This window comes from Mycobacterium sp. 852002-51961_SCH5331710 (assembly GCF_001665535.1).
GTDB lineage: Bacteria > Actinomycetota > Actinomycetes > Mycobacteriales > Mycobacteriaceae > Mycobacterium.
Genome location: NZ_LZSQ01000084.1, coordinates 1 through 57,671, shown reverse-complemented (window position 1 = coordinate 57,671; position 57,671 = coordinate 1). Strand labels below are relative to the sequence as shown.

Below are 57,671 nucleotides of genomic sequence, written 5' to 3'. Positions count from 1 at the left end.
CGCGCACTGCTACACGGTGGGCGGTTGGTGATCGTGCCTGAGGAGGTCGCGGCCTCCCCGCAAGACCTGCACGCCTTGCTCGTCGCCGAGAGCGTCGGTGTCCTAAGCCAGACGCCGTCGGCGCTGGGGACGCTCGCGCCGGAGGGTCTGGACTCGATAGCGCTACTGGTGGCCGGCGAAGCTTGCCCGGCCGAGTTGGTGGACCGGTGGGCGCCGGGCCGGGTGATGCTCAACGGCTATGGCCCCACCGAAACGACGATCTGCGCATCCAGGAGTGCTCCATTGGTGCCCGGTTCGGGTGCCCCGCCGATCGGTGCACCGGCTGGAGGGTCGGCGTTGTTCGTCCTCGACGGGTGGCTGCGTCCGGTCCCCGCCGGTGTGGTCGGCGAGCTGTACGTCGCGGGTCGCGGTGTGGGGGTGGGGTATTGGCGTCGAGCGGGATTGACCGCGTCGCGGTTCGTGGCGTGTCCGTTCGCCGGTGGGGGGCAGCGGATGTATCGCACCGGGGATCTGGTGTGTTGGCGTCCAGACGGGCAGTTGCAGTATTTCGGGCGCGCCGATGAGCAGGTCAAGATCCGCGGCTACCGCATCGAACTGGGCGAGGTGCAGGCGGCGCTGGCCGGACTGGCCGGGGTGCAGCAATCGGTGGTGATCGCGCGCGAGGACCGCCCCGGGGACAAGCGACTGGTCGGGTATGTGACCGGTGCGGTGGATGCGGGCGCGGCCCGTGCGGCGTTGGCCGACCGGTTACCGCCGTATATGGTGCCGGCCGCGGTGGTGGTGCTCGACGGGTTGCCGGTCACGGTCAACGGCAAGCTCGACACCCGCGCGTTGCCGGCCCCCGAGTACGTCGACGCCGATCGGTATCGCGCTCCGTCCAACCCACTCGAGGAAATGCTGGCCGGTATCTATGCCCGTGTGCTCGGGCTCGAACGCGTCGGTGTCGACGACTCCTTCTTCGACCTCGGCGGCGACTCCTTGTCGGCGATGCGCGCGATCGGCATGATCGCCAAGTCCGTCGATGCCCATTTGACCGTGCGCGCGTTGTTCGATGCGCCCTCGGTCGCGCTGTTGGCATCCCGTGTCAGAGCTGACGGAAGTCGGCGCCCGCAGTTGGTCGCCAGCGAGCGGCCTGCGGTGATTCCGTTGTCGTTCGCGCAGAGTCGACTGTGGTTCCTGGACCAGCTGCAGCCGGGCGCGTACAACATGCCGACGGTCCTGCGAATCAGTGGCCCACTTGACGTCGAGGCGCTCAGCACCGCCTTCGACGATGTCGTCGCGCGACACGAAGTGCTACGGACCGTGTATCGCCAAACCGACGGTGTGCCATATCAACAGGTGCTGTCGGCCGGCGCTGCGATGTGGCGATGCCACGGCATGCCGATGGAATCGATGTCCGAGCGTGAGGCGTTCGGCGAATTGACTGCTCTGGCAGCCTATCCGTTCGACCTATCGGTGGAGATTCCGCTTCGCGCTCAACTGTATTCGATCGGCCCCCAAGAGTATCTGTTGGGGATCGTGTTGCACCACATCGCATTTGACGGTTGGTCAATGGCACCGCTAACGCATGATCTGGCTCAGGCGTATGAAAGTCGCCGACGGGCTCGAGAGCCTGAGTGGTCTGTGTTGCCGGTGCAATACGTCGACTACGCGTTATGGCAGCGTGAGCAGTTTGGTGATCTGGCGGACAGTCGCAGCCTGATCGCCGCACAGCTGGACTATTGGCATGATGCCTTGGCGGGCATGCCCGAACGGCTCCAGCTTCCAACTGACCGTCCCTACCCGCCAGTGGCCGACCAGCGGGGCGCCACCGTGCCAGTGGACTGGCCGGTGTCACTACAGCAGCGGGTGCGTCAAATGGCCGCGAATTGCAGCGCGACCAGTTTCATGGTGGTGCAGGCGGCGCTCGCGGTGCTGCTGTCGCGGTTGAGTGGCAGTGCGGATGTAGCGATGGGGTTTCCCATCGCGGGCCGCACCGATCCCGTGCTGGACGATTTGGTGGGTTTCTTCGTCAACACGTTGGTTTTGCGGGTTGACCTCAAGGAGGACCCTACGGTCGATGAGGTACTCGCGCAGGTACGCCAACGCAGCATAGGCGCCTACGAGAACGAGGACGTACCCTTCGAGGCGCTCGTCGAACGCCTGAACCCGACCCGCAGTCTGACCCATCATCCGCTGGTCCAGGTGTTGTTGGCCTGGCAGAACCTTCCCGGCCATGCGGGCTCCCCAACCCCCTTGGCGTTGGACGGACTACAAGTCACCCAGATTCCGGTCGACACTCACACCGCGCGCATGGACCTGTCTTTCTCGTTGGCCGAGCAGTGGACGGAAAGTGGTGAACCGGCTGGTATTTCGGGTGAAGTAGAGTTTCGCAGCGACGTTTTCGACGCGCACACGATCACGACTATGTTGCAACGGTTCGAGCGGGTCCTGATGGCCATGACAGCTGATCCGGCAGCGCGCTTGTCGTCGATCGAATTGCTCGACGCAACCGACCTCGCTCGGCTGGATCAGATCGGCAACCGTGCTGTGCTCGCCGACCCGGCTCCTGCAGCCGCGTCGATACCGCAGCTGTTCACCGAGCACGTGACGCGCCACCCGGTAACGGTTGCTATCAGCTGCGGACGGGATTCGTGGACGTACCGCGAACTCGACCTGGCCTCAGATCGGTTGGCACATCTGCTGTCTGCTCACGGTGCGCGTCCCGGTGAGACAGTCGCGTTGCTGCTGGAACGCTCCGCCGAGGCGATCGTGGCGATGCTGGCGGTGCTCAAGACCGGGGCGGCCTACCTTGCGATCGACCCGTCCCATCCGGACGCCCGCGTCGAGTTCATGCTCACCGACGCCACACCGGTGGCCGCGCTCACCACCCCCGATCTGAGAGAGCGACTCGACGGCTATGCCCTCGCTGTGTTCGACGCCGCCGACCCAGGCGAGGACGCACAACGCGGTTCCACCCTCTCGGCACCGGCAGCCGAGGATATCGCTTACGTCGTCTACACCTCCGGGACCACCGGAACTCCCAAAGCGGTGGCCATCACCCATCGCAACCTGTCTCACCTCGTCGCCTCGACGCCACCGGATCTGCCTGCAACGCAGGTGTGGACGCAATGTCACTCCTACGGTTTCGATTTCTCGGTCTGGGAGATTTGGGCCGCCCTGCTCGGCGGCGGGCGACTGGTGATCGTCTCTGAAGCGATCGCCGCTTCGCCCGACGACTTCCACGAGCTGTTGGTGCGGGAACGGGTCAACGTCTTGACCCAAACCCCCTCAGCGGTGGCCGCATTGAGTCCGTCGGGGCTCGAAGGGGTGGCAGTGTTACTTGGCGGTGAGGTGTGTCCTGCCGAGGTGGTGGATCGGTGGGCGCCGGACCGGGTGGTGATAAACGCCTATGGGCCGACCGAGGCCACGGTGTACGCGTCGATGAGCGCGCCTCTGCAGCCAGACACCGGGGCGGCGCCGATCGGTGCGCCCGTGCCGACTGCTGCGCTGTTCGTTCTCGACGAGTGGCTGCACCCGGTACCGACCGGGGTGGTCGGCGAGTTGTACGTCGCCGGTCGAGGCGTGGGCCTCGGCTATCTGGGTCGGTCCGGGCTGACAGCAAGCCGGTTCCTGGCCTGCCCGTTCGGCAGGCCCGGCACACGCATGTACCGCACCGGCGATCTGGTGTGCTGGCGCGCGGACGGCCAACTGCAGTATCTGGGTCGCGCCGACGAGCAGGTGAAGATTCGCGGCTACCGCATCGAGCTCGGCGAAATACAGTCCGCCCTCGTCGCCCTCGACGGTGTCGAGCAAGCCGCCGTAATAGCCCGCGAGGACCAGTCCGGGATCAAACGGCTGATCGGCTACCTCACCGAAAAAGTCGCGGGGACAGTCGATCCGACCTCCGTCCGATCGGCGCTGGCCGACCGGTTGCCTGCGTACATGGTGCCGGCGGCGGTCGTGTTTCTTGACGCACTGCCGTTGACTGTGAACGGAAAGCTCGACACCCGCGCGCTGCCGATTCCCGACTACCAGAATTCGCAGCAGTACTCGGCGCCTGCCGATGCGGTCGAAGAGGTGTTGGCCGGCATCTATGCGCAGGTGCTGGGCCTGCAGCGGGTCAGCGTCGATGACTCATTCTTCGATCTAGGCGGCGACAGTATCTTGTCCATGCAGGTGGTGGCCCGAGCCCGCGCCGCAGGTCTGCAGTGTCGCCCTCGCGACATCTTCGTCGAGCAGACCGTCGCCCGGTTGGCCAGGGTAGCCGGGATAGCACGCGATGAAGCCACCCCTGCCGACGAGGGCGTCGGTATCGTCAAAGCAACGCCGATCATGTGCTGGCTGCAGCAGATACCCGGCGATACAAGCCAATTCAACCAGACCGTGGTGGTGCAGGCGCCGGCTGGCGTCACTCACTCTGATGTCGTCGCCATGCTGCAGGTGCTGTTGGACCGCCACGCCGCCTTGCGGCTGCGTGTTGAACACCGCCCGTCGGGCTGGTCGCTTTACGTGCCCAAGCCTGGATCCGTTGAGGCCGCCGCAAGTCTGCGCTCGGTAGATGCGCTGACGGTAGATGCATTGGTAGCGGCGCGTTCTCGGCTTGATCCATCCGCGGGCGTGATGCTCAGCGGTCTGTGGGCGCCGACAACCGGAGAGTTGTGCTTGATCGTCCACCACCTCGCCGTCGACGCGGTGTCGTGGCGGATTCTCCTCGAAGACCTCAACATCGCCTGGACGCAGTATCACAGCGGACAGCCGATCGAGTTTCCACCGCTGGGCACGTCGTTCCAGCGCTGGGCGACGCTACTTGACAAGCATGCTCACAGTCCGGCGGTCATCGCACTCGCCGACACCTGGCGGGAAGCGTCCACTACGTCGACGGCTTTGCCCCGGATACGACCTCAAAGAGACACCTATGCCAACGCGAGCCGACTTTCAGCATCGCTGGATCCGGAGACGACGCGCGTGCTGTTGGGGCAGGCACCGTCGGCGCTACACACCGGCGTGCAAGACGTCCTGCTGATCGGGTTCGCGTTGGCGTGGCGGACGTTCTTCGCAAAGCACGACTCCGTCGTCATCGATGTCGAGACCCATGGGCGCAACGAAGACCTGGCCCCCGGGCTCGACTTGTCCCGGACGGTGGGCTGGTTCACCACGAAGTATCCCGTGACATTGACCCTCGATCCGCCGCGATGGATTCAGGTGCTAGCCGGTGACGCTGCCTTGGGCGCTTTGCTCAAGAACGCCAAGGAACAATTGCGTGCTCTGCCGGACGGCATGACATACGGCCTGTTGCGCTACCTCAACACCGGTGTCGAGCTACCCGAGGCTGATCCGGCCATCGGCTTCAACTACCTCGGACGGCTGGACACAGGCGGCGTGCAGATGTCCGAGGACATGTGGCGGGTCCGCGATGACGCCTTGACGTTGGCAGATACGGTCGCGGCGGTGCCTATGCCGCTGTCACACACCGTCGAGCTCAACGTCGCCACCCTCGAGGGCGCCAACGGCCAGATGCTACAGGCGAATTGGATATGGACGGCATCGATATTGGACGAAAGCCAAGTCGACCGGCTCAACCGACTCTGGTTCGACGTGCTGAAGGGCATCTGCCGCCATGTCGAACGCGGCGGCGGCGGGTTGACACCCTCCGACATCGCACCCGTTGTCCTCGACCAGGACCAGATCGACCAACTCGAGCAGCAGGGCAGCGTCGCCGACATCCTTCCGCTGACCCCACTACAGGAAGGGTTGCTCTTCCACGCCAACACCACGGCCAGCGCAGACGACGCGGTGTATGCCATGCAACTCGACATCACGATCGACGGCCCACTCGATCCGCCGCGACTCCGACACGCCATCGCGACGGTGGCCAAGCGCCACCCCAACCTCGCGGCCCGATTCGACAACCACTACGGCCGCGCCGTCCAGGTCATTCCCGCCGACCCTGTCATTCCTTGGACGTTCCTCGACCTTGGGGCCACCGGCATCGACGCCGGCATCGATGCGGCCGCTGCCACGACGGCGGCGGGCCTGGCCCCCTGCGCGCCGCCGGCCGACACAGCGACGACAGGCGGGGTCTACCAACCCTTCGATACCGTTGTGGCTGAGGCGATCACGAAGCTGTGCGCGGGCGAACGTGCCGCGGTTTGCGACCTCACCCGCCCACCTGCCTTTCGAGCGGCCGTAGTGCGGATCGCGCCGAACCGACACCGACTGGTGCTGACCAACCACCACATCGTGCTCGACGGCTGGTCGCTGCCGATCGTCGCCCGGGAGATATTCGCTAGTTATTACGGGCATCGACTGCCCGCCGCCGGCTCCTACCGCCGTTACGTCATGTGGCTCGCCGAACGGGACAACTCCGCGGCGCAAGCAGCCTGGCGTGAGGTGCTCGCCGGCTTCGACACGCCCACGCTGGTCGGCCCTCCGAACCGGCTGACGCTCGGGCCGCGAGAGACCACCGCGTTCCGGGTAAGCGCGGACTTGACGCGGGCGCTCGGCGAGCTGGCGCGCTCTTGCCATTCGACCATCAACACCGTGCTGCAGGCCGCCTGGGCACAGCTGCTGGTTTCACTGACCGGCCAGCACGATGTCGCATTCGGCACTGCGGTGTCCGGGCGCTCCACCGATGTCGTCGGCGCTGAATCGATGGTCGGCCTGCTGATCAACACGGTGCCGGTGCGCGCCTATATCACCTCGGCGACGACCGTCGGCGAGTTGCTGAACCAACTGCAGCGCAGCTACAACCACACACTGGAACACCAGCACCTCTCACTGAGCGAGATCCACCACGCCACCGGCCAGGATCTGCTGTTCGACACGGTCTTCGTGTACGAGAACTATCCCGTCGACACCCGCACGTTGCTCAGCAACGGGCTGACCATCACCGAGGTCAGTGGCCGTGAGTCCACCCACTACCCGCTCGCTGTCGTCGCACAGCCGGGCACGGAATTGGGGGTGCGCATCGAGTTCGACACCGATGTGTTCGACGCGATTGAGGTCGACGAGCTCAGCCGGCGACTTCAACGGGTGCTGCGGGCGATGACCGCCGACCCGACGCGCCGGTTGTCGTCGATCGATCTACTCGACAGTGACGAGCACGCCGTTCTCGAGCGGTACGGCAACCGGGCGGTGTTGACCCAGACCGCGGCGCCGACAACGATCCCGGCGCTCTTCGCCACGCAGAAGGCGCGCAACCCACGAGCGGTGGCGCTGACCTTCGAGGGCGAATCGATGTCGTACGGCGAACTCGATGAGGCGTCGAACCGACTCGCCCGCTTGTTGGTTCGACACGGGGCCGGTCCGGGCCGGTGTGTGGCGCTCGTGTCCGAGCGATCGGCGCAGGCCGTAGTGGCGATTTTGGCCGTGCTCAAGAGCGGGGCCGCCTACCTGCCGATCGACCCGTCGACGCCCAGGGCTCGCATCGAGTTCATCGTCGCCGATGCCGCACCTGCCGCCGTACTCACCACCACCAACCTGGCGGACCGGATGCACGACATCGGCATCCCTGTCGTCGAACTCGACGACGTCGCGATATCCGCAGAGCCAAGTAGCGCGCTGCCCCAACCGGCCGCCGACGACATCGCGCACATAATCTACACGTCGGGGACCACTGGTATCCCGAAAGGCGTTGCGGTCACGCATCACAATGTCACCCGCCTCTTCGACGCCCTCGACGTCGGCCTCGAGCTTGGGCCGCATCAGGTATGGGCTCACTGTGCATCGCTGGCGTTCGACTTCTCGGTCTGGGAAATTTGGGGGGCCCTGTTGTCCGGCGCCCGGCTTGTGGTGGTACCCAAGTCGGTGACTCGCTCGCCGAAGGACCTCAACGCGCTGCTGTGCAGTGAGCACGTCACCGTGCTGAGTCAGACACCGACTGCGGTGCAGGCACTTTCATCCGAGAATCTAGCGGCCATCACGTTGATGGTGGCCGGTGAGGCCTGCCCGGCCGAGGTGGTGGATCGCTGGGCGCCGGGTCGAGTGATGATCAACGGCTACGGACCGACCGAGATCACCGTGTACGCAACGATCAGCGCGCCGTTGACGGCAGGATCCGACATCGTGCCGATCGGTGCACCCGTCCCGGGCGCCGCGTTGTACATACTCGACGGGTGGTTGCGTCCAGTACCCCACGGTGTGGTGGGTGAGTTGTACGTGGCGGGCCGTGGGGTCGGCGTCGGATACTGGCGTCGGCCCGGCCTGACCGGGTCGCGGTTCGTCGCATGTCCCGACGGCGAGCCCGGCGCACGGATGTACCGCACCGGTGACTTGGTGCGGTGGGGCGCAGATGGGCAACTGCAGTACCTGGGTCGGGCCGACGAGCAGGTCAAGGTGCGCGGCTATCGGATCGAACTCGGCGAGATACGCGCCGCACTCGCTGAACTGGATGGTGTCGAACAGGCGGCGGTGGTCGCGCGTGAGGACCGCCCCGGCGACAAGCGCCTGGTCGCATACCTCGTCGAAACCATCTCGGGGGCAATCGATCCGGTTGAGGTGCGGCTCGCGCTTGTCGAACGTTTGCCGTCCTACATGGTGCCCGCAGCTGTCGTGGTGCTCGACGTGCTGCCCCTGACGGCGAACGGCAAACTCGACGTTCGCGCGTTGCCCGCACCCGAGTACCAAGTTGTCGGTCACTACCGCGCCCCAGCCACTCCCGTAGAGGCGATCCTGGTAAGCCTCTACGCTCAGGCGCTCGGGCTCGAACACGTCGGTGTCGATGACTCCTTCTTCGACCTCGGCGGGGACAGCATCTTGGCGATGCGCGTGGTCGCCGACATAAACACCAGCCTCGACCGTGATCTCTCCGTGCGTGCCTTATTCGAGGCGCCCTCCGTCGCCGAGCTGGCAAGCCGTCTCGGCGGTGAGGCGGTCCGGCGAGCGCCGTTGGTCCCGGTCGCGCGTCCCCCGGTGATTCCGTTGTCGTTCGCCCAGAACCGGCTGTGGTTCCTCGACCAATTGCAAGGTCCTTCCGCAGTTTTCAACATGCCTATCGCACTGAAACTGCAAGGCCGGCTCGACGTCGATGCGCTGCACGCGGCTCTTCTCGACCTTGTCGCCCGCCATGAGAGTCTGCGTACGCTGTTCCCGGCTCCAGAAGGGGTCCCACAGCAGCTTGTCGTGCACGCCGACAGGGCCGACTTCGGCTGGCAGATCGTCGACGCCACTGCTTGGTCGGCGGAGCGGCTCAGTGACGCCGTCGAGGAAGCGGTACGCCTGGCCTTCGACCTGTCTTCGCAGATTCCGTTGCGGGTTCGGCTGTTCCGCACCAGTGAAAACGAATACGTGTTGGCGGGCGTGGTGCACCACATCGCCGCCGACGGCTGGTCGATCGCTCCGCTGGTACGTGATCTCAACGCGGCATACACGAGCCGGTGCGCAGGGCAGCCACCGAGCTGGCCGCAATTGCCTGTGCAGTACGTCGATTACACACTGTGGCAGCGTGAGCAATTCGGCGACCTCGACGACGGAAGCAGTCTTATCGGAACGCAACTGGCGTACTGGCAGGACGCGCTGGCGGGGATGCCCGAACGGCTGCAGCTACCGACCGACCGTCCCTACCCGCCGGTGGCCGAGCAGCGCGGCGCCACGGTGACTGTCCAGTGGCCGGCGGAATTGCAGCGCCGGGTGGGGGATGTGGCCGCGCGGCACAACGCGACAAGTTTCATGGTCGTCCAAGCCGGTCTGGCTGCGTTGCTGTCCCGGCTGAGTGCCAGTCGCGATGTCGCCGTTGGGTTCCCGATCGCCGGACGCCGCGATCCCGCACTCGACGACCTCGTCGGTTTCTTCGTCAACCTCTTGGTGCTGCGGGTGGATCTGGCGGGCGACGTGACGGTTGCTGAGTTGCTTGCGCAAGTGCGACGGAAAAGCCTGGACGCCTACGAGAACCAGGATGTGCCGTTCGAAGTGCTGGTCGATCGGCTCAACCCGGCCCGCAGCCTGACCCATCACCCGCTGGTACAGGTCGCGTTGGCCTGGCAGACGTCCGTCGGAGGCGCCGACGCAGCCACCGGGCTGACGCTCGGCGATGTACAGGTCACCCGGCTACCCGTGGACACCCACACCGCTCGTATGGATTTGGTGTTCTCCCTGTCCGAACGCTGGACCGACACCGGTGAATGCGACGGGATCGGCGGAACGGTCGAGTTCCGCACCGACGTGTTCGACGCGGTCACCGTCGAGGCCCTGGCCGTACGGCTGCAGCGGGTCTTGACGGCGATCACGATAGATCCGGCGCAGCGCTTGTCTGCGGTAGACGTGCTCGCCGACCAAGAGCACGCGCAACTCGAGCGGTTCGGTAACCTCGTCGGATTGACTGCCGCGATGCCGGCGATGGACTCGATTCCGGCGTTGTTCGCCGGTCACGTGCAGCACACACCGGATTCGGTCGCAGTCACCTGTCTGGACACTTCCTGGACGTACCGGCAGTTGGACCTGCTTTCGAACCGGCTGGCGCACTTGTTGATCAGCCACGGGGCACGACCGGGACGATGCGTCGCGTTGGCGATGAGCCGTTCGGCCGAGTCGGTCGCGGCGATACTTGCGGTGCTCAAGACCGGAGCAGCGTACCTTCCGATCGATCCGGCGCTGCCGCCGGCGCGTATCGAGTTCATGATCGCCGACGCCGCACCGATCGCCGCGGTCACCACGACCGCCCTGCGCGACACCCTCGACGGATTCGACATGCTCGTGGTCAACGTCGACGATGCTGGCATCGCGACTCAGCCGGACACCGCGTTGCCGCCGCCGCCCGCCGAACACGTCGCGTACGTCATCTACACATCGGGCACCACCGGCGTGCCCAAAGGCGTTGCGGTCACACACGACAACGTGACCCAGCTGTTGTCGTCGCTGGACGCCGGACTGCCGCGGCCGGCGGTATGGGCGCATTGCCATACGTTGGCGTTCGACGTCTCGGTCTGGGAGATCTTCGGCGCGCTGCTGCACGGTGGACGGGTCGTCGTAGTACCCGAGAACGTCGCCGCCTCGCCCGACGACTTTCACGCGGTGCTGACCGCCGAGAAGGTCAGCGTGCTGACCCAAACACCCTCTGCCGCAGCGATGCTGCCACGCGAGGGACTAAGTTCGACCGCGTTGGTGGTGGTCGGCGAAGCGTGCCCGCCCGAGGTCGTCGAGCAGTGGGCACCCGGGCGGGTGATGATCAACGCCTACGGCCCGACCGAGACCACGATGTGTGTGGCCATCAGCGACCCACTGGTGCCGGGATCGGGCGTGCCGATCGGCTCACCGGTGTCCGGGGCAGCGCTGTTGGTTCTCGACGACGTGCTGCGGCCGGTGCCGCCCGGATCGATCGGTGAGCTGTACGTGGCCGGGGCCGGAGTCGCAGTCGGCTACATCGGCCGGCCCGGACTGACCGCGTTGCGGTTCGTGGCCTGTCCGTTCAGGGGCGGCGCGGGGCTGCGGATGTATCGCACCGGCGATTTGGTGCGCTGGCGTGCTGACGGCCAACTGCAGTACCTGGGACGCGCCGACGAGCAGGTCAAGATCCGCGGCTACCGCATCGAACTCGGCGAAATCCAGGCCGCGCTCGCCGGACTGGCCGGCGTCGAGCAGGCAGTCGTGGTCGCTCGTGAAGACCACCCCGGCGCCAAACGACTGGTCGGCTACATCACCGGGGCGGCAGACCCCGCCGAAACGCGCGCTGTGCTGGCCGAGCGGCTCCCGGCTTACATGGTGCCGGTCGCGGTGATGCGGTTGGACAGCCTGCCGCTGACACCAAACAACAAGCTCGACGTCCGCGCGCTGCCCGCGCCCGAATACCAGGACAGTGACCGGTACCGCGCACCGGCCGACGCGGTCGAGGAGATTCTGACCGGCATCTACGCTCAAGTGCTGGGACTCGAGAGGGTCGGCGTCGACGACTCGTTCTTCGACCTCGGCGGTGACAGCATCTTGTCGATGCAGGTGGTGGCGCGGGCTCGGGCAGCGGGCGTGACGTGCCGGCCGCGGGACATCTTCGTCGAGCAGACGGCGGCCCGGCTTGCCCGTGCCGCGCGGGTGCTGACCGCGGACATCGGCCCCATCGACCAAGGCCTCGGGGAAGTGGTGGCCACCCCGATTATGCGCTGGCTACACGAAATCAACGGCCCCATCCGAGAATTCAACCAGACGATCATCGTTCAAGCACCCGGCGGGGTGACGCGCGCCGATGTCGGCACCGTGCTGCAGGCGCTGTTGGACCGGCACGCCATGTTGCGCCTGCACGCAGTAGAGCGCGAGGCCGGCGGCTGGGCACTGCAGGTGCCGGATCCGGGTTCAGTCGATGTCAATGCGTGCGTCGCGGCGGTCGACGAACTGTCTGAGGACGCGGTGAGAGCGGCGCGCTCGCGGCTGGACCCCGCCGAAGGCCGGATGCTCAGCGCGCTTTGGGTGCCCTGCACCGGCCGGCTGGCGGTGATCATCCACCATCTGGCCGTCGATGCGGTGTCGTGGCGGATCCTTCTCGAAGACCTGAATATCGCTTGGACGCAACATCGCAACGGGCAGCCGGTGAACCTGCCGGTGGCAGGAACGTCGTTCCAGCGGTGGGCGTCGCTATTGGCGGAGCGCGCCCACGACCCTGCGGTACTGCGCCAGGCGGACGCCTGGCGACACGTCACAACGATGTTGCCCGCGCTCCCCGCGCCGCAGCCCGACATCGACACCTACTCCAGCGCGGGCCATCTGTCCGCAGCGCTGAACACGGACACCACCCGCGTTCTGCTCGGCGAGGTACCCGCCGCGTTTCACGCCGGGATAGGGGACATCCTGCTGATCGCCTATGCGATCGCTTGGTCGCGGTTCCTCGACGCCCGCGGCGAACCCGTCGGCATTGACGTCGAAGGTCACGGTCGGTACGACGATCTCGCGCCGGATCTCGACTTGTCGCGCACGGTGGGTTGGTTTACCCTCAAACACCCTGTCGTCCTGGCTATTCCAGACTTGGACTGGACCAAGACCGTCGCTGGCGACGCCGTGCTGGGCACCGTGGTGAAAGACGCCAAGGAACAACTTCGCAGCCTGCCCGAGGGGTTGACATACGGACTGCTGCGTTACCTCAACGACGAGACCGAACTGCCGGCGATCGACCCGACGATCGGGTTCAACTATCTGGGGCGCCTCGGCGGCGCCGAGACCGGAGTTGTCGGCGAGCTATGGACGGTCAGCAGAGATGACGTGTCGCTCATCGACATTGCCGCTGCCGTCCCGATGCCGCTGGCGCACACCGTCGAACTCAACGCCGCGACCGTCGACACCGACACCGGACCACAGCTGCACGCGAAGTGGGCATGGGCTCCGTCAGCCGTCGACCAAGCCGACGTCATCCGTCTCAGTGAGCTGTTCTTCGGTGCGCTGAGCGGCATCTGCGCCTACGTCCGGCAGGGTGGCGGCGGGCTGACCCCTTCGGATATCACGCCCGCCCGGCTCAACCAGCATCAAATCGACGGGCTCGAGGCGCAATTCCGCCCCGCCGACATCCTCCCGCTGACCCCGATGCAGCAGGGCCTCCTGTTTCACGCCAACACCACACAGGGCAGCGGTGACGACCTGTACGCGATGCAACTCGACATCACGATCACCGGTCCGCTGGACCCCGATCGCTTGGAAGCGGCGGTCCACTTCGTTGCCGCACGCCACCCACACCTGGTCGCTCGATTCTGCGAAGAGTACGACCCACCGGTGCAGGTCATCCCCGCCGACGCGCGACCGGCCTGGCGATATCTCGATCTGGTTGGTGAGGACGCCGCCGAGCGGGTCGCGGAGGTATGCGACGACGAACGCGCCGCGGTCTGCCGTCTGGCGGACCCACCGGCGTTTCGTGCGGCGCTGATTCGCACCGCCGAGGACCGGTATCGTTGCCTACTGACGTTCCACCACATCGTGATCGACGGCTGGTCGCTGCCCATCCTGACGCAAGAGTTGTTCGCGAGCTACTTCGGCCAGCGGTTGTCGGCCGCCGGATCGTATCGCCGGTACGTCACCTGGATGTGCGGGCGTGACCTCGATTCGGCGCGGGCGGCCTGGGGCGAAATCCTCGCGGGATTCGACACGCCGACCATGGTCGCCCCGCCCGGCGCCCTCGGACGCCGAGGCGTCGAATCGCATCGGTTTTCCGAGCACCTCAGTCGGGCCGTCGAGGAGTTGGCGCGCTCAGAGCACACCACCGTCAACACCGTGCTGCAGGGCGCCTGGGCGTATCTGCTCACGTGGTTGACCGGTCAACGGGACGTCGCGTTCGGCACTGCGGTGTCCGGGCGTCCGGCCGACCTCGCCGACGCGGAGTCGATGGTCGGGTTGCTGATCAACACCGTGCCCGTCCGGGCGACCTTCATGCCGGATACCACGACGTCCGATGTGCTGGAACAACTTCGAGGCGCCCACGCCCACACCCTTGACCACCAACATCTCTCGCTCGCCGAGATCCACCGGATCACCGGCCTGGACCAGCTGTTCGACACACTGTTCGTCTACGAGAACTACCCGGTCGACGCCGCGGCACTGCTCGACTTCGAAGGTTTGGCCGTCACCGCGTTCAGCACCCGCGAACGCAACGATTATCCGTTGACGCTACAGGTCATGCCGGGCCGCGAACTCGCACTTCGGTTCGAGTACGACACCGAGGTGTTCGACGCGGCCCGCGTCCGCGCGCTGATCGCACATCTGCAACAAGTGCTGGCTTGTATGACCACCGCTCCGGGTCGGCGACTGTTGTCGATTGACCTGCTCGACCGTGACGATCATGCCCGCCTGGACGAGATGGGCAACCGCGCGGTGCTGACGCAACCGGCGGCCCCGGTGTCGATTCCGGCCCGGTTCGTTGCGCAGGCGACTCACACCCCCGATGCGATCGCGGTGAACTGCGGTGAGTCTGCGTGGTCGTACCGGGAACTCGACGAGGCGTCCAACCGGCTGGCCCACCTGCTTGCCGAACACGGAGCTCGCCCCGGTCAGTGTGTGGCGCTGCTGTTTACGCGCTGCCCCGAGGCAATCCTGTCGATCCTCGCGGTGCTGAAGTCCGGTGCGGCGTATCTGCCGATCGATCCCGCCCACCCGTCTGCACGGATCAAGTTCATGATCGCGGACGCCGCCCCGGTCGTCGCAGTCACCACCGCCGGTGTGGCCGACCGGTTCGATGAGTGCGACATCGAGGTCATCGATGTCGCCGACGCGCGCGTCGACACCCGGCCCAGCACCGCGCCGCCCGCACCCCGGCCGGACGACGTCGCACACATCATCTACACCTCCGGGACCACCGGAATACCGAAAGGCGTTGCAGTCACTCACTACAACGTGGTGCAGTTGTTCGATCGACTCGACATCGGGCTGGAGTTGACACCGGCACAGGTGTGGACGCAGTTCCACTCCTACGCGTTCGACTTCTCGGTGTGGGAGATGTGGGGCGCACTGCTGCATGGTGGGCGGCTCGTCATCGTGCCCGAGACCGTGGCTTGTGCGCCGGAAGACTTTCACGCACTGCTGCTGCACGAACACGTCAGCGTGTTAACCCAGACACCATCTGCCGTGAGGGGATTGACGCCCGATGGCCTGGATTCGACCGCGCTGGTCATCGGCGCCGAGGCGTGTCCACCCGAGTTGGTGGTCCGGTGGGCGCCGGGCCGGGTGATGCTCAACGTCTATGGCCCCACCGAAACGACGATGTGGCTGTCCAAGAGCGCGCCTCTGACGCCGGATTCGGGTGCGCCGCCGATCGGCTCACCCGTCACGGGAGCGGCGTTGTTCGTCCTCGACGGGTGGCTGCGTCCGGTCCCCGCCGGTGTGGTCGGCGAGCTGTACCTGGCCGGTCGCGGTGTGGGGGTGGGGTATTGGCGTCGAGCGGGATTGACCGCGTCGCGGTTCGTGGCGTGTCCGTTCGCCGGTGGGGGGCAGCGGATGTATCGCACCGGGGATCTGGTGTGTTGGCGTCCAGACGGGCAGTTGCAGTATTTCGGGCGCGCCGATGAGCAGGTCAAGATCCGCGGCTACCGCATCGAACTGGGCGAGGTGCAGGCGGCGCTGGCCGGACTGGCCGGGGTGCAGCAATCGGTGGTGATCGCGCGCGAGGACCGCCCCGGGGACAAGCGACTGGTCGGGTATGTGACCGGTGCGGTGGATACGTGCGCGGCCCGTGCGGCGTTGGCCGACCGGTTACCGCCGTATATGGTGCCGGCCGCGGTGGTGGTGCTCGACGGGTTGCCGGTCACGGTCAACGGCAAGCTCGACACCCGCGCGTTGCCGGCCCCCGAGTACGTCGACGCCGATCGGTATCGCGCTCCGTCCAACCCACTCGAGGAGATGCTGGCCGGTATCTATGCCCGTGTGCTCGGGCTCGAACGCGTCGGTGTCGACGACTCCTTCTTCGACCTCGGCGGCGACTCGGTGTCGGCGATGCGGGCCGTGGCGGCGATCAACGCCGGAGTGGGAGCGGACCTCCCGGTGCGCGCCTTATTCGATGCGCCGACGATCGGTCGGTTGGCGCCACGCCTCAGCCGCAGCACGGGTGGTCACGAGCCGTTGGTCGCCGGTGAGAGGCCTGCCGTCGTTCCGCTGTCGTTCGCCCAGAGTCGCCTGTGGGTGATCGACCAATTGCACGGTCCCTCGCCGGTTTACCACATAGTGGTGGCGCTGCGACTGCGAGGACACCTCGACGACGACGCACTACACGCGGCACTGGGTGACGTGGTGGACCGCCACGAAAGCCTGCGCACGCTTTTCGTGGCACCCGACGGCATCGCTCAGCAGCTGGTCCTTTCCGCCGGGAGCACCGATGTGGGCTGGCAGATCGTCGACGCCACCGCGTGGTCGGAAGACAAGCTGACGGAGGCCATCGGTGGCGCGGCGGCTCAGCCGTTCGACCTGGCTAGGCAGATCCCGCTGCGGGCCAGGGTCTTTCGCATCGGTGACGACGACCACGTGTTGGTCGGCGTGGTGCACCACATCGCCGCCGACGGCTGGTCGTTGGGCCCCCTGGTGCGCGACCTGGGTGTTGCCTACGAGGCACGCCGACACGGAGACGTTCCCCGTTGGGCGCCGCTGCCGGTCCAATACATCGACTACACGATGTGGCAGCGTGCGCGGTTCGGTGACCTCAACGACAGCGACAGCCTGATCGCGGCGCAAGTCGAGCACTGGGAGCAGGCGTTGGCAGACTTGCCCGAACGGCTGCAGTTGCCCACGGACCGACCCTATCCGGCGCTCGCCGATCAGCGCGGCGCCGTCATGACGGTGCACTGGCCCGCAGAGTTGCAGCAACGGGTGCGCCAAACGGCCGCGGAGCACGATGCGACCACCTTCATGGTGATGCAGGCCGGACTGGCGGTGCTGCTGTCGCGGCTCAGCGCGAGTCCCGATGTGACGGTGGGCTTCCCGATCGCGGGACGCAGCGATCCCGCCCTCGACGAGCTGGTCGGTTTCTTCGTCAACACACTGGTGTTGAGAGTCGATTTGACCGGCGACCCCAGTTTCGCCGAACTGCTCGACCAGGTGCGGCGCCGCAGTCTGGCGGCGTTCGACCACCAGGAGGTGCCGTTCGAGTTGCTGGTGGAGCGGCTCAACCCGGTCCGGTCACTGGCGCACCACCCGCTGGTTCAGGTGATGTTGGCGTGGCAGAACCTGCCCGGCCTCGGCGGTGATCACGCGGCCGGGTTGACGCTGGGCGATCTGGACGTCACGCCACTTCCGGTCGAAACCCACACGGCCAGGATGGATCTGACGTTCTCGCTGTCCGAGCACTTTACCAATTCCGGTCTGCCGGACGGCATTCGGGGAGCGGTCGAGTTCCGCACCGACATCTTCGATGTCACCAGCATTGAGGTGCTCGTCGGCCGGTTCGAGCGGGTGTTGGCGGCGATGACCGCCGATCCCCACCGCCGGGTCTCCGCGGTGGACCTCCTCGAGCCCTCCGAGCACCACCGACTAGCAGAGGCGGGCAATCGGCGGGTGCTGAACGCACCCGTACCCTCGTCGCGGTCGGTCCCGGAGTTGTTCGCCGAACATGTGACGCGACAGCCGAATGCGGTGGCGGTCAGTGGCGCGAACCGCACGCTGACCTACCGTGAGCTTGACGACGCTTCAAATCGGTTGGCCTGCTTGCTCAGCGAGCGCGGAGTCAAATCGGGCTCGCGTGTAGCGCTGCTGTTCGAGCGATGCTGCGAAGCGATCGTCGCAATGGTGGCGGTGCTCAAGGCTGGGGCGGCGTACCTTCCGATCGATCCGGCACTGCCGTCCGCGCGCCGGGAATTCTTGCTGGCCGACGCCGAACCGGTCGCTGCCCTGACCACTGGCACGCTGGCCGAACTGATGGCAGGAAGCGATGTCGCGGTGATCGAGATCGACGACCCCGCCGTCACCGGCTACCCGTTCACACCGCTGCCGCTGCCGGCGGCCGGTGACATCGCCTACCTGATCTACACGTCGGGCACAACCGGCACCCCCAAGGGTGTGGCGATCACCCACCAGAACCTGGCTCATCTCGCCGAATCGACGCCCACGGCCCTACCGACCCAGCAGGTCTGGACGCAGTGTCATTCGTACGGCTTCGACTTCTCGGTGTGGGAAGTCTGGGCCGCGCTGCTCGGCGGCGGGCGACTGGTGATCGTGCCCGAAGCGGTCACCGCTTCGCCCGACGACTTCCACGAGTTGTTGGTGCGCGAACGGGTCAACGTGCTGACCCAAACTCCCTCTGCAGTGGTCGCATTGAGCCCCCTGGGGCTCGATGAAGTGGCGGTGCTGTTCGGCGGCGAGATGTGTCCCGCCGAGGTGGTCGATCGGTGGGCACCGGCCCGGGTGGCGATCAATGCCTACGGGCCGACCGAGGCGACGGTGTATGTGTCGATGAGCCGCCCGCTGAGTGCCGGGTCGGGGGCCGCGCCGATCGGTGCGCCGGTGCCGACCGCGGCGTTGTTCGTGCTCGACGAGTGGCTGCGGCCGGTGCCGGCCGGCGTCGTCGGTGAGTTGTACGTAGCAGGCCGAGGCGTGGCAATGGGTTACCTCGGCCGGCCCGGGCTCACCGCGGGACGGTTCCTGGCCTGCCCGTTCGGCCAGCGCGGCACGCGCATGTACCGCACCGGGGACCTGGTGTGCTGGCGCGCCGACAGCCAACTGCAGTATTTGGGTCGCGCCGACGAGCAGGTGAAGATCCGCGGGTTCCGCGTCGAGCTCGGTGAAATTCAAAGCGCGCTAGCCGAAGTCGACGGTGTCGAACAGGCAGCGGTCGTCGTCCGCGAGGACCGCCCCGGCGACAAGCGTCTGGTCGGCTACACCACCGGCACCGCCGTCCCCGCCGCGGCGCGCTCCGCGCTGGCCGAGCGGTTGCCTGCCTACATGGTGCCTGTCGCAGTGGTTGCGGTCGACGCGATCCCGTTGACGGTCAACGGAAAGCTCGACACGCACGCCCTGCCCGCGCCCGACTACCAGAACGCGCCGCAGTACCGCGCCCCGGCCGATGCGGTCGAGGAGATGCTGGCCGGTATCTACGCGCAGGTGCTCGGCTTGGAGCGGGTAGGTGTCGATGACTCGTTCTTCGATCTAGGCGGCGACAGCATTCTGTCGATGCAGGTGGTGGCGCGCGCCCGGGCCGCGGGGCTTCGGTGCCGGCCGCGTGATGTCTTCGTCGAGCAGACGGTGGCGCGGCTAGCCCGAGTCGCCCATGCCGCGGGCGGTCCGGCCGCCCCGGCCGACGACGGCACCGGACACGTGCAGCCCACCCCGATCATGGCCTGGCTGCGCGAGGTCGACGGCCCGGTCGACCAGTTCAACCAGACGATGGTGTTGCAGGCGCCGGCGGGAGTCACCGCCGCTGAGGTTGTCATGCTGCTGCAGGCGTTGCTGGATCGGCACGCCATGCTGCGGTTGCGCGTCGCCGACGACGGCCAGATGACCGTTCCCCCGCCGGGGTCGGTGCAGGCCGTGGACACTCTGCAGATAGCCGGGGAATTGACCGAGACGGCGATGAACAGTCTTCGTGCTCAACTGAATCCGGCCGTCGGGAGGATGCTGACGGCGTTGTGGGTGCCGTCCACCGGACAACTGGCATTGAGCATTCACCACTTCGGAGTCGACGCGGTCTCGTGGCCGATTCTGATCGAAGACGTCAACGTCGCGTGGGCCCAACACCGCAACGGTCAGGCGATCGCGCTGCCACCGACCGGCACCTCCTTCCGGCAGTGGGCCGCCCGGCTGGCCGACCACGCCCTGGACGCCGCGACCCTGGCCCAAGCGGAGGCCTGGCGGCAGATCACCGCGACCGAGCCCGCGCTACCGGCTCCCAGACCCGAGGTCGACACCTATGCCGATGCCGGGCATCTGTCTCTGTCGCTTGATGTCGAGGGCACCCGTGCATTGCTCGGTAAGGCGCCTGCCGCGTTCCACGCGGGTATCTCCGACATCCTCTTGATCGCCTACGCGCTCGCCTGTGCCGAATTCGTCGGCACCGCAACGTCGATCGGCATCGACGTCGAGGGCCACGGGCGCCACGAACAGCTCGCCGCGGACGTCGACCTGTCACGCGCGGTGGGTTGGTTCACCACTAAACATCCCGTCACACTTAAGGTGCGGAAGCTGAACTGGGAGAACGTGATCGCCGGTGACACAACGCTGGGTCCGGTGGTCAAAGACCTCAAGGAGCAACTGCGCGCCCACCCCGATCCGTTGACCTACGGGTTACTGCGTTACCTCAACCCCGACGTGGACCTGGCCGGCCCCGACCCCTCGCTCGGGTTCAATTACCTTGGTCGCCTCGGTGCTGGCGCTGCGCAGCTGTCCGAGGAGATGTGGGGTGTCAGCCACGACGGCTTGACACTGGCCGAAGCCGCCTCAGCCGTACCCATACCGTTAGCGCACACCATCGAACTCAACGCCGCCGCCGTCGAAACCGCCGACGGCCCTGTATTGCGTGCCGACTGGACGTTCGCGCGCTCGGCGCTGGACCACACCGAAATCGGCAGGTTCGGCATGCTGTTCTTCCAAGCGCTGCAAGGCATCTGCGCCCATGCCGAGAGTGGCGGCGGCGGGCTCACCCCTTCCGACATCGCCCCCGCCCGGCTCACCCAACCCCAGCTCGACGAGCTCGAGGCGCACGAGCGGATCGCGGACATCCTGCCGCTGACCCCATTGCAACAGGGGCTGCTCTTCCACGCGAGCACCACGGCAAACGCGGCTGACGACATCTACGCGATGCAGCTCGAGATCACGATATCCGGCCCACTCGACCCCCACCGGCTTCGCGACGCGGTGCGTACCGTCGCCATCCGCCACCCCCACCTCGCCGCACGATTCTGCGGAAAGTTCGACGAACCCGTGCAGATCATCCCGGCCGACCCGACACCGGCCTGGCGGCACGTCGACCTCACCCACAGCGGACGAAACCCCGATGATCACGTCGAGGAGGTGCGCGTCGGGGAACGCGCCGCGGTCTGCGACCTCACGCACCCGCCGGCCTTCCGAGCGGCGCTGATCCGCACTGCGCCGGACCGGCACCGGTTCGTGCTCACCAATCACCACATCGTGCTCGACGGCTGGTCGTTGCCAATCCTGATGCGGGAAATCTTCGCCGGCTACTTCCGGCAGCAGTTGCCCGCGGCGACCCCGTACCGGAGCTTCGTCGAGTGGCTGGCCGAACAGGACATCGACGCGGCCCGAGCCGCCTGGCGCAAGGTGCTGGCCGGTTTCGACACACCCACCCTGGTCGGTTCACCGGGCCGGCTGACGCCGGGGCCGCGAGGCACCGCGTCGATCTCGCTGCCGGCACGAAACAGTCACGCACTCAACGATCTCGCGCGGGCGCAACGCACCACGGTCAACATCGTTTTGCAGGCTGCCTGGGCGCAGGTGCTGATGTCCGTGACCGGCCACCATGACGTCGTATTCGGTGCAGCGGTCTCCGGACGACCGACCGAACTGGTCGGTTCCGAAACGATGGTCGGCCTGCTGATCAACACCGTGCCGGTGCGCGCGGACGCCAACCCGGCGACCACCATCGTCAGCCTGCTCGACCAACTGCAACGCGCCCACGTCGACACCCTCGAGCACCACCATCTGGCGCTCAACGATATTCACAAAGTCACCGGCTGCGACCAGTTGTTCGACACCCTGTTCGTGTACGAGAACTACCCGGTCGACACCAGCGCCTTGGCGGACGTGACGGAGTTGGCGATCACCGAGATCGTCGGCACCGAGTCGACGCATTACCCTCTGATGCTGCAGGCGCGGTCGGCGGAGGAATTGCGGCTGCGCATCGAGTTCGACGCCGACATGTTCGACGCCGCCCGAGTCGATGCGCTCTTGCGACGGCTGCAGCGGGTTCTCGAGGTGATGACCACCGATCCCACCCGCCGGCTGTCGTCGATGGATGCGCTCGATGCCGCCGACCAGGCCCTTCTCGACCGGTTGGGTAATCGCGAGGTGTTGCGCCGACCTGCGACTCTCGTGTCGATCCCGGTGCTGTGGGCCGCGCAACTGGCGCGCACACCCGAGGCGGTTGCCCTGAGCGATGGAGAGCGCTCGTGGACCTACCGCGAGCTCGATGATGCGTCGAATCAGTTCGCGCACTTGCTAATCCAGAATGGTGCCGGCGCGGGACGGTGCGTGGCACTGCTGTTGGAGAGGTCAGCCGAGGCGATCATATCGATCCTCGCTACGCTCAAGGCCCGTGCGGCATACGTGCCGATCGATCCCGCGCTGCCGCCGAACAGGATCAGGTTCCTGATCGAGGACACCGCGCCGATCGCCACGGTGACGACTGCGGGACTGGCCGATCGGCTCGACGGGTGCGGGTCACCCACCATCGATGTGCACGACCCCGCGATCGACGCGCAACCGCGCGAGCCGCTACCACCGCCGGCACCCGACGATCTGGCCTACATCATCTACACCTCGGGCACCACTGGTGTGCCCAAAGGTGTGGCCATCACGCACAGTAACGTCACACAGCACCTTGACTCACTGGACGTCGGCCTGCCGCTGGCGCCGGTCTGGACGCAATGGCATTCGTTGGCCTTCGACGTGTCGGTGTGGGAGATCTGCGGCGCACTGTTGCGTGGCGGCCGGCTGGTCGTGGTGCCCGAGTCCGTCGCGGCATCATCGGAGGACCTGCACGAGTTGCTGCTCACCGAAGACGTCGGCGTGCTCAGCCAAACTCCGTCGGCGGCCGCGATGCTCTCGCCCGAGGGACTGGAGTCGACCGCGTTGGTAGTCGCCGGGGAGGCCTGCCCGGCGGAGTTGGTCGAGCGCTGGGCGTCGAACACGGTGCTGATCAACGCCTACGGACCGACCGAAACGACGGTGTACGCGACGATCAGCGCACCGTTGACGCCGGGGGCGGGCCCGGTGCCGATCGGAGCCCCGGTCACAGGCGCCGCGTTGTTCGTACTCGACGGGTGGCTGCGACCGTCGGCCGCCGGTGTGGTCGGCGAACTGTACATAGCCGGCCGCGGCGTGGGAGACGGGTATTGGCGGCGATCCGGGCTGACAGCCGCACGGTTCGTCGCCTGCCCGTTCGGAACGCCGGGAATCCGGATGTACCGCACCGGAGACCTGGTGCGGTGGGGCGACGACGGGCAACTGCAGTATCTGGGACGCGCCGACGAGCAGGTCAAGATTCGGGGCTACCGCATCGAACTGGGTGAAGTGCGCACTGCCCTGGCCGAATTGGACGGCGTCGAGCAGGCAGCGGTGGTCGCCCGCGAGGACCACGGTGGAGACAAACGCCTCGTGGGCTACGTGGTCGGGACGGCAGACTCGTCCGATCTTCGCGCCCAGTTGGCAGCGAGGCTGCCCGCATACATGGTTCCGGCGGCCATGGTCGTGCTGGACGCGCTGCCGCTGACGCTCAACGGCAAACTCGACACCCGCGCCCTGCCTGCCCCCGAGTACGGCGGCGGGCGCTATCGGGCTCCGAGCAACGCGGTTGAGGAGATCGTGGCCGACATCTACGCCGAGGTGCTCAATGTCGGGCGGGTCGGCGTCGACGACTCCTTCTTCGACCTCGGCGGCGATTCGCTGTCAGCGATGCGGGCCGTGGCGGCGATCAACACCGCACTCGATTCCGGACTCTCCGTGCGTGCGTTGTTCGACGCGCCCACGGTCGCGCAACTGGCGCTCCGGGCGAGCGAGGCGATCGGCCGGCGCACACCGTTGGTTCCCGTCGAACGGCCCGCGGAAATCCCGCTCTCCTTCGCGCAGAGCCGGCTGTGGATCCTCGACCAATTGCACGGCGCCTCACCGGTTTACAACATGGCGGTGGTGCTGGAACTGTCCGGGAGTCTAGATGCCGATGCGTTGAGCCTGGCACTGCACGACGTTGTCGCCCGCCACGAGACCCTACGCACACTGTTCCTGGCGACCGACGGGGTGCCTTATCAGCTGGTGATACCACCCGACCGCGCGGACTTCGGCTGGCACGTCGTCGACGCTCGCAACTGGCCGGCGACCACGTTGGAACAGGCCGTCGAGCGCACAGTGCGTCACTCCTTCGATCTGGTGAGCGAAATCCCCCTCAGAGCAACGCTGTTCCGTATCGCCGGCGAGAAACACGTCCTGGCCGCGGCGATGCATCACATAGCCGCCGACGCCTCGTCGGTGAGTCCGCTGATACGCGACCTCGGCGTGGCGTACGCCAAGCGGTGCCACGGGCAGCCGCCCGACTGGCCGTCATTGCCCGTCCAGTACGCCGACTACGCGCTGTGGCAGATCGCCGAATTCGGTGATCTCGACGCCGCCGACAGCCCGATAGCCGGACAACTGACTTACTGGAAGGACGCCCTGGCGGGACTGCCGGAACGGCTGCAACTCCCCACCGACCGGCCCTATCCACCGGTGGCTGATCACCGCGGAGCCAGCGTGGCGGTGAACTGGCCGGCCGATTTGCAGAATATGGTCCGCGAAGTGGCGCGCAAACACAACGCGACCAGCTTCATGGTGGTTCAGTCCGCTCTCGCGGTGCTATTAGCCAAGATGAGCGCCAACAGCGATGTCGCCGTGGGATTCCCGATCGTCGGAAGGGTCGACCGTGCGCTCGACGACCTGGTCGGATTCTTCGTCAACACGCTGGTGCTTCGGGTCGACCTCGGTGGTGACCCGACACTGGCCGATCTGCTTGATCAGGTGCGAAGGCGTAGCCTGTCGGCCTACGAGAACCAGGACGTGCCATTCGAATTACTGGTGGAGCGGCTCAATCCTGCCCGCAGCCTGACCCATCATCCACTGGTGCAGGTGATGCTGGCCTGGCAGAACGTGTTGGGAGATCACAGCAACGCCTCCGGGCTCAGGCTCGGTGATCTGCAAGTCACCCAGAGGCCGGTCGATATCCACACCGCCCGAATGGATCTGGTGCTCCACCTGACCGAATACCGGACCGACACCGGTGAGCCCGGTGGGATACGGGGTGAGGTCGAATTCCGCACCGACATATACGACGCGTCGACCATCGAAACCCTGATCCGGCGGCTGGAGCGGATCCTGGTGGCCATGACTACCGACCCGCAGCAGCGGATGTCGTCGATCGGCTTGCTCGACACCAGCGAGCAGGCCCTGCTGGACGAGTTCGGCAACCGCGCGGTGTTGGAGCGGCGCGACCACCACAAGGTGTCGATTCCGGCGATGTTCGCCACGCAGGTGGCGCACAGCCCGGAGGCGCAGGCACTGAGCTGCGGCGGTCGGTCGATGACTTATCGACAACTGGATGACGAATCGAATCGGCTGGCGCACAGACTGATTAGTGCGGGTGCGCGAACCGGCGAGTCCGTAGCGCTGCTTCTGGAGCGTTCCGCCGAGGCGGTCGTGGCCATTCTCGCGGTACTCAAGACGGGTGCTGCCTACCTGCCGATCGATCCCGCGCATCCCGACGCACGCCTCGATTTCATGCTTGCAGACGCCGCGCCGATCGCCGCGATCACCCGGGCTGGGCTGGCGCCACGGCTGGGCCACCGTGACTTGTCCGTTGTCGACGTCGCCGGGCCGTTCGTCGACCTCCATCGCGGTTCCGCGCTACCGCTGCCCGCCGCCGACGACCTGGCTTACGTCATCTACACCTCCGGAACCACCGGCCTTCCCAAAGGGGTAGCCGTCACCCACTGCACGGTGACCCAGCTGGTACAAGCAACGGACGACGGTCTGCCACCCGCGGGGGTGTGGACGCAGTGGCATTCGCTCTCCTTCGACGTGTCGGTGTGGGAGATATTCGGTGCCCTCCTGCGTGGCGGTCGACTGGTGGTCGTACCCGAAGAGGTGGCATCATCGCCGCGGGACTTCCACGCGCTGCTGATCGACGAAGAGGTCAGCGTGTTGAACCAGACACCCTCGGCCGCAGGGTTGCTCTCCCCCGCCGGCCTCGACGGAGTGGCGTTAGTGGTGGCAGGGGAGGCCTGTCCGACAAATCTCGTCGATCGGTGGGCGGATGGTCGGCTGATGGTGAACGGCTACGGCCCCACCGAAACCTGGTATACGTCGTTCAGCGAGCCGCTGACTGCAGGATCGGACGACGTGCCCATCGGTGCACCGATCTCGGGAGCCGCGTTCTTCGTCCTCGACAACTGGCTGCGGCCGGTGCTTCCGGGCGTGGTCGGCGAGCTGTACGTGGCAGGTGACGGGCTTGCCTGCGGATATGTGAACCGCGCCGGATTGACCGCCTCACGATTCGTGGCCTGCCCGTTCGCCGACAGGGGAGCATCAGGACGACGGATGTACCGCACTGGTGATGTTGTCCGGTGGGGCACCGACGGGCAACTGCGCTACCTTGGGCGCGCCGACGAACAGGTCAAGATCCGCGGTCACCGCATCGAACCAGGTGAGATCGAGGCGGCGCTCGCCGATATCGTCGGGGTAGAGCAGGCGGCGGTGATCGTGCGCGACGACCGTCTCATCGGATATGTGGCCGAATCGCCCTCGGCGACAGTCGATCCCGGCCACATTCGACGTACTCTGGCCGAGCGTTTGCCGAGCTACATGGTGCCGGCCGCCGTCGTGGTGATGGACGCGTTGCCTTTGACCATGAATGGCAAACTAGACGTGCGAACACTGCCTGCGCCTCAATTCCAAGAGACCATGGCTTACCGGGCGCCGGAATCGGCCGCCGAGACGGCCATCGCCGACATCTACGCCCGAATCCTCGGCCGCGAACGGGTCGGCGTTGACGACTCGTTCTTCGACCTCGGCGGCGACTCGCTCGGGGCGATCCGCGTTGTCGCAGCGATCAATTCCGAACTGGACACCGATCTGGCGGTTCGCACCATGTTCTACGCACCGTCAGTCCGTGGGCTCAGCCGACAACTGGGGACTGCGGAGAGCGCCGTGGAGGTAATTCCCATCGAGGTCATCAAAGACGGTGTGGGCGTTCCGCTCTGCTGTATCCACGACGGTTTCGGGCTCAGCTGGGTCTACCGCGTCCTCGCCGATCACCTGGATTGCCCGATGATCGGTATCAACCAGGTTCCCGCCAAGGGCGAAACGGAATTCCAATCCATTTCCGATATGGCCGCGCGTTACGCGGACAGGATCCAGGCCCTCGATCCCAGCGGTCGCTATAAGCTCCTCGGCTGGTCACTCGGTGGCGTGGTTGCCCATGCCGTCGCCGTCGAGTTGCAGCGCCGCGGATGTGTGGTGGAGGCTGTGGTCCTCTTGGACGATGCCTTCAGTGCGAACCGCGTGATGGCGAAGGACCAAGCGTCCGAATCGGGCGACATCCTGCGGGAGATACTGCAAATGAACGGTATCGACGTCCCTGGCCGAGCCGAACCGCTGACCTCCGTCGAGGCGGCGCAACTCGTTCGCCGGCATTTCGACGGGTCCGAGCTCGTGCTGCCGTCAGAACAGTTGCTGCAGTTCATGGTTCAGCGGCTCTTCGACAACCAGCGGTACCTGCGAGGCCATGTTCCCGACGTGTTCGACGGCGACGCGGTCGTCTTCTCCGCGTGCCACGACGACGTCGTGACGTGTCCGGATCAGACCTGGCGGCCCTACGTCACGGGCGACCTTGCGACGCATACCGTCGATTGCTCACATCTGGCGATGCTGACAAGCGAGTCGATCAGCAGTTATGTCGGACAACTCAAGCAGGCACTAGGAGCGCGATGACTGACAGCTCACTCGAAATCGTCGACATGCCGCGTGGTGGTCCTGCGGCGTCGTGGTTGGACCGGCGGTTGCAGACGAATCGGCTCGAGTACCTCGACCGCGACGACGTGGACGACCTGAAGCGAAAGGTCGTGGAGGCCCTCGACCGCGGCGGGCGGCGACGGCGGTTCGGCGTCTACGGCAAGAGCGCGAAGCTCGTGCTCGACGAGGTGGCCGACATCTCGTCGCCGAAGATCCTGGAACTCGGAGCGGGCCTTGGTGGGCTGTCCGAGAAGGTGCTTCAGAGCCACCCCACTGCCGAGGTCACGGTCACCGACATCGACCTCACCTTCGTGGCGACCGTCGCGGAAGGCGAGCTCGGCGGCCACCCCCGTGCCACGGTGCGCAGAATGGACGCCACCGAAATCGACGCCCCCGACGGGTTTTACGACCTGGCGGTATTCGCGTTGTCGTTGCATCACCTGCCGCCCAGACAGGCCGCTCTGGTTTTCGCCGAGGGGACTCGGGCAGCCAAGAAGCTGATGATCATCGACCTGCGCCGGCCGCCGGCGCCCGTGCACGCGGTCGTGCTGGCGGTGGTGCTGCCGTTCAGCCGGCTGTTGCCGCTGCTTCATGACGGTCTGATCAGCTCACTGCGCGCCTACAGTCCGTCGGCGTTGCGTGCGCTCGCGCGCCATGGCGACCCGTGCATCGTCGTCGAATTCCGCACCCGCCGGTTCGGTCCAACCGTCGTGGTGGCGAGTCGCCGTCAAGCCAGCTGAACCGGACCGCGGCGATCTCCTCGCGCTGTGTCGCCTCACGAAATCCTCCGCCGATAGGAGACGCTGCTCGCTGACTGTCATGGCGACGCGGTATGCCAAGTCAATTCTGGCCTACCCGAATGCGTCAAAGGCTCCCGAGGTCGTCGGGCACGTCGACGGCGTGTTCACGCAGCGCCTCGAGCGAGATGAGCTCGAGCGTGCGCTCATGCGTCGACGCCAGGACGACCGGCGCGGCGAAGCCGTCCTGATAGGCCTTGAGCCAGTTCACCGCGGTGACGCACCACCGGTCGCCCGGCTGCAGACCGGGGAAGCGGTACTCCGGGCGCGGGGTCGACAGGTCGTTGCCGATCGACCGCTGATGCAGCAAAAACTCCGCGGTCACCACGGCGCAGATGGTGTGGCTGCCGAGATCCTCCGGCCCGGTCGAGCAGCACCCGTCGCGGTAGAACCCGGTCAGCGGGTCGGAACTGCACGGCTCCAGCGGCTCGCCGAGCACATTGAGTTCAGCCACAATTCGTCCATCGTCTCAGAGGGGTCCTAATATTCAGTACTACCCGAAAGTTTTCAGGCGATCAGACGAGGAGCATCCGGCATGGCCGCGCTCAGGACTGGCGACGGATTCCCCGACATCGTTGTGACCGCGGTCGTCTCGACGACATCGCTGGCCACCGACGCCGAAGAGACCTGGCAGCTGCTCCAGCAGGGCCGCAGCGGCATCCGGGCGCTCGACAAGTGGTTCATCGACGAGTTCGACTCTCCGGTGCGCATCGGGGGCACGATCCTCGAAGATCTCGACGAACAGCTCGACCGCGTCGAACGCCGCCGTACGTCGTACATGCAGAAGATGTCCACGGTCTTGAGCCGTCGGCTCTGGGACATCGCGGGCAACCCCGATGTCGACACTCGCAGACTGGCGGTATCGGTCGGGCTCGCGCTGGGCAGCACCGAGGAGATCCCGCTGCAGCACGACCTCTGGCGGCAGAAGGGCCTGCGCGCGGTGTCCCCGCTGACGATCCAGATGTACATGCCCAACGGCGCGGCCGCCGCGGTCGGGCTGGACCGCAAGGCGAAAGCCGGCGTCATATCGCCGGTGATGGCCGACGCCTCGGGCGCCGCGGCCATCGCGCTGGCGTGGCGACAGCTCGTCCTCGGCGAGGCCGACGTGGTGATCTGCGGCGGGGTCGAGACCCACATCGAGGCGGTGCCGGTCGCGGCGTTCGACGTGCAGAATCTGTTGTCGACCAACAACGATGACCCCTCCGGCGCCTGCCGGCCCTTCGACAAGGACCGCGACGGCATGGTGTTCGGTGAGGGCGGCGCGCTGATGCTCATCGAAACCGAGGAGCACGCCAAGGCGCGCGGGGCAAAGCCGCTGGCCCGTCTGATGGGCGCGGGGATGACCTCAGACGCTTACGACATCACCGAACCCGACCCCGACGGTGAACGCGCCAGCGACGCGATCAGCCGGGCGATCGACCTGGCCGGTTTGGCGCCGACCGACATCGACCACATCAACGCGCACGCCACCGGCACGGTGCACGGAGACCTGGCGGAGGCGCGGGCCATCCGCAGAGCGTTCGGTGAGCATTCCCCTGCGGTGTACGCGCCCAAGGCGGCGCTGGGCCACTCCCTGGGTGCCGCGGGCGCCATCGAGGCCGTGCTGACGGTTCAGGCGCTGCGCGACGGGGTTGTCCCGCCCACGCTCAACCTCAAGGATCTCGACCCGCAGATCGACCTCGACGTCGTCGCCGAGAACCCACGCAGCAGCGACTACCGCTACGCGGTCACCGACTCGTTCGGGCTCGGCGGCTACAACGTCTCGCTGGCGTTCGGCGCCTACTGAGCGTTACTTGGTCAGCGTGAACTGGCCGACGTAGCTGACGTTTCGCGAGAAGAAGTCCGAGCAGCCGCGCAGGTACTTCATGTAGCGGTCGTAGACCTCCTGCGACGTGGCCGCGATCGCCTTGTCCTTCGCGGCCTCCAGGTCGTCGGCCCACGTGTCCAACGTCCGCACGTAGTGCGTGGTCATGTCGTCGAAGTCCGCCACCGTGAAGCCGGCGTTCCCGCCGTATTCGTAGACGTCCTCGTCGCACGGCACGGCGCCGCCGGGGAAGATCTCCTTGGCGATGAACCGCATGAACTTCAGGTCCGACATCACGATCGGGATGCCGAGCTCGGGCCAGCGCTTGAGCGGGTGCCCCATGATCGTCTGCAGCACCATCCGGCCGTCGTCGGGCATCACGCGGTAGCAGGTGTCGAAGAACGCCTTGTACTTCGACTTCGGCCACGCCTCGAACGCCTCGATCGACACGATGCGGTCGACGGGCTCGTCGAACTCCTCCCAGCCCTTGAGCAGCACCCGCCGGGAGCGGTTCGTGTCGACCGCGTCGAGGATCTGCTGGCCGAGCGCGTGCTGGTTGCGGCTCAGCGTCAGCCCGACGACGTTGACGTCGTAGGTCTCGATCGCGCGTTTCATCACCGAGCCCCAGCCGCAGCCGACGTCGAGCAGCGTCATCCCCGGCTTCAGGTCGAGCTTGCGAAGGGCGCGATCGATCTTGGCGTACTGCGCCTCTTCGAGCGTCATGTCGTCGCGCTCGTAGTACGCGCAGCTGTAGGTCCGCGTCGGGTCCTGGAAGAGACCAAAGAAATCGTTCGAGAGGTCGTAGTGGGCTTGTACGTCTTCGTACGCGACTTTCATCGTCGTCGTCCCCGAACCATCCGACATCTCTTTGGCCTCCTATGCGATTACGCGACCCCGACGACCCCGTAACGACCAAGCTTTATATCGCACTTTCGCTAACACGGCTAAGCAGCCGCCTTCTCGCACGTGAACTGAGCGACGTCGGTGTACCCGTCGCGGAAAAGATCGGCACAACCGGTCAAGTATTTGCGGAAACGCTCGTAGATCTGCTCGGAGGTGATCGCGATCGCCTCGTCTTTCTTGGCTTCGAGGTTCGCTGCCCAGGTATCGAGCGTCTTGACGTAGTGCGGCTGCAGGTGCTGCTCGCGGGTGACGGTGTAGCCCGCCTTGTTTGCGTGCTCGCGCACCATCGATGCCAGTGGCAAACGTCCGCCGGGGTAGATCTCGTCCATGATGAACTTGATGAATCTCACCCGGGACATGGTCAGCGGCAGGCCTTTTGCCTTGATCTCCTCATCCTCGGGAATGATGATCGTGTGTAGCATCATCACGCCGTCGTCGGGCATCCAGCTGAAGGTCTTCTTGAAGTAGTCGTCGTACTTGTTGAAGCCGAAGTGCTCGAACGCACCGATCGACACGATCCGGTCGACGCGGCCTTCGAATTCCTCCCACGGCTGCAGGCGAACTTCCATCTTGCGGTCGCTCTTGATGTTGGCGAACCGGTTTTCCTCGATGTGGCGCTTCTGGTTCTCCGAGAGCGTCAAACCGATCACGTTGACGTCGTACTTCTCCACCGCCCGCTGGATCGTCGAGCCCCAGCCGCAGCCGATGTCCAGCAGCGTCATACCGGGCTGCAGGCCCAGCTTTCCGAGCGAGAGATCGACCTTCGCCCGCTGCGCCTGTTCGAGGGTGTAGTCATCCTTCTCGAAGTATGCGCAGCTGTAGGTCTGCGAGGGGTCCTGCCACAGCCTGAAGAACTCGTTGGAGATGTCGTAGTGGAACTGGACTTCCTTCTTGTCCGAACCACGGGTCTCCGACGCGGATTTGGACAGCCACTTCGACTGCGCCTGCGGTGTCGAGCTCTGCTGTGTATCTGAGGTTCCTGCCACGGTCCACCCTTAAAACTGATCGACGGACGAATATTCGGCTAATCGCGCAGTTCTGTTCGACACGATGTGAGAAACAGTACCTCCGACGATGACGGTGTCGGGGGGTGGCACCACGACATTTGCCCTAGATTTTCGAATTCCTGGTCATCCAGCGCATCACCTGCCAACCGACGAACACCGGCAGCCACGTCGTCAGCACCCGATACAGCAGAACCGACGGCACGGCGACCGATGCGGCCATGCCGAACGCGGCCAATCCGCCGATCAGCGCCGCCTCCACGGCCCCGATTCCGCCGGGCGTCGGCGCGGCCGAAGCCAGCGTGCCGCCGACCATTGTCACCACCGTCACCGTGACGAACGAGGTGTCGCCCCCGAACGCCTCGATCGCGGCCCACAGCGCGAACGCGTTGCCCAGCGTCGTGGCCGCACACCCGGCCATGATCACCGCCAGCCGCCGCGGTTCCCGCGCGAGCGCGATGAGGTGGCCGACGACCTCCTCGAGCCGGGGCCGCACCGCCGTCGCCAACCACCGCCGCAGCTTCGGCACCAACAGGAACGTGCCGACCAGCCCGAGCAGCAGCCCGCCGATCAGATACAGCAGCGTCACGTTCGGAACGAAGCGCGACAGGTCCGCCGACACGCCCGCCGCAGTGGAGAAGAAGATGAGCAGCCCCAGGTGGGTGATCACCTGAACCGACTGCTGCAGCGCAACGGCGGTCGTCGCGCGCATCGGGCTGACGCCGCCCTTCTGCAGATAGCGCGCCGACAGCGCCAGTCCTCCCACACCGGCGGGCGTCGTCGTCGCGGCGAACTTGTTGGCCACCTGCATGACGACCAGTCCCCACAGGCTGACCAGCCCGTCGGCGCAGGCCCAAAGTGCCGCTGCCGCACCGAGATACGTCAAACTCGACGCGGCAAGGCCCAGCAGTGCCCACCACCAGTTCGCCGTGCGCAGTTCGGTGATGAACGTCGGCACCGAGGACAGGAACGGGTAGGCGACGTAAACCAGTGCGGCCAGCAGCACCAGCTGGATCACCTGGCTGCGGGTGAAACGCGTGACCGTCTCGGCGCGGATCTCGTCGACGCGGGCCTGGCGCTTGACCTCGTCGCGGGCGGCGGAGATGACGACCTTGGCGCCGGTCACCGAATTGCGGATACGCAATGGCACCGCAGCCATGGTCAGCCGCCGCGACGCGCTCAGCACCGTGTCCTTGCCGAATGCGTCGATCGCGGCCCGCACCGCCGACTGCGCGTCGTAGAGATGTGTCGTCGTCACCAGCAGCTGGGCGATGTCGCTGCGCAGCTGGGCGTCGGTGGCGCCGTACTCGGCGTTGTCGAAGCCACCGAACAGCACCGCGTCGTCGTCGACGGTGATCTCGCTGCTGCGCAGGTCACCGTGCGAGATCTGGCAGTCGTGCAGTTCGCGCAGCGACTCCCACACCCGGCTGACGGGCATCGAGTCCACACATTCGCTGATCGGGATGCCGCGGGGCGGGGTGTGCGCGTACAGCGTCCAGCCGCGGTCCAGGGCGGCGACGGCGATCGTGGAGGTGTTGGCGATCTTGAGCTCGCCGATCGCGATGGCCATCAGCGCGCGGTGTTCGACGAGGCGGCGCATCGACGCGTGCAGCGGCGCGGTCTCGCGGTCGCGGAACCGCACCTTGCGCCACAGCTGCAGCAGCACACCGCCGCCGCGCTGGTGCGGGCCGTACAGCTCCATCACCGCCGTGGCCTGCTGCTCCTCGCAGGTCGCGTTGAGCACCAGTGGTCCGGCGCCGGCCGGCCGCAGCACCCGTAGGCCGGTGACGACGCAACCGCGCCCTGCCATCGCCCGCACGGCACCGTCGAGCGGCACCTCCAGCCCGGGGGTGCCCACGACGAGCACCACCAGCGCGCCGACGAACCAGCCGGCGGCCAGCCCCACGAGTGAGCGGGCCGGAACGACCGCGCTGACCACCAGGTGGATCGGCACGAATGCCAACAGCAGCGTCCACCACCAGCGTCGCCAGCGAGCCGGCAGCCACGGACCGGAGACGGTGAGCACCGCGGCCAGCATCGCGATCCAGCGCGGGTCGTCGACGAACTGCGAGGCGAACGTGTCGAGCCGGTCCGACAGGTCGAAGTGCCAGCGCGGCGCGGTCAGCCCGAAACCGCTGATGGACAGCGCGGATCCGGCGATGGCGGCGGCCGCGGCGTAGGCGCCGAGCAGCTTCCACTGGCGCGAGAGGATCAGGCTGACCAGGATCACGAACGGCAGCGCGACGATCGCGACGCCGTAGACGAGGTAGACCAGGTTGGCCTGGGTCGGGGTCAGCACCGCGACGATCTCGGAGATCGAACGTTCGAGCGCCACCCACTCGTTGCGGGTGATCACGGATCCGGTGATGACGACCGCGAGGAACAGCGCGGCCAGCACAACGCGGACGATGTCGTTGGTGCGCCGCGTCAACGGTTGCAGCAGGCTGCCCGAGACGGTGATGTCCCGTCCGTCAACGCGCATGTATCAACGATCTTCCCGATCCGGGGCCACGTCGGTAGCGACCCGCCGACAACTTAGCCGTTGACCGGTCGGAAACGGCTCATTGGCCGATCGGGGACCTCGAGATCAGATCGCGTACTGCCTCGGCTCGTGCTGGACGGAGATCCAGTGTTCGGTGGTGAACTCGTCGACGGCCCACTGGCCGCCGAACCGGCCGATGCCGGACGCCTTCTCCCCGCCGAACGCGGTGTTGGCGTCGTCGTTGACCGGCGCGTCGTTGACGTGGGTCATGCCGGTGTCGATGCGGCGGGCGAAGCGCACGGCGCGCTCGACGTCGCGGCTGAACACCGCCGACGACAGCCCGTACTCGGTGGCGTTGGCCAGCCGTAGCGCGTCCTCGTCGCCGTCGGCGCGGATGACGGTCATCACCGGGCCGAACACCTCCTCGCGCGCGGTCGCCACGTCGTTGGAGCCGGTGAGGATGTGCGGGGGCAGGCACTGGCCGGTCGGACCGAAGGGATCGCCGCCGGTCAGCAGCGACGCGCCGTCGTTGCGGGCGCGCTCGAGCTTGTCCTGGATGGACTCGAGCTGCGAGGTGTTGATGATCGGCCCGAGCTGGGTGTCCGGATCGCGGGGATCGCCGACCTTCAGCTGTTTGGTCCGGTCGACGAAGCGCTCGAGGAACTCGTCGAACACGCGGGCGTCGACGATCGTGCGGTTGCCGATCATGCAGATCTGACCCTGGTGGAAGAACGAGCCGAACACCGCCGCGCGCACGGCGAGGTCCAGGTCGGCGTCCTCGAGCACGACGATCGGACCGTTGCCGCCGAGTTCGAGCGCGGTGCGCTTGATGCCGGCCTTCGCGGCGATGCCCTCGCCGACGGGCGTGGAGCCGGTGAACGAGACGACGCGCGGTGTCGGATGCTGCACGATCGCATCGCCGATGTCCGAGCCGGAGCCGACGACCACCGACAACAGGCCCGGCGGCAGGCCGGCTTCTTCGAGGATTCGCGCGAGCAGCAGGCCGCCGGTGACCGGGGTGTCGCCCGCCGGTTTGAGCACCACCGCGTTGCCGACCGCCAGCGCGGGCGCCACGGAGCGGTTGGACAGTTGCATCGGGAAGTTCCACGGCGAGATCACCGCGACGACGCCGACGGGCTCGCGGTAGATGCGGCTCTCCTTGCCCGGGATGTCGGAGGGCATGATCTTGCCCTCCACGTGGTGAGGCATCGAGGCGGCCTCCCACAGCACCGAACGCACCAGGCTCCACTCGAGTTCGGCCTTGGCGACGGTGCCGCCGGACTCGCGGATCAGCCAGTCGGTGATCTCGTCCTTGCGGGCGCCCATCACGTCGGCGGCGTTGCGCATCACCTCCGCGCGGGCCATGGGTGGTTGTGCAGCCCAATCCCGTTGCGCCTCCTCGGCAATCGCATAGGCCTCGTCGAGGTCGTCGGCGTCGGCCTGTGGGATTTCGGTCAGCACGTCGCCGGTGTAGGGGTCGGTGTCCTGCTTGGTCTTGCCGGACGAGCCGCCGCGCCACTGCTTGCCGATCGGCATGCTGTCGAAATCGGGGTAGGTGCTCATGAGATCTCGATTCCGATCTTGGTGTGCGGACCGTCGGCCTGGGCCTGCCAGGCGCGGGGAGCCTCGTCGAGGGGATAGCGCTCGGTGTCGACGGCGATACGCCCGTCGGCGGCGTGCTTGAGGAGTTCTTCGTAGCCTGAGCGCATCACGTCGGCGCCCATCAGGTTGTTCATGTGGCCGATGTGGGTGCGGCCCATCAGCTTGGCGAACGGGGCGGCCGCGGTCGGTCCGGCGCCCTGACCGACGGTGATCAGCGTCGCGCCGACGGCGGTTGCGTCGAGCGCCGCGAGAAACGGGTCGCCGTAGATCATGTCGAGGACGACGTTGTAGCCGTCGCCGGCCTCTTTCTCGAGCGCCGCGGCGTCGTCACGCTCGCCGAGGCGGACCACGGCGTCCGCACCGAGACTGCGCGCCTTGTCCAGTGCGTCGGGGTTGCGGCCGGCGCCGACCACCCGGCCTGCGCCGAGTAGCTTGGCGGCCTGCACGGCGATGTGGCCCACCACTCCGGTGGCGCCGAGCACCAGGACGGTCTTGCCGCCCGAGACGTCGGCGTGCCGGGTCAACGGCAGCCACGCCGCCAGGCCCGCGATGCCGAGCGCCACGGCCAGATCGTCGTCGACGCCGTCGGGAACGGGAAACGTCAGCGCGGGATCGACGCGACACCGCTGGGCCCAGGACCCGAACGGCGCCGGTGGCGAATCGAAATACACTCGCTTGCCGTCGGATGTGGTGCCGATGCCTTCCTTGCCCACGACCGACGGGGTCACGGGTTCGCCCATCTGGCCGGAGGCCAAAGCCAGATCGACCGGATTGCAGCCGGCGAGGCGGACGTCGACGACGTCGGGGCCATCGGGTTCGTCGAAGTCCTTGACCGTCGGCGTCTTTCCGGGCGCTTCGAGCACTGCGGCGCGCATGTGTTTCCTTCCGTATTGGTTCACGAGCGGGCTACCCGGTGCTGACGGTGTTATGCGGGGGATACGTCACAAAGCGATGGGCGACAGCTGTTCCATTTCACGCACGCCGCTCGTACGCTATTAGGCATGAGTCCAACAACGACGTCGGCTCTACCGCCGGGCCCGCGGCTGCCATCGTTCGCGATCCTGTTGCTGATGATGCGGTGGTGGCCGCAAATGGTCTCGCTGTGCGAGCGCCGCTACGGCAAGGTGTTCACGTTGACGAACTCCATGGTCGGCTCGATGGTCTACCTCGCCGACCCGGCTGACATCAAGACCGTCTTCGCCGGTGACCCGCGGATCTACCATGCGGGCGAAGCGAATTCGATGCTGGTCGGGCTGCTGGGGGACAGTTCGGTGCTGGTCGTCGACGACGAGGTGCACCGCGAACGCCGGCGGTTGATGATGGCGCCGTTCCACCGTGACGCGGTGGCGGGCCAGGCAGGTGTGATGGCCGAGATCGCGGCGGAGAACATCGCCGGATGGCCGGTCGGCAAGCCGTTCCCGGTCGCGCCGAAGATGTCGGAGATCACCCTCGAGGTGATCCTGCGGACCGTGATCGGCGCCAGCGACCCCGTTCGACTGGCTGCGTTGCGTGAGGTGATGCCGAAGCTGCTGAACATCGGGCCGTGGGCGTCGATCGCACTCATGAAGCCCAAGCTGTTGAAACACCGCTTGTGGCAACGGTTGCAGAGCAACATGCACCACGCCGACGAGCTGTTGTACGCCGAGATCGCCGACCGGCGTGCCGATCCCGACCTCGACACCCGAACCGATGCGCTCGCCATGCTGGTGCGGGCCGGGGTGGACGACGGCGCCGGGATGAGCGACCGCGAGCTGCGCGACCAGTTGATGACGCTGCTGGTCGCCGGGCATGACACCACGGCGACCGGGTTGTCCTGGGCCTTGGAGCGGTTGACTCGCCACCCCGATGTGCTCGCAAAAGCGGTGCGGGCGGCCGAATCCGGCGACGACGAGTATCTCGATGCGATCGCCAAGGAGACGCTGCGCAACCGCCCAGTCGTGCCCGACGTCGGTCGGATCCTCACCGAGCCGGTCGAGATTGCCGGCCACCGGCTACCCGCGGGCGTCATGGTGGTTCCGAGCATCACGCTCGTGCACGACGACGCCGACATCTATCCCGACCCCGACCGCTTCGACCCGGATCGGATGGTCGGTGCGACGCTGAGCCCGACGACGTGGCTGCCGTTCGGCGGCGGCAATCGGCGTTGTCTGGGTGCGGGATTCGCGATGGTGGAGATGCGCGTGGTGCTGGGGGAGGTGCTACGCCGCGTCGAGCTGGCGACCACCACTTCCGCCGGAGAGCGGCAGAAGCTCAAGCACGTGATCATGACGCCGCACCGCGGCGCACGAATCACCGTGTCGGCGAGAAAGATTGCCGTGCCGACGGCGGCGGGTCAAGCTGCATCAAGACCCGCCACCGCCGACACGTCACCCGCGAATCAGAACTGATCAGGGGACGTCGGTCGCCGGCACGCTGCCGCAACCGACTCCGGGGATACAGCCGGCGGCGCCCTGCGGGCCTGCTGCGCCGGATGGCCCGCCGGGAATCGCACCTGCGGCGCCCTGCGGTCCGGCCGTGCCGCCCGGTCCGCCGGGGATGGCGCCGGTCGCGCCTTCCGGTCCGGCAGCACCCGCCGGGCCGCCGGGAATGGCACCCGCAGCGCCCTCGGGTCCGGCAACCCCGGCCGGTCCACCCGGAACGGCGCCCGCAGCAGCGGGAGCGCCGGGAGGCGGCGGCGTCCACACACCCGGCGCGGGGGCCGGAGCGGGTGCGGGCGCCGGACCGGCGCAACCCGTGCCTGCGGAGTCGACGCAGCCCGAGGGGCCACCGGTCGGAACGAACGACGGCGAAGCAAAGCCAGCAGGCGCGGCTGCGATCGCGGCTGCCGCCGCGCCGGCCACCAAAAGCGGTGAATACTTCTTCAGGTTGGTCAACATGCCGGTGCTTTTACCACCGAGGGCAAAGCTCAAACCTCGGATGCCTCGCGGGCCCGGCGGTGCGGTCAGGGGCGCCGGTGCTGCGTGCCGCCACCGTCGGCCAGGCTGGCGATGTCGCGGTCCCAGGCCGCATAGCGCATCCGCCTCAGGCATGGCCTCGCGACGGCGACGAGCATCGCCGACACCGCCGTCACCGCGAGCCAGAACGACACCGCCGCGACCGAGGCGTCGACCCCGGCGCGCCACCACGGGTCCAGTGGCGGCGCCCGGCGACCATCGGGGTAGACCGAGATCTGGATCGTCTGCCCCGCCTTCACCGGCTGGTCCCAGCGGAAGCGCTCCGTGCGTTGAACACCTGCGAACTGCCAATTGGCTTGTACAACAGCCACATCGGTGCCTCGAAGCGTCGCGCTCGTCGCGGTGACGGTGGCCGTGACGGTTTGCCGGTGCTGCGCTTCGGCGACATACGCGCGGCCCCGCTCTTCGTGGATCGCGGTGGCCATCGCCCCGGCCACCGGTATGGCGATCAGCGAGGCCATCACCGCCATCACGATCACGAGGGTCTCGACGCGGTCGGTCATCCGGACCAGGGGATTGCGACCGATCGCCTGGGTCATCCGCCAGCGCCACCATCCGCATTGGACCGTCTGCATGGTGCCTCCCTCGGTCGCCCGAGGAATTGACCGTCCCCGCCCATCCAAACCTGTTGCCCACCTTCCGCGAGCGTGCGTGTCTGCACACGACACACCGCGAAAAATCAGCACTCTGCGCACTTTCGCGGCCCCGCGACCGTGCGCACGCTGCCTGCAATGCTCAGCAACCTCACCCGCCGACCCCAGCCACCCCGCCGAAAACCCGAGCGCGGCAGGCCCGGGGCCACTCCCGCAGAACGGCCGTGATTATTAAGAGATTCTGGCAAACATGATGTAACTTCAATCGACACACGATGCGGGGTTGGCCGCTGTCGAGGGGTTAATAGAGACGGTGGACGCGACACCATTCGGGCACTACCAGCTGCAGGAATTGATCGGCCGCGGCGGTATGGGCGAGGTCTATCGCGCTTACGACACCAAGACCGACCGCGTCGTCGCGCTCAAGGTGCTGCCGCCCAGCATGGCCGCCGACGAGACCTTCCAGCAGCGGTTCCGGCGCGAATCCCAGGCCGCAGCGGGGCTCAACGACCCGCACGTCGTGCCCATCCACGGTTTCGGCGAGATCGACGGCCGTCTCTACCTCGACATGCGCCTCATCGAGGGCCGCAACCTCGGCACGATCCTCAACGAGGCCGGTAAGAAACCGCTCGACACAACGCTGGCGGTCAAGATCGTCGAGCAGGTGGCGATGGCCCTGGACTCCGCGCACGCGACGGGCCTGATCCACCGCGACATCAAACCGTCGAACATCCTGGTGACCGAACACGAATTCGTGTACCTCATCGACTTCGGGCTTGCGCGCAGCGCGGGCGACAAGGGGCTGACCACTGCGGGCAGCACCCTCGGCACGATGGCGTACATGGCCCCCGAGCGCTTCGAGGGCAAACCGGTCGACCAGACCGCCGACATCTACGCACTGGCCTGCGTGCTCTACGAATGCCTGACCGGCGTGCGGCCCTATCCCGCCGACAGCCTCGAGCAGCAGATCGCCGGGCACATGAACAAGGACGTGCCGAAGCCCTCGGCGGTCGATCCGCGGTTGGCGGCCTTCGACGAGGTCATCGCCAAGGGCATGGCCAAGTCGCCAGCCAAGCGCTACCAGACGGCCGGTGGCCTTGCGGCCGCCGCACGCCGGGCGCTCAACGCGCCGGTGCGCACCGCGGGCAGCGGCAGGCACCAGGCGCGACGGGTACCGGCACGCGAGAGGCGGGTGCCGCGCAGGGCGTTGGCGGTGGCCGCGGCCGTGGTGCTGCTCGCGGCGCTGGGCACGTTCGGTGTGCTGCAGTGGCGCGGCGGCCACGACGGCAGCGCGAAACCGGCCGGCATCGAGGAGACCACGACGCCGCCGACCCCCGCCGACGGTGCGGTGGAGTCGATTGCGGTGACGGTGCCCGAGGAGATCCGGTCCACGGGCAAGCTCGTCATCGGTGTCAACACCCCTTATGCGCCAAACGAATTCAAAGACGCCGACGGTCAGATCGTCGGCTTCGACGTCGATCTGATGAACGCGATCGCGCGGACACTGGGCCTGGTCCCCGAATACCGCGAAACCGCGTTCGAGGCGATCCTGCCGTCGGTGCGGGCCGGCGACTTCAACGTCGGCATGTCGTCGGTGACCGACACCAAGGAACGCGAGGAATCGGTCGACTTCGTCACCTACTTCCAGGCGGGCACGCTGTGGGCGCAGCGGGCGGGTTCCGACATCACTCCCGCCGACGCGTGCGGCCTTCGCATCGGCGTGGCCTACGCGACGCTTCAGGAGACCGAGGAGATCCCGGATAAGAGCAAGGACTGCGTCGCCGCCGGGTCGGCCCCGATCGACAAGGTCGTCTACGTGACGCAGGACGACCTGACGAAGGCGCTGATCAACGGCGAGGTCGACGCCATGGCCACCGACTCGCCGGTCGCCGGGTTCGCGATCAAGACCTCCGGCGGCGCGCTGGAGGCCGCCGGAGACGTATTCAACTCGGCGCCGTACGGCTGGCCGGTGCCCAAGGGGTCCGGGCTGGCCGAGTCGCTGCGGCAGGCGTTGGCGCACCTGATCTCCACCGGCGAGTACCGCACGATCGCGCTGATGTGGGGCGTCGAGAAGGGCATGATCTCGACACCGCAGATCAACGGCGCCACCCGCTGACCGCCACCGGTCGAAGCGCTACGTGTAGCCTGGAGTCAGACCGTCTCCGGTTAGCAGCCATCTCTCGACACGATGGAACTGCGAAATTGATACCGCGCGCCCCTTTCGACTCGGCCGCTGCGGAACGTAACGAAGGACTTGCTCTATGCAGTCGAACGACCTGTTCTCACACCCTCAGGAGCCTGAGTTCGTCTCGAACCACGACCGCTCCACCGAGCCCGTCACCAATCCTGTGTTCTCCGACCGCCCCGATCGCGGTTCGTCCAACCCGTCGTCGTGAACGGCCTGACGGGCACGCGCCGGCTGGCCCGGCCGGTCCGCCTCGTGCTCGCATCGCAGCTCGGCTCCGATATCGACGGTGCCTGGTGGCCCCACACGGGCTCGGTCGCCGGTGAACTGCCCGAGCTGATCGAGACGCTGCACAAGACACTCGGCGAGGTCATCGACCTCCGAGTGAACTGGGCGGCCACCGACGGCACGCTGGACTTCAACTCGATCCTGTCGAGCACTCGAACCAAGAATCCCGGACCCCGCCGCGCACATCGCCTGATGGTCGTCGTTGGACGCTCAGCGTCGGCGAAACTCCTTGTGATACCGCATATGACGACACCCGCGCTCGGCGCGATGGTCATGCGGTGCGCGGTCGGCAGGCCGGGCGACGGTTCGCCGGAATGCCACCAGTGGCTCGAAGCCGCCGGCACCGTCATCCGCGACGCGCAGTCCGACAGCGCGGCGTGGGCCGCCCGCGTATAGGCCTTAGCGCACGACGATCGTGTGCTCACCCCGCGGCACCAGTTCGCCGATTATCGGCGCCCCCGGTATCTCCCCGGCGACCAGCAATCCGCCCGACGTCTGCGCATCCGCCAGCAGCAGCGCCTCGTCTTTGTCGACCGCGCTCAGGTCGACGTGCGGTGCCACCCACTCGAGGTTGCGCCGCGTGCCACCGCTGACATAGCCCTGCGCCAACGCATCTCGCGCGCCGCCGATGTATGGCACCGCCGCACTGTCGATCACCGCGGTCACGCCGCTGGCGCGGGCCAACTTGTGCAGGTGCCCGAGAAGCCCGAAACCCGTTACGTCGGTGGCGCATTCGGCACCGGAATCGACGGCGGCCCGTGCGGCGTCGGCGTTGAGCGTCGTCATCACCGCGATCGCCTCCGGGAACCGTTCGCCCGTGTTCTTGTGCCGGCTGTTGAGCACCCCGACGCCAAGCGGCTTCGTCAACGACAACGGAACACCGGGTTTGCCTGCGTCGTTGCGCAGCAACCGATTCGGATCGGCGATACCCGTGACGGCCAGCCCGTACTTCGGCTCGGGGTCGTCGACGCTGTGCCCGCCGGCCAGGTGACAACCCGCGGCCCCGCACACGTCCAGCCCGCCCCGCAACACCTCGCCGACCAACTCGAACGGCAGCACCTCGCGCGGCCAGCCCAGCAGGTTCAGCGCGACGACCGGCCGCCCGCCCATCGCGTACACGTCCGACAGCGCGTTGGTCGCCGCGATCCGGCCCCAGTCGTACGGGTCGTCGACGACCGGGGTGAAGAAGTCCGTCGTCGCGATCAACGCCACGTCCCCGTCGATGCGTACCGCGGCCGCATCGTCGCCGTCGTCGAGGCCCACCAGCAGTTCACCGACCGGATCGCGCGGCGCCGCGCCCGTCAGGCCACGCACCGCGTCCTCGAGTTCACCGGGCGGGATCTTGCACGCGCAGCCGCCGCCGTGCGCGTACTGGGTCAGTCGGTAGGTCATCTGCTCCGTCACAGCCTCCATGCTGCCTGGCATGATCGTGCGGTGGGTCAGGGAGGCGTATCCGGTCTGGTGACCGGCGCGGTCTTCAAAATCGCTGAGCGGCAGATTCTGTCGCTGGCGGGTTCGATTCCCGTCCGCCTCCGCCACCTTCGGAGCTGATCAGCCGTCCCACACCACGAGCCCGTCGTCGCGGATTCGCGCGCCCTCCGACGGCGTGTGCGGTACGAGACGGCCGTCGTGCATGAGATGAGCGACCGGCACCTCGAACCGCAGCACCGCCACGTCGGCCACGATGCGTCGGTGGCAGCGCCACCACACCGACTCGCTGCACATCATCGCGGTGTGCCGGTCCTGTGACTGCTCCACCAGCTCGCCCAGCGCGTCTCCGAACTCGTCGGTGCGCGTGTATGCGGCGTACGCGGCGAACTGCTTGACGCGCCACCACGAGTCCTCGGGCTCGGCGCCGGCGGGCAGGCTGCGCCGTCCGCCCAGCCGCTGCTCCCAGCGGTAGGCCAGCCCGGCGTCTGCGGCCCACTCGGTGATCGCGGCGGTCGCCACGTCGAGGTTGTGCCGGCTGTTCGGGTAGCGACGGATGTCGACGAGCGCCTCGACCTCGGCCCCGCCCAGCAGTCGGACGAGCTCCGACCTGTCGAGCGCACCGTGGCCCACCGACGTCAACACACCACCGTGTGTACCCGATCGACGCCGTTGCGCCATGATGGCTGCATGCGAGTTGTGTGCGGTTTGTTGCGCTGGTCGCAACACTGCGCACACAAATCACAGGGGCGACGGTGACCGATCCACGGCGACGGGTGCCACGCACCGACGCGCTGCTCGCCGACCCGCGCCTGGCCGAAGCATCGCGAGTGCTGGGCCGGACGCTGGTGAAAACCGTTGTGGGACAGTCGCAGCAGCGGGCGCGCGCCGGTGAGATCGAGCCGGAGCGGGTGGCTGACGACGCGGTCGCCTCGCTGCCGACGAGCGCGGCCACCCTGCGGCCGGTCATCAACGCCACCGGGGTCGTCGTGCACACCAACCTGGGGCGGGCGCCGTTGTCGCGGGCGGCGGTCGACGCGGTTGTCACCGCCAGCGGCGCCACCGACGTGGAATTCGACCTCGAGACCGGCCGACGGGCGCGGCGCGGCCGCGGTGCGCTGGCCGCGTTGGCCCGGGCCGTCCCGACCGCCGGAGGCGTGCACGTCGTCAACAACAACGCCGCCGCGCTGCTGCTCACCGCGATGACGTTGGCGCCCGGCAAGGAGATCATCGTCAGCCGTGGTGAGCTGATCGAGATCGGCGACGGCTTCCGGCTGCCCGAGTTGATGGAGTCGACCGGCTCGCGCATCCGCGAGGTCGGCACCACCAACCGCACCCACCTGCGCGACTACGCCGACGCGCTCGGGCCCGACACCGGCTTCATTCTCAAGGTGCACCCGTCGAACTACTCGGTCAGCGGGTTCACCTCGACGGTCGAGGTGCCCGAGCTCGCCAATCTCGACGTTCCCGTCGTCGCCGACATCGGCTCCGGCCTGCTCACCCCACACCCGCTGCTGCCCGACGAGCCCGACGCGACGACGATGCTGCGCGACGGCGCCGATCTCGTCACCGCGAGCGGCGACAAGCTGCTCGGCGGTCCCCAGGCGGGTCTGCTGTTCGGCGCGGCCGAGCTGATCGAACGGCTGCGGCGCCATCCGGCGGCGCGGGCGCTGCGGGTCGACAAGCTGACCCTCGCCGCGCTGGAGGCGACGCTGGTCGGCCCGCCTCCGCCGGTGATGCAGGCGCTCGACGCCGACGTCGCCGATCTGCGGGCCCGCGCGCAGAAGCTGGCCGCCCAGCTGCCGGATGCCGAGGCCGTCGACTGCACCGCCGCCGTCGGCGGTGGGGGCGCACCGGACGTCGCGTTGCCCAGCGCCGCGGTCAGCCTGCCGGAGTCCTACGCCGCGTCGTTGCGCACCGGTGCGCCCGCGGTGGTCGGGCGGCTGGAGGGCGGCCGTTGCCTGCTGGACCTGCGGACGGTGGCTCCTGACGACGACGGCCTGCTCGCCCAGGCGGTGCTGGCGTGTACGTCGTAGCGACCGCGGGCCACGTCGACCACGGCAAGTCCACGCTCGTTGAGCGCCTCACCGGCATGTGGCCCGACCGGCTGGCCGAGGAGCAGCGCCGCGGCCTGACCATCGATCTCGGGTTCGCATGGACGACGCTCGACGGCCGCGAGGTCGCGTTCGTCGACGTGCCGGGTCACGAGCGGTTCGTCGCGAACATGCTGGCTGGATGTGGGCCGATGCCCCAAGAAAGCCCAGTGATGTTCGTCGTCGCCGCGACCGAGGGATGGATGCCCCAGTCCGACGAACACCTCGACGCGCTGCGGGCGCTCGGGGTGCGACACCTGTTGGTGGTGATCAGCAAGGCCGATATCGCCGACCCCGCGGCTGCTCTCGGGCAGGTCCGCGAGCGGCTCCCCGACGCGCCGGTGGTGATTGGGACCGACCTCGAAGCCGTTCGCGCGGCAGTGGTTTCGCTTGTCGACGGATTGCCTGCGCCCGCGCTGGACGCCGATGTGCGGTTGTGGGTGGACCGGTCGTTCACCGTCCGCGGCGTGGGAACCGTGGTGACGGGGACGCTGGCGGCGGGCACGCTGCGCGTGGGCGACGAGCTCGAGCACGGCGGTCAACGGGTCACGATCCGGGGCCTGCAGTCGCTGGGCCGGGACCGTCGCGAGGTCGGGGCCATCGCGCGGGTGGCGGTGAACCTGCGCGGCGTCGACCGCCATCAGATCGCTCGGGGGGACACCATCCGTACGCCGGGCGCGTGGCTCGACACCACCGAAATCGACGTTCTGCTACGGGAATCCGGTGAACTACACCGACAACTGGTGCTCCACATCGGATCGGCGGCGGTGCCGGTGCACGTGCGACCGCTCGGAGCGAAAGGCGCGCGACTTCGGTTGCCGCGACCGCTGCCGCTGCGGATCGGCGACATCGGGCTGCTGCGCGACCCCGGCGAACATCGCATCGCGGCCGGCATCGAGGTGCTCGATGTGCGGCCGCCGGCGCTGCGGCGTCGCGGGGCGGCCCGCGAGCGTGGCGACGAATTGGCGACAGGACGCGTCCGCCCGCCACCGTGCGCGCGCGTAACCGAACTGCGCGCCATGGGTTTCGACGCCGACGGCACACGCGTCGGCGACTGGGCGGTCGACGACGAGTGGTGGGCTCAGCGCCGGCGACAGATGACCGCGGCGCTCGACGACTGGACGGCCGGACACGACGTCGCGGCCGGGATGCCGCTGGAGGTCCTACGGCAACAGGCCGGCCTGCCCGCCGCGGAGCTGCTGCTCTCGCTGTTGGACGGCACCGGGCTCCAGGTGGTCGACGGCGTCGTGCGACGACCGGACGCCGAGTTGCCCGCGCGCGTCGACAAGGCCGTGCGCACTGTCGAGGAGTGGTTGGCGGCCGAGCCGTTTCGCGCACCGGAGGCCGACGAACTCGCCGACTTGAACCTGGGACCACGCGAACTCGCTGCGGCGGTCCGCTCTGGCCGGCTGAGCCGGATCGCCGACGGCGTGGTCCTCGGGCCCGATGCCGTCGACCGCGCAGCCGAGGTACTCGCGACGCTGCCGCAACCGTTCACCGTCGCCGAGGCCAAGCGCGCGCTCAACACCACCCGACGGGTCGCGGTGCCGTTGCTCGAGCGCCTTGACGCAGGAAAGGTCACCCGCCGCGCCGCCGGCGGCACCCGCACGCTGCTGTAACCCCTGCCCCTACCCCCGCGAGCGCTCACCCTTGTACGTCTAGGCCGCGAAATCTGTACATAACTGAGCGCTCGGCCCTGGTGAGCGTTTGGTCTCCCGACGCCCGGGTACGCCGCGCGGGTACGGAAGGAGCGACCATGGCCGACATCAAGACAGGCAACATCGTCGACGACATCATCGCCGACCACCGCGAATTCGAAAGCGTCTTCACCGAGATCGAATCCGCAGGCGACCCGCACAGCCAGCCCGAACTGGTTGAGCATGTGATCGCCGGGATCGTCAGGCATGCGGTCGCCGAGGAGGAGTACGTCTACGCGGCGGCACGGGAGACGGTGCCCAACGGCGACGAGATGGTCAGCCACGAGATCGAAGAGCACTCCGAGGCCGAAGAGATCATGAAGGAGATCGAGAAGGTCGGCGCCGAGGACCCCAAGTACGACGAACTCGTGCGCAAGCTGATCGCCGACATCCGCCACCACATCGAGGACGAGGAGAACGATCTGTTGTCCAAGATGCGGATCGCGGCGACATCGGATCAGCTTCGTGATCTCAGCGAGAAGTTCCACCGCGCCAAGAAGATGGCACCGACGCGCCCGCATCCGATGGCGCCGGACCACCCTCCGGCCAACCGGATCCTGGCACCTGGCGCCGGACTCGTGGACCGGCTGCGCGACGCGTTGTCGGGTCGGAACTAACCGGCGGCCCGCACCTGCTCACAGGCCTAAATCGCTGAGACCGGGATGGTCGGCCGGTCGCGGGCCGGACCGGTCCCAGTGGTACAGCCGCTGTTCCTCGCTGATCGGCACGTCGTTGATGCTGGCGTGACGCGTCTTCATGAGCCCGTCGGCGGCGAACTCCCAGTTCTCGTTGCCGTACGCGCGGAACCATCGCCCCTCGCCATCGTGGTACTCGTAGGCGAACCGGACGGCGATGCGGTCGTCGCCGTAGGCCCAGAGCTCCTTGATCAGCCGATACTCGAGCTCCTGGTGCCACTTGCCGGTCAGAAACTCGATGATCTGCTCGCGGCCCTTGATGAACGTCGACCGGTTGCGCCACCAACTGTCCGGCGTGTATCCCAGCGCCACGCGATCAGGATCGCGCGTGTTCCAGTTGTCCTCCGCGGCACGAACTTTGGCCACGGCCGAGTCGTGAGTGAACGGCGGCACCAGTGGTGAACTCATTGCAGGTCCTTCCCGAAGCCCGTCGAGCGTACGGTTTCTTCCACCCCGTCCAGGGGCTTTACGTACAGAACCGTACGCTCGGCGCTTTTATTCAGCGCTCCGATTTGATCACCTGCGCCAGGCTGAACTGCCACCGCTCGACCAGTCGGAAGCCCATGTCGTGGCTGACTCCGAAGGCACGCGTCCCGCCGAACAAAGGCCCCGGCGGGATCGCCACGCCCTCTTCGTGTTCCGGGGCGTTCGGATCGGCCTGCGTGATGATCCAGACGACGGCGCAGTGTTCGAGCGGCCCGACCGACGCCTCCGGAATCAGGTTCGTGTCGAACACGTTGCGGCGGTCCACGGCGCGCTGCCACAGGCTGACGTCGACCAGACCGAGGTAGGCGTCGGGACGCGCCGCCATCAGCGGCCGCATCGGGGCCGGGTGGAAGGTGACGGTGTCGTTGACCAACAGGCAGTCACCCGCAGCGGCCTTGGCGCTGATCAGGTCGGCCACCTGGCTGTAGTCCATGTCGTATTTCGCATACGGGCCGCGTTGCACCGCAATGAAAGTGGGCGCCGCGACGAGCGCGAACACCGCCACGACAACTGCCGCCACCCACGCCCGACGCGCCACCACCATGATGCAGACGCCCAGCAGCAGCGCCATCGCGGGCGCGGTGAAGCACAGATACCGCGGCGTGTAGAGCGGTTCGCGCACAGCCGAGTACGCGACGATCAACGCCGTCGGAATGACCAGCCAGGCGACCGCCAGCACGGCCGCTTCGCGGTCCCCGACACTCGGTCGCCTGGCGAAGATCCACACCGCGAGGGCCGCCAGCAACACCACCGCCGCCAACGCCGCGAAGTACGGATTGCGATCGAAATACTGTTGGACGGCAACGTCTTCGAACGTGCGCGTGCCGATCGGCGTGATCCAGCTGATCTGCTGTGCCTGCCCCGCGACCACCTTGACGAACGGCGCCATCACCGCGACGCCCACGCCCGCGGCGATCGCAAACGGCAGCACCACCGCGCGTCGTCGCCGGAAGGCCAGCACGAAGACCGCGTGTGCGGGGACCAGGAGCGTCAGGTAGACGTCGAACAGAATCGACACGGCCAGCAGAGCACCGTATACCGTCCATGCCCAACGTGATTCGCGCCCCGCGGCCCGCACCAACACCACGGTCAGCCACACCGCGAGCACCATCGTCAGCGCGTACGGTCGTGCCTCGATACCCGCCCACGTCGCGCGGGGCAGGATCGCGCACAGGACGCCGGCCGTCAGCCCGACCCCGCCCGACGACAACTGCCGCCCCAGCACCACGACACCCGCCGCGGCCACGCCGACGGCCAGACCGCTGGGCACCCGCGACCAGAACTCCGTCGGCGGCGCGATGGTGAACCAGCCGTGCATCAGCACGTAGTACAGGCCGTGCACGGCGTCGACGTCGCCGAGCATCTGCCACAGCGCAACCAGGGGGCGGCTGTAAGACGCCGAGATCGTCGCGGCCTCGTCGTACCAGAACGACGGGCGCCCGGCGCCCGTGAGGCTCACCGCGGCGCCGAGGATGCCGACGAGCAGCGGTCCGAGCCACAGGGACCGCCCGCGGTCTACCAGACGCGGATCCAGTCGACGAGCATGACCGACGGATAGGGCGCCCGACGCGGGTCGCCGCCACCCGAACCACCGACCGCCAAGTTGAAGATCGCCTGCAACCAGTAGCCGGGGATCCCGAACGGCCATCGCAGGTCGTCGGGCCGGCCGTGAACCGGAATCGGCTTGGCCGGAACGGTGAAGTACGGCTTGGCGCCGTCGGTGTAGTCGCGCCAGAAGCGGAACCCGTCCTCGCTCCACTCGGTGCGCCAGGTGTGCCATGCGGGATCCACCAACTGCGGAATCGACATGCCCTCCCAGGTCTTGCCGTTCGAGGCGGCGTGGACGGTGGTTCCGGGCGGCCACGACTCGTTGCCGTAGTACTCGACGATGTCGATCTCACCGTCGGGTAGCGGATCCTGGTTCAGCAGCCAGTACGCCGGCCAGAGACCGGGGTGCATGCAATCGAGCTTGATGCGCGCTTCCCACGTCGTGCCGATCTGGCCGCGGAAGTGGCTGAGCACCTTGCCGCTGAAGTACTGGTCGCCTTCATGGGTGGCGCACAGCACGAGGTTGGAGTTGCCGTCGACGAACACATTGCGGCGGTCGTCGCGGTAAATCCCCACTACCGGGGGCCAAACGTCGTCCTGCCAGTTCTGAACGAGCCACTTCGACGGGTCGGGCGCCGAACCGGCCGGACCATCGAATTCGTCCTGGAAGAGGTAGCCGCCGGAGGCCGCATCGGGCGGCGGCTGCGCCGGTGCCGGCTGCTGCGGCGAGGCGTTCGCCAGCGGCGCGGGTAGGGCCGCGCCGAGCGCGGCGACTCCGGTCATCATCATCAGGGTGCGACGGTCGATTTCGGCCACAGCTGCACCATAGAGGGTGCGCACCTTGATCGCGTCGGGTTCCGACCACCGTGGCGCGAACGGCGGTCATCCGGTGGCGGCGTGCGATTGCAGCAAACCACTCCTGACGAGCCGCAACGCCGACATAAGTCCGCTTCGTGGCAACAGGCCCGTGTTCACGGTTTGATGGGAGGCACGTCGGGTAAGGAGGCACTGTGGACCTCAAGGGGTTGTTCCAGTCGTGGCCGGTGTACCGGCAGCTCACGGGCGAGGACCGGCTGGGACGCGGCCAGGCCGCCCAGTCCAAGCGCTCATCGACGCTGACGCCGCGCACCACCGAAGCCGACCGGGTCGCGCACTCCGTGTGCCCGTACTGCGCGGTCGGCTGTGCGCAGAAGGTGTACGTCAAAGACGAGAAGGTCATCCAGATCGAGGGCAACCCCGACAGCCCGATCTCGCGAGGCCGCCTGTGTCCCAAGGGGTCTGCGAGCAAGCAGCTCGTCACCGGCCCGCAGCGGTTGACCAAGGTGCGCTACCGCCCGCCGTACGCCACCGACTGGCAGGAGATCGATCTCGACACCGCGATGGACATGGTCGCCGACCGAGTCCTCGACGCGCGGGAGAAGGGCTGGCAGCAGTTCGACGCGGACCGCAACACGCTGCGCCGCACCATGGCCATCGCGAGCCTGGGCGGCGCGACGCTGGACAATGAAGAGAACTACCTGATCAAAAAGCTTTTCACCGCCTTGGGCGCCCTACAGATCGAGAACCAGGCGCGTATTTGACACAGCGCCACGGTTCCCGGTCTGGGAGCCTCCTTCGGTCGCGGCGGGGCGACGGACTATCAGCAAGACCTCGCCAACGCGGACTTCATCGTGATCATGGGTTCGAACATGGCCGAAGCCCATCCGGTCGGCTTCCAGTGGGTGGTCGAGGCCAAGGCGCGCGGAGCCAAGGTCGTCCACATCGACCCGCGGTTCACCCGCACCAGTGCGCTGGCCGATCGGCATCTCACGCTGCGGGCCGGCAGTGACATCGCGTTCCTCGGCGGCGTCATCAACTACATCCTGAGCAACGACCTCGACTTCCGCGAGTACGTCACCGCCTACACCAACGCCGCGTTCATCGTCGACGAGAGATTCCAGGACGCCGAGGACCTCGACGGCCTGTTCTCCGGCTACGACGACGAATCCGCCTCCTACGACCCGTCGACGTGGCAGTACGAAAGCACCGATCCCGAGAGCGGGGGCTCCGAGGCCAAAGAGCACGCGTCGGCCGATGAAAGTGGTTCCGGCGGACCGCCGGTCGAGGGCGGGGCGGGCCAGATCCCGAGCGACCCGACACTGCAGCATCCGCGCTGCGTCTACCAGATCCTCAAACGGCATTACGCCCGCTACACGCCGGAGATGGTGGAACGGGTATGCGGTGTTGCCCGCGACGACTTCCTCGACATCGCCCGGGCGTGGACCGAGAACTCCGGGCGCGAACGCACCGCCGCCCTGGTCTACAGCGTCGGGTGGACCCAGCACACGATGGGCGCGCAGTTCATCCGCGCCGGCGCGATCATCCAACTGTTGCTCGGCAACATCGGCCGCCCCGGGGGAGGCGTGTTCGCCCTGCGCGGGCACGCCAGTATCCAGGGTTCGACCGACGTGCCGACGCTGTTCAACCTGCTGCCCGGTTACCTCGCCATGCCGCACGCCGGTCAGGAGACGCTGGCCGACTACCTCGACGACATCAAGAGCCAAAACCAGAAAGGCTTCTGGCGCAACGCCGATGCCTACATGGTGTCGCTGCTCAAGGAGTACTGGGGCGAACACGCTACCGCCGACAACGACTTCTGCTTCGACTACATGCCCCGCATCAACGGCGACCACGGCACCTACCGCACGGTGATGGACATGGTCGACGGCAAGGTGTTCGGCTACTTCCTGCTCGGCCAGAATCCCGCCGTCGGATCGGCACACGGTCGCCTGCAACGCCTCGGCATGGCCAACCTCGACTGGCTGGTGGTGCGCGACCTCGTCGAAATAGAGAGCGCGACGTTCTGGAAGTCGGCCCCGGAGATCGAAACCGGGGAGATCAGCCCAGAGACGTGTCGCACCGAGGTGTTCCTGTTTCCGGCCGCCTCACACGTCGAGAAGTCCGGCACGTTCACCCAGACCCAGCGCAAGCTGCAGTGGCGCGAACAAGCGGTCGAGCCGCCCGGCGACGCCCGCTCCGAGCTGTGGTTCTTCTACCACCTCGGCCGCATCCTGCGCGAAAAGCTCTCCGGCTCAACGGACGAACGCGACCGTCCGCTGCTGGACCTGTCGTGGGACTACCGGATGGACGGTGACGAGCCGTTGGCCGACGACGTGCTGCGACGCATCAGCGGCGTGGACCTGACCACGGGCCGCGCCGTCGACAACTACCTGTCGCTGAAGGCCGACGGCTCCACGATGTGCGGCTGTTGGATCTACAGCGGCGTATACGCCGACGAGGTCAACCAGGCCGCGCGGCGTGAACCGCACGACGACGCCCAGTGGGGCTGGGTGTGGCCGATGAACCGGCGCGTGCTCTACAACCGCGCCTCGGCCGACCCGCAGGGCAGGCCGTGGAGCGAGCGCAAGAAGCTCATCTGGTGGGACGCCGAGAAGGGGGAGTGGACGGGTTATGACGTCCCCGACTTCGAGAAGACCAAACCGCCGGACTACGAACCACCCTCGGACGCAGTCGGTGTCGAGGCGCTGCGCGGCGACGACGCGTTCGTCATGCAGGCCGACGGCAAGGCGTGGCTGTTCGCGCCCAACGGTGTGCGCGACGGGCCGCTGCCGACGCATTACGAACCGCACGAGTCGCCGATGGCCAACGCGTTGTACAAACAGCAGGGCAATCCGGCGCGCAAGGTGTACGGGCGTGCGGACAACCCGTCGAACCCATCGCCGCCCGAGTTGCACGGCGAGGTGTTCCCGTTCGTCTTCACCGCGGCCCGGCTGACCGAACACCACACCGCCGGCGGCATGAGCCGTCAGCTGCCGTACCTCAGCGAGCTGCAACCGGGGCTGTTCGTCGAGGTGTCGCCGGCGCTGGCCGCCGAACGCGGTCTGACGCACATGGATTGGGCGCACGTGGTGACCAGCCGGTCGGCTGTCGACGCGCGGGTGTTCGTGACGGACCGGATGCGGCCGCTGCGCGTCGAGGACCGGGTGGTGCACCAGGTGTGGATGCCGTACCACTGGGGCAACGTCGGGTTGATCGACGGTGACGTCGTCAACGACCTGCTCGGCGTGGTGGCAGATCCGAACGTGTTCATCCAGGAGAGCAAGGTCGCGACGTGCGACATCCAGCCGGGACGCCGGCCCAGGGGTGCGGCGCTGTTGCAGTACATCGCGATGTACCGCGAGCGGGCGCGCATCACCCCCGAGACGGGCACCAACCTGGAAACGACCGGGGCGTCGGCCGATCACACCGAGGAGACGCCATGAGCAACAACAGTTTCTACGGTCCGCTCGACGATGTGGCCGCCGACGCGGGATACGGCGAACACCCGCCGCGGATGGGCTTTTTCACCGACACGTCGGTGTGCATCGGCTGCAAGGCATGTGAGGTCGCGTGCAAAGAGTGGAACGAGGTTCCCATTTCTGGGGACGGGGACGGGTTCAACCTGCTGGGCATGTCGTTCGACAACACTGGCGAACTGGGCGCGAATTCGTGGCGCCATGTGGCGTTCATCGAGCAGCCGTCTCGGGAACGCGTCGACCTCGGCATGCCGGGCTTCGAGCGGCCGGGCGACACGATGGGCGCCGAGACCCGTCAGGACTTCCGCTGGTTGATGAGCAGCGACGTCTGCAAGCACTGCACCCACGCCGGCTGCCTGGACGTGTGCCCGACAGGCGCGCTGTTTCGCACCGAGTTCGGGACCGTCGTTGTGCAGCAGGACATCTGCAACGGCTGCGGCTACTGCGTGTCGGGATGCCCGTACGGAGTGATCGAGCGGCGTGAGGGTGACGGTCGGGCGTGGAAGTGCACGCTGTGCTACGACCGCTTGCGCGACGGGCTCGAACCGGCTTGCGCGAAGGCGTGCCCGACGGACTCCATACAGTTCGGCGTCCTCGACGAGCTGCGCGAGCGAGCCGCGTTGCGCGTCAACGAGTTACACGAACGCGGTATCACCGAGGCGCGGCTGTACGGCGAAGACCCGAACGACGGTGTCGGCGGCGACGGTGCGTTCTTCCTGCTGCTCGACGAGCCGGAGGTGTACGGGTTGCCGCCCGATCCGGTGGTGCCGACCCGCGATGCCGGGGCGATGTGGCGCTATGCGGGTATGGCCGCCTCGGCGATGATCGGCATCGCGATGTCGTCGTTCCTGGGCAGGCGGCGCTGATGCCCCGCGAGCAACTCAACGTGCCGAAGGCCGAGTTCTGGTCGTACTACGGCAAGCAGATTCTCAAGAGTCCGGTGTGGAACTGGATGATCGCGGCGTATCTGTTCTGCGGCGGGCTCTCCGCGGGGTCGGCGATGCTGGCGGCCGGCGCCGACCTGACGGGACGCACGCAGCTGCGCAAAGTGACCCGAATCGGTTCGCTGGTCAGCATTTTGGCGAGCCTGTACTTCCTGATCGCCGACCTCGGCCGGCCGGAGCGGTTCCACCACATGCTGCGGGTGGCCAAGCCGAGCTCGCCGATGAGCATGGGCACCTGGATCCTCTCCGCGTACGGCCCGGGCTCGGGCGTGATCGCGGTGGCGGAGCTGATGCCGCGGCGGCTGCGCCGCACGGTGCTGGGCCGGCTGGTCGACTGGGTGGCGCGACCCGCCGGGCTCTGGGCGGCGGGGACGGCGCCGGGGGTGGCGTCGTATACGGCAGTTCTGTTGTCGCAGACGGCGGTTCCGGCCTGGCGAGAGGCGCACCCGTATCTGCCGTTCGTGTTCACGGGTTCGGCAGCGGCCAGCGGGGCGGGCTTGGGGATGATGTTGGCGCCCTACGGCGAGAGCGGTCCAGCCCGACGAATGGCTGTCCTGGGCGCGGGGATGGAGGTCGCGGCGTCGCGGACGATGGAGCGGCGGCTGGGCGTCGAGGGCGAGGCGTACACGACCGGACGGCCACACCGTTTGCGCCAACTGTCGGAGGTGCTGACCGTCGGCGGGGCCGTCGGCGCGGCGCTCGGGCGCAACCGCACGACGATGGTCGCGTCCGGGGCGGCCCTGCTCGTCGGCAGCGCACTGCAGCGGTTCGGGGTGTTCGAGGCCGGCGTCGCGTCGACGCAGGACCCGAAGTACGTCGTGGTCCCGCAACGCGAGCGCCTCAACTCTTCCCGGCGAGACTCTTCCCCGCGAGCAGACGCAAACCTGCCCGAAAACGCGGGCGATTTCTAGTGCTTGATGCAACAGCCTCTAGTTGAGGGGTTGTATGAGAGTTCCGCGGTATCCGTTTGTGGGTCGTCGGTTCTGGGCGTTGATCGCCGAAGGGGTTTCGCCTTTTGCCGCCGGGGAAGCGGTGGGCGTGTCGAAGCACACTGCGTGGGGGTGGTTTGCTGACGCTGGTGGTGTGAAGCCACGATTCAGTGATGTGTCCGCTAGCCGAGCGCGACCCCGTTTGACGCTTGAAGAGCGTGAGGAGATTCAAGACGGGGTGGCTCGTCAGGAGTCGATTCGTTTCATCGCACGTCGGCTGGGCCGCCATCCCAGCACGGTGATGCGTGAGATTGAGCGCAATGCCAGTGTCGGTGGTGGTCGGTATCGGGCGCGGCATCGGTTCGGGGCGCCGTGGCGTGGTGGTTGGGAGTGCGTGCCGCGATATCGGGCCCATACCGCCCATGTACGAGCCCACGACCGGGCACGCCGCTCGGCGCCGGGCAAGTTGGCCACCAACACGCGGTTGCATGATGAGGTGCAGGCTCGGTTGGATGAGCAGCACAGTCCCGCCCAGATCTCACGTCGGTTGCGGCTGGACTTTGCCGATGATGCCGAGATGCGGGTGTCCCACGAGATGATCTACCAAGCGATTTATGTTCAGGGCAAAGGCAATCTGCGTCGCGAGTTGCATACCTGCCTGCGTACTGGGCGGGCGCTGCGTAAGCCGCGGCGCCGCCCCGAGGAACGCCGTGGGCGGCTGCGCGACATGGTCAACATCAGCCAGCGACCGCCTGAAGCCGCCGACCGCGCCGTGCCCGGGCATTGGGAGGGCGACCTCATCCTGGGCAGCACGGCGTCGGGCTCGGCGATCGGCACTCTTGTGGAACGCACGACGAGGTTCGTCATGCTGCTGCA

General features: G+C 67.3%; 26 protein-coding genes and 1 tRNA gene (1 of these 27 running past the window's edge). 14 read left to right on the top strand and 13 right to left on the bottom strand.

The window, feature by feature from the left end:
• A protein-coding gene (locus tag A5752_RS13865) for a non-ribosomal peptide synthetase (RefSeq protein WP_067086249.1) crosses the window boundary here: on the top strand, positions 1-28,047 show its 3' portion. 1,968 nt of this gene lie to the left of the window's left edge; 28,047 of the gene's 30,015 nt are visible here — the last part of the coding sequence; the start codon falls outside the window, past its left edge; the stop codon is at positions 28,045-28,047.
• Complete coding sequence (locus A5752_RS13860; RefSeq protein ID WP_067086247.1) at positions 28,044-28,808, top strand: methyltransferase domain-containing protein; 765 nt, start codon at positions 28,044-28,046, stop codon at positions 28,806-28,808. The genes A5752_RS13865 and A5752_RS13860 overlap by 4 nt, the downstream gene beginning before the upstream one ends.
• Before the next feature lie 124 nt (positions 28,809-28,932).
• Here the strand turns inward: A5752_RS13860 and A5752_RS13855 are convergent, their stop codons facing one another.
• On the bottom strand, positions 28,933-29,319 hold the full coding sequence (locus tag A5752_RS13855) for a DUF2237 family protein (protein WP_067086244.1): 387 nt from the start codon (positions 29,317-29,319) through the stop codon (positions 28,933-28,935).
• Positions 29,320-29,400: 81 nt separating this feature from the next.
• Here A5752_RS13855 and A5752_RS13850 point away from each other — a divergent pair, with 81 nt between their 5' ends.
• Positions 29,401-30,651 carry a KasA/KasB family beta-ketoacyl-ACP synthase gene (locus A5752_RS13850; RefSeq protein WP_067086242.1) on the top strand — a complete coding sequence of 417 codons (1,251 nt, stop codon included), beginning with the start codon at positions 29,401-29,403 and terminating at the stop codon, positions 30,649-30,651.
• 3 nt (positions 30,652-30,654) lie between these two features.
• On the opposite strand, the gene A5752_RS13845 is transcribed toward A5752_RS13850, so the two are convergent.
• From A5752_RS13845 to A5752_RS13825, 5 genes are all read right to left on the bottom strand, one after another.
• Entirely contained in the window at positions 30,655-31,506 is an 852-nt protein-coding gene (locus tag A5752_RS13845) for a cyclopropane mycolic acid synthase family methyltransferase (protein WP_067086410.1), read from the bottom strand.
• A 107-nt stretch (positions 31,507-31,613) separates the two neighbouring features.
• The gene (locus A5752_RS13840) at positions 31,614-32,558 is read right to left on the bottom strand and encodes a cyclopropane mycolic acid synthase family methyltransferase (RefSeq protein WP_067086240.1); all 945 of its coding nucleotides are present in this window, start codon (positions 32,556-32,558) and stop codon (positions 31,614-31,616) included.
• A gap of 124 nt (positions 32,559-32,682) precedes the next feature.
• Positions 32,683-35,058, bottom strand: coding sequence for a lysylphosphatidylglycerol synthase transmembrane domain-containing protein (locus tag A5752_RS13835; protein ID WP_067086234.1), 2,376 nt, complete (start codon positions 35,056-35,058; stop codon positions 32,683-32,685).
• 105 nt (positions 35,059-35,163) lie between these two features.
• Entirely contained in the window at positions 35,164-36,621 is a 1,458-nt protein-coding gene (locus A5752_RS13830; protein ID WP_067086232.1) for an aldehyde dehydrogenase family protein, read from the bottom strand.
• Complete coding sequence (locus tag A5752_RS13825) at positions 36,618-37,535, bottom strand: quinone oxidoreductase family protein (protein ID WP_067086228.1); 918 nt, start codon at positions 37,533-37,535, stop codon at positions 36,618-36,620. Before A5752_RS13825 ends, A5752_RS13830 begins: the two co-directional genes overlap by 4 nt.
• A gap of 126 nt (positions 37,536-37,661) precedes the next feature.
• On the opposite strand from A5752_RS13825, the gene A5752_RS13820 reads away from it, so the two are divergent.
• The gene (locus tag A5752_RS13820) at positions 37,662-39,047 is read left to right on the top strand and encodes a cytochrome P450 (protein WP_067086226.1); all 1,386 of its coding nucleotides are present in this window, start codon (positions 37,662-37,664) and stop codon (positions 39,045-39,047) included.
• Here A5752_RS13820 and A5752_RS27145 read toward each other — a convergent pair whose 3' ends face one another.
• Together A5752_RS27145 and A5752_RS13815 are read right to left on the bottom strand one after the other, a co-directional pair.
• A complete protein-coding gene (locus A5752_RS27145; protein ID WP_082963884.1) occupies positions 39,048-39,536 on the bottom strand; it encodes a hypothetical protein in 489 nt (162 codons plus the stop codon).
• Between the two features lie 65 nt (positions 39,537-39,601).
• Complete coding sequence (locus A5752_RS13815; RefSeq protein ID WP_067086224.1) at positions 39,602-40,189, bottom strand: Rv1733c family protein; 588 nt, start codon at positions 40,187-40,189, stop codon at positions 39,602-39,604.
• 331 nt (positions 40,190-40,520) lie between these two features.
• Between A5752_RS13815 and stpK7 the strand changes: the two genes are divergently transcribed.
• Both stpK7 and A5752_RS13805 read left to right on the top strand, forming a co-directional pair.
• Positions 40,521-42,323, top strand: coding sequence for a serine/threonine protein kinase StpK7 (gene stpK7, locus A5752_RS13810; protein WP_067086222.1), 1,803 nt, complete (start codon positions 40,521-40,523; stop codon positions 42,321-42,323).
• Positions 42,324-42,599: 276 nt separating this feature from the next.
• Positions 42,600-43,076, top strand: a complete 477-nt coding sequence (locus A5752_RS13805; protein ID WP_067086219.1) for a DUF5994 family protein — start codon at positions 42,600-42,602, stop codon at positions 43,074-43,076.
• Between the two features lie 3 nt (positions 43,077-43,079).
• On the opposite strand, the gene selD is transcribed toward A5752_RS13805, so the two are convergent.
• The gene (gene selD / locus A5752_RS13800) at positions 43,080-44,072 is read right to left on the bottom strand and encodes a selenide, water dikinase SelD (RefSeq protein ID WP_067086408.1); all 993 of its coding nucleotides are present in this window, start codon (positions 44,070-44,072) and stop codon (positions 43,080-43,082) included.
• Positions 44,073-44,123: 51 nt separating this feature from the next.
• Between selD and A5752_RS13795 the strand changes: the two genes are divergently transcribed.
• Positions 44,124-44,218 (top strand) — tRNA-Sec (locus A5752_RS13795).
• A gap of 13 nt (positions 44,219-44,231) precedes the next feature.
• On the opposite strand, the gene A5752_RS13790 is transcribed toward A5752_RS13795, so the two are convergent.
• Positions 44,232-44,753 (bottom strand): DUF488 domain-containing protein, encoded by a 522-nt coding sequence (locus A5752_RS13790; RefSeq protein WP_067086216.1) that lies wholly within the window; start codon positions 44,751-44,753, stop codon positions 44,232-44,234.
• Positions 44,754-44,863: 110 nt separating this feature from the next.
• Between A5752_RS13790 and selA the strand changes: the two genes are divergently transcribed.
• From selA to A5752_RS13775, 3 genes are all read left to right on the top strand, one after another.
• Positions 44,864-46,144: an L-seryl-tRNA(Sec) selenium transferase gene (gene selA / locus A5752_RS13785; protein ID WP_067086406.1), complete on the top strand. Its 1,281-nt coding sequence runs from the start codon at positions 44,864-44,866 to the stop codon at positions 46,142-46,144.
• Positions 46,132-47,820, top strand: coding sequence for a selenocysteine-specific translation elongation factor (locus A5752_RS13780; RefSeq protein WP_067086213.1), 1,689 nt, complete (start codon positions 46,132-46,134; stop codon positions 47,818-47,820). The genes selA and A5752_RS13780 overlap by 13 nt, the downstream gene beginning before the upstream one ends.
• Positions 47,821-47,957: 137 nt before the next feature.
• The gene (locus A5752_RS13775) at positions 47,958-48,515 is read left to right on the top strand and encodes a hemerythrin domain-containing protein (protein WP_067086210.1); all 558 of its coding nucleotides are present in this window, start codon (positions 47,958-47,960) and stop codon (positions 48,513-48,515) included.
• A gap of 18 nt (positions 48,516-48,533) precedes the next feature.
• Here A5752_RS13775 and A5752_RS13770 read toward each other — a convergent pair whose 3' ends face one another.
• The 3 genes from A5752_RS13770 to A5752_RS13760 all read right to left on the bottom strand — a co-directional run bounded on the left by A5752_RS13770 (position 48,534) and on the right by A5752_RS13760 (position 51,434).
• Positions 48,534-49,001, bottom strand: a complete 468-nt coding sequence (locus tag A5752_RS13770; protein WP_067086207.1) for a nuclear transport factor 2 family protein — start codon at positions 48,999-49,001, stop codon at positions 48,534-48,536.
• A gap of 91 nt (positions 49,002-49,092) precedes the next feature.
• The gene (locus tag A5752_RS13765) at positions 49,093-50,601 is read right to left on the bottom strand and encodes a glycosyltransferase family 39 protein (protein ID WP_067086403.1); all 1,509 of its coding nucleotides are present in this window, start codon (positions 50,599-50,601) and stop codon (positions 49,093-49,095) included.
• Positions 50,595-51,434 (bottom strand): glycoside hydrolase family 16 protein, encoded by an 840-nt coding sequence (locus A5752_RS13760; protein WP_067086402.1) that lies wholly within the window; start codon positions 51,432-51,434, stop codon positions 50,595-50,597. The genes A5752_RS13765 and A5752_RS13760 overlap by 7 nt, the downstream gene beginning before the upstream one ends.
• A 203-nt stretch (positions 51,435-51,637) precedes the next feature.
• Between A5752_RS13760 and fdh the strand changes: the two genes are divergently transcribed.
• The 4 genes from fdh to A5752_RS13735 all read left to right on the top strand — a co-directional run.
• Positions 51,638-54,889, top strand: coding sequence for a formate dehydrogenase (fdh, locus tag A5752_RS13750; RefSeq protein WP_156613851.1), 3,252 nt, complete (start codon positions 51,638-51,640; stop codon positions 54,887-54,889).
• Positions 54,886-55,788 (top strand): 4Fe-4S dicluster domain-containing protein, encoded by a 903-nt coding sequence (locus A5752_RS13745; protein ID WP_067086200.1) that lies wholly within the window; start codon positions 54,886-54,888, stop codon positions 55,786-55,788. The genes fdh and A5752_RS13745 overlap by 4 nt, the downstream gene beginning before the upstream one ends.
• Positions 55,788-56,777: an NrfD/PsrC family molybdoenzyme membrane anchor subunit gene (gene nrfD, locus A5752_RS13740; protein WP_067086195.1), complete on the top strand. Its 990-nt coding sequence runs from the start codon at positions 55,788-55,790 to the stop codon at positions 56,775-56,777. The genes A5752_RS13745 and nrfD overlap by 1 nt, the downstream gene beginning before the upstream one ends.
• A 34-nt stretch (positions 56,778-56,811) precedes the next feature.
• Positions 56,812-57,671, top strand: an 860-nt coding sequence (locus A5752_RS13735) for an IS30 family transposase (RefSeq protein ID WP_353612296.1), incomplete at its 3' end; no start/stop codon positions are given.

Excerpts from the sequence above, each read along its gene's own strand:
- A5752_RS13860 (WP_067086247.1), top strand. The coding sequence starts at position 28,044 with ATGACTGACAGCTCACTCGAAATCGTCGACATGCCGCGTGGTGGTCCT.
- A5752_RS13850 (WP_067086242.1), top strand. The coding sequence starts at position 29,401 with ATGGCCGCGCTCAGGACTGGCGACGGATTCCCCGACATCGTTGTGACC.
- A5752_RS13845 (WP_067086410.1), bottom strand. The coding sequence starts at position 31,506 with ATGAAAGTCGCGTACGAAGACGTACAAGCCCACTACGACCTCTCGAAC.
- A5752_RS13835 (WP_067086234.1), bottom strand. The coding sequence starts at position 35,058 with ATGCGCGTTGACGGACGGGACATCACCGTCTCGGGCAGCCTGCTGCAA.
- A5752_RS13830 (WP_067086232.1), bottom strand. The coding sequence starts at position 36,621 with ATGAGCACCTACCCCGATTTCGACAGCATGCCGATCGGCAAGCAGTGG.
- A5752_RS13825 (WP_067086228.1), bottom strand. The coding sequence starts at position 37,535 with ATGCGCGCCGCAGTGCTCGAAGCGCCCGGAAAGACGCCGACGGTCAAG.
- A5752_RS13820 (WP_067086226.1), top strand. The coding sequence starts at position 37,662 with ATGAGTCCAACAACGACGTCGGCTCTACCGCCGGGCCCGCGGCTGCCA.
- A5752_RS27145 (WP_082963884.1), bottom strand. The coding sequence starts at position 39,536 with ATGTTGACCAACCTGAAGAAGTATTCACCGCTTTTGGTGGCCGGCGCG.
- A5752_RS13815 (WP_067086224.1), bottom strand. The coding sequence starts at position 40,189 with ATGCAGACGGTCCAATGCGGATGGTGGCGCTGGCGGATGACCCAGGCG.
- selD (WP_067086408.1), bottom strand. The coding sequence starts at position 44,072 with ATGACCTACCGACTGACCCAGTACGCGCACGGCGGCGGCTGCGCGTGC.
- A5752_RS13775 (WP_067086210.1), top strand. The coding sequence starts at position 47,958 with ATGGCCGACATCAAGACAGGCAACATCGTCGACGACATCATCGCCGAC.
- A5752_RS13770 (WP_067086207.1), bottom strand. The coding sequence starts at position 49,001 with ATGAGTTCACCACTGGTGCCGCCGTTCACTCACGACTCGGCCGTGGCC.
- A5752_RS13745 (WP_067086200.1), top strand. The coding sequence starts at position 54,886 with ATGAGCAACAACAGTTTCTACGGTCCGCTCGACGATGTGGCCGCCGAC.
- nrfD (WP_067086195.1), top strand. The coding sequence starts at position 55,788 with ATGCCCCGCGAGCAACTCAACGTGCCGAAGGCCGAGTTCTGGTCGTAC.